The organism is Pantoea sp. GM_Pan_3, from assembly GCF_026541045.1.
Taxonomy (GTDB): domain Bacteria; phylum Pseudomonadota; class Gammaproteobacteria; order Enterobacterales; family Enterobacteriaceae; genus Pantoea; species Pantoea anthophila.
In genome coordinates this window covers 345,726-403,396 of the sequence record NZ_JALNVA010000001.1, presented here as the reverse complement: position 1 = coordinate 403,396, position 57,671 = coordinate 345,726, and the positions used below count along the sequence as shown (strand labels likewise).

Genomic DNA, 57,671 nt, shown 5'->3' with positions numbered 1-57,671 from the left:
CAAGACAGAAGCGGATGTTTCCAACAGTGCATTTGCTAATCCGCGTAGAACAGATCTTACCGCGTAGTAATGCAAACATGCCGGGATGATCAGGGACGTCTTTTCAGGATACGGACAGGGAAAGGTGCCGGAAACGGCCGTCAGGCAGCAAACAGGCGCTGAGAAGTCTCCGACGGGGTGGCCAAGGGATGTTATGTCTGATACGGCATAGCATCCCTATCGCCATGATTTTAACGTGCGCTTTTCGTTCATAGCGGATCTTATCTATGTCAGTCCGCTTGGTGCCAGAAGCGGACCTTCCAATGCCTTCTGCCTTGTGACCGCAATCGCCTCTTTGCGTACCTACTTCACACGTCCAGGCGATTAATCAGTACAGATCCGAGTTTACCATTTTCGAAGCTGTGGGATTTAACAATAAGGAAATGCTGCCATTGCTTCAAAAGGCACTAGGAACATTCTCATCCTTAGCATTATGATGAAAACGTGAGTGATTCTGATGAAAGCCTATTTTCAGTGACCTTAGGTCATCCCCCAGCAAAAATGTTAAGCACAAGGAGAGCATGTGGCACTTAAACTTCAGCAGGAAATGCCCGCAGACAGCGACCTGTTCAAAGGTGGCAGCCACCAAAATGTGGCAGACAGGATGGCAGAGGTAATTAAAGAACAGGAAATTAATATTTTGGGTCTGGAGGGTGAACTTGGATCCGGAAAATCGACCATCATTCATTTTTTAAAAAAATCCCTGTCTCCCGAATACACATTTATAGACTTTGATGCAGAGATTTATCATTACGGTAATACGAAAAAAGCACTCATCGAAGTCATTCACGATGGCCTGAGCGAAAGTAAAGGGGCTAATAAGGACAACCTTGATAAACTCAAAAACACAGCACTGGGGAACATAGTAAAATATGATAAAAGAGTAAGTAGTAGACTAAGTTGGTGGACCGTCAGCTTCATTCTTTTATGCTTGCTTTCAGTGCAGATGGTCAGGTATCTTATTTTGGATATCAATGCTAATGTCAAAATTCCGGGCACAATTTCAGGATTGGTAATTTATCTGGAAATATTTTTGGCGCTTTCACCGGGCATGCTTTTATTATGGCTTTTAGTTATCCCCAAGCTTAATCTAAAGAGTTGGTGGGCTGTAAGCTTCGGTCTTTTATGCCTTTTTTCTATCCAAGTGGTCAGCTATCTTATTCTAGATATCAATTCTAATGCCAAAAATTCGGGAGCGATATCAGGTTTGGTAATAGCCATTGAGATAATTGCGGCGCTGACCTCTTTCGTGCTTTTATTATGGATTTTGTTGAGCCAAAAACTTAATGCAAAACCCCGGGGTAATTTAGAGGACGTCACGACTGTGGGTGATCTCTTCAAGCAAAACAGTACGGATAGTATTACTGAAAAGTGGCTAATAAGCCGGGAAATAGGGACTATTGAATTAACGAACGCGCTCGCAGGTTTTACCAGTAGCTCATCTGTTTCTACTGACGCAAAGTTTATTCTCATTATTGACAACCTCGACCGCATTAACGCTGACAAGGTTAAAGAGCTCTGGAGTGATATGGAGCTTATTGCGGGAACAACGCACCGACAGTTCCGCATTATTGTGCCTTATTCCGCTCGTCATGTTGCAAAATCTCTTCTGCTAGAGGGCCATACCGGCCGGGAGTTTATCTCCAAACGCATCCCCGTTACCTTTACAGTTCCACCTCTGATCACTGCCGGATGGCAGGACACGTTCCGCGAAATGTGGAAAGAAACCGTGAATGAGCGGATTGATATCTCCTGCGCGGAGACCATGCAGATACTGGAACGCTGGCGTACTGTTGAGTATCCCCGGATGACGCCGAGGCTCCTAAAAAAACTGGTAAATGACGTCCACATACTTCTGATGACAGTGCCTGCAGAAGCTCCGGAGGAATATGTTCTACTTGCACTTTATGTAGTTTTCGTACGCTACAACGAATCTGACGTAATGGCGCTACTGAGATCCGACGAAAATGACCCTATCAACATGCAGCCCAATGAGTATGAAGATAAGTTGCAGGCAACAAAAGCTCAGTTAAATCGTCTCTTTATGAATGATACGAATCGATGGAGTGAATATCTGATGAGCATTCATTTCCAGGCATCGGTAGAGCTTGCGCGTACTGAGCTGTTTGATCTGCCGCTTACCGAAGCGGTTAACAAACAGGATGCTATAGCACTTGAGAAACTGACAGGTATGTACGGATTCTCTCATGCTTGGCAGCGCTGTGCTGGGCGCTTTACTATGTATGACTGGATGGAAACTGCCATAAAACTTTCCGACGATACATTAATCAGAATCAAAGAAGAGCTAACCGGTGCCGTTGCTAGGCTCAATGCGATATATGCATTATCTGAGCGGGAAAATTTTCGTGAGTCTTTCACCCAAAGTCTCAAATTGCTAGAAGAAAAAGGTTATCTCGGTACTGAAGATTTCATGGTCCGGCAGAAAAATCATGTCGTCACAGAACTGAATAAACTGCAGAAAACGCCGGAAAATGATGAGGTTTATATCAGGGAGCTTCTTAGAGAAGCAGACCTCTATTCTGCAATATTTAAAGAAAACCTTCTGGCACTTATAGATAGTGATTTAAGTGGTAAACTTTATTCCATGTACCTGCTGAATGAAAAAGAAAATTTGCCCAACCTCTATGTCAGTACTCTTAAACTTTCAGAAGAGGAGCAGGAAAACATGCTTCGCCACATACTGGAGACTGAGTCTCACGGAATTTTTAACCCTGACGTCATCCGCTTTTTCGATCTGTCAAGCAGGGCAGTAGAACATATAATTGAAAATGAAAGGGATAACTTACCTGTAAATATAGTTAGCAAGCTTGGACTGTTCCGCAACTCCGGAGATAACGAGGATATAGAAGATCTTCGCTATGTTATTTTCAACCCTGAGTGGTATGACAGTCAAATAACACCCAGTTTGAAAAAACAGACTCTCATTAAGGAAAATTATCCTGAAGAATATGCTGCTCACCTCGTCGCAAACTTGGTAGTCACTAAGAACTATTCAGAAATAGAAAGTTACGCTGAAGATTTTGAGCATAATGAAAGTTACATTAAATACCTTTCTTATTATCTCCGTTATGTTAATAGTTTTAGTATTGTACTGGATGCTTTGAAAGATGCTCAGTCATCAGCATATGTAAAAGAAGCTATTAGGATTTTATTTATTGAGAATCACTTGGGTTATATCAACACGGTTGATTACGTTAACACCTATTACCCGATACTCAAGTCTGAATTAAGTGATGTGGATTGCATGAGTCCAATTGTTTCTCGCGAGATTGGCTTGCTCAAAGGCATAAATGAAAAAAATATAGCAAAGATAAGCGAGGACTTTCTGGAGGATATTTTCTCTAAGAATCAATTTAAAAAATTCAAAGAGCGACTCCACATAATCAGCCAGGACATTATTTCAAGTAAGGAGCAGCTTTATGGTGCCTTTAAAGCGATAGAAAGCAACAGAAGTCTCATTCTGCGCAGGATGGCATCAGCAGGAAAGTACGTACATATGACCGTAAGTATCAGCTTCTTCGCGGACTGGTATCGGAATATTGATCTTACACAGCTTAAAACCCACAACAACGTAAGGTTAATATGGTCATGTCTTATAGAAGAGCAGCGGTCTGAAATACTTAAAGAGCTCCACGATGTTCTTATGGAAGTGGACACGCTTAAAGAAAAGAGGATAAAAATAATTCAAGATTTTCATGATGTTATCAACTTTTCCGAACCGGAAGGCAGAGCTTCACGACGCGCAATTGCGGCGCTGTTTGGTCTTGCTTCCGGCGATGAAAAATTACGTTCGTGGCTTAATGCGCAGCAGTTTACTTTCAGCGCTTGGCCAAAGGCTGAAGCTGATACAGTAAGTCAGGTAATTAACGAAAATCAGATGAATTTTCCGGATATTATCAGCCGTTCTTCTTTCATCAGAAACCGCCTTCCCGTACTGGCGCCGGAGCAGGATGATATAAATGCGGGAGAAAATAAGAATGGGGTTTGAAACTAACTTTCGCATCCGGGGCATTTCGGCAGGCCCCTGAAGAAGATGCTGCAGAACTGAAGAGGCGGTCATCAATGTGAAAATTGAGCTGCACAGGGAAGGGCTGTGGAATGGCAGGATTTATATGTCTGTAACCTGATGCACCGGACTTACGACGCCAATCTACACTGACCTTACTTTCAATGTCATCTGGCCCCTGAATGGCGCTCTAGCGGCATTCAGGGGATGATTGCGCATTACTCGCCTTTTTATACGCTTCGAGAAAAGAAAAATCAGCAGTCTAAATGTCCGTTTTTCGCTCATAGCGGACATAAGCCTGCCGAATTCCGTGTTGTGCCAGAAGTGAGCATTCTTACGTCAGCGTTTAACACTAACATCGCACTGATTAGTATCCTTCCGGCGTAGAGTTATACCGCATCCTCATAACCTGTTCAGAGGGCTATATGTTTTAAACCCTGCATCCAGAACCGGCTGAGTTCTGCTGCGGAATTAGTGGATGCGGGTAACAGTGGCTCAGGCTGCTCAGAGAAAATTTTCTGCGCGAATTGTCTTCCAGCCATCTGCGCTGCTGAGGTTTTGCTATGTCGCAGCTGGTAAAAGTTTTGCAGCGCAATGTTCAGATCATCTGTCTCTTTCATTAAACAGGTAAGACTCCATGCATCTTCAAGCGCCTGACATGCTCCCTGCCCGGATGTAGGCAGGGAAGCATGAGCCGCGTCCCCGATGAGTAAGACATTGTCTTTATGCCAGAAAGGAAGTGGGTCAATGTCATGCACAAAAATTCCCCGCACAGATGCACTGTCACATGATCCCAGAACATTCCGCACAGGAGCGGGCCAGTCTCGAAAACGCTGATACAGCTCCTCGTGCCAATCTGCCCGAGGACGTCTATTGTCAACAGGAGCGTTCCACGCCCCTGCCCAATAGCACCACCCCTCCTTCACCGGGACGATTCCAAAACGCTCACCCTGACCGCGAAAGTCATCAATAGCGTTGTTCCGGATGTGCTCTTGTTGTCTTCCCACACCGATTACGTTCACAAAGCCATGATAACGAGGCGTGACTTTATCCACATACAGAGCCTGCCGTACGACCGAATCCATACGCCCGTCAGCTCCGACGACTAAATCAAACGCCTGGCTCAACTTCTTCACGTCCGCTGCACCGATTGCACAATTGAATGTGATCCCTCCACCCAGACTCTCTAACGTACTGGCCAGTAAGCCCATCAGTTCACGCCGCAATATTGTCACACTCGGAAAACCGCATATTGAATTCACTGCTAAAATATCGAACTGCGTTTGAAGGTCACCCTTCCGATCAAACTGGCGCATCATGCACGGTGTCCCCCCTGCGTGCTGCACCTTTTCGCCCAGCCCCATCTTCTGCAAGACGAACATGGCATTGGGCCATAAAGTCACGCCAGCTCCCATGCATGAGACGTTGCGGCCACGCTCAAATAGCCTGACTTGATGGCCTTGTCTGGTCGCGAGTATTCCAAATGCTATTCCAGCCACGCCGGCACCGACGATGGCAATTTTTTTAGGCCTGATCATCATTATTTTCCTTATACGAAACGTAATAAAAAATTGTAATGACCCCCTTATTATTGATAAATACAGAGTTATAACTTTGTTAATCTCATTTTTTGGGATAATCGATGCTTGAGAAATGTGAATTGCAGTGGCTGATCAGCTTTCGGGCTGTTTATGAAAAACTGAGTTTTAAGTTCGCGTCAGAGCAGCTTCAGTTGCCATCTTCTAACGTCAGCAGACATGTCGCTTTACTTGAACAACAACTCAATGTGCGGCTACTGGAGCGTACGACGCGCAGGATAATGCCAACCGCAGCCGGCAGAATGCTATATCAATCTATTACGCCGCTCACGCACGCTTTGGATCATGCTCTGCAAGAAGTCGCACTGTTTGGTGATTCGCTTTCAGGTCACCTTAAGATCATTACGCCAGACCTTCCATTCATGGCCGATATCCTCGCCGACTTCTGCATCAGACATCCCCAAATACAGCTCAGTTGTGACACTCAACTGGATCCAACAGAGGGCTTGCTGGATGGATTCGATCTGATATTACGCTTTGGACGTGGACCACTAGAGGATTCCTGCTGGGTGGCGAGGGAAATTTTTCGCTGGCCGAGCTGCGTGGTCGCAGCACCAGCACTTCTGGAACGTTATCCTTTACCACAATCTGTTGATGAACTGACTAAACTCCCCTGCATTACCAGTATGTCAGTGCTTCAGGGAATGCCATGGAGATTTAAACCAAACCAAAGCGTCCAGGTGCAGTCTGGTTATAAGGTGAACAGCGGACAGATGGCTAAAGCCGCGGCACTGAAAGGACTGGGTTTCGCCATTTTGCCTGTCCATGCATGTGAATCAGAAATCAATAGTGGCTCCTTTGTTAAAATTAACTGTAACAGCGAACCCGAAGATTTGGTGCTATACGCGCTCTATTCCGGCAGAAAATACTTACAGGTAAAAGTGAAAACGTTTCTGGAGCATCTCCAAAATGCGATTGCTCAATTAGCTATATGCAGTAAGGAAGGAACATGATTGATTAAGCAATCCAGTGCATCGTACTAAGTGAAAAAAGCTGACGAAATTTTTTGCAGGTAACGCTTTTTTCATATAGCTGTCCCAGGCTGACTTACGCCTTTTGTTAAAAATATCCCGCTCTGAATGTGCCATCTTAACTTCCGCTCCTCGCTCATAGCGGACTTTGGCCTGTACAACGACCGCTTTGTGCCAAAAGCAAACATGTGCACCATAAATCTTAAAAAATGCCTGATGCAGGGCCTCAGGCATCTGATCGTATTTATATTTCAGATTGAGTCTGGAATCAGACATCTGCAAATTTAGCTCATGGACTAAAATTTAACGTCAATTTATCAGCGGGATGTTATAAATCAGGACTTATCGATTTTATCTTAAGGTAAAAAACCACTATTGACGTAAAGGAAGGATATTCAAAACTTGTTTTCAGCATTTGAATATCCCGCCATCTGATTTATTCGTTAAGCGACATATCGAATTAGCCGGTTTTAAATGAATCAACTACACGATTCAGATTCACGGTTTCACTCTCAACAAGCATTACTGCTGATGAGGTCTCTTCAGCCAGTGCAGAGTTTTTTTGGGTAACAGTGTCAAGTTCAGAAATAGCAATGTTGATTTGCTCAAGCCCCTTGCTTTGTTCATCCGTAGCGGTTCTGATGTTATGCATTACATCATGTATCTCCAGTATCGCATCATAAACGCCTGAAATTGAATCCTGAGCGACATCAGATAGCTTTGCACCTTCTTCAATTTCCGTTACTGAATCACTAATAAGATCGCTGATTTCCTTCGCTGACGAAGAGCTTTTTTGCGCAAGATTCCTGACCTCTCCGGCTACGACAGCGAATCCTTTTCCGTGCTCGCCCGCCCTGGCTGCCTCAACGGCCGCATTCAGTGCCAGGATATTGGTCTGAAAAGCGATGCTTTCAATAATGCCGGTAATATCGTTAATTTTTGACGATTTTTCCTGCATGGTTTTCAACCTGTCTGACAGTGACAGGACTACGGATTTACCCTGTTCAGACTTTGTTCTGGTGTCGTTAATCAGTTCAGATACATCAGCAGAGTTTTGCGCGTTATTTTTAACCGCCACAGTCATTTCCTCCATACTGGATGCTGTCTGAACAATAGACGCTGCCTGCTGTTCCGTGCGGGCTGAAAGTTCATTGTTGCCGGAACTCACCTCACTGATACCCTTGACAATATTCAGTGACCCCTCTTTTATCTCGGAAATTACCCTGATAAGGCCTGACTGCATCTCACTGAGTTTAAAGAATAATCCCCCTATTTCAGTTTTGCGAGGAAATTCTGTTTTAACCTCACTGGTAAGGTCGCCTGACTGAATACGTTCCAGTTGCGCATAAACCTGTGACAGGGGTTGGATAAGCACGTTTTTAAACACCCTGATAAGTCCGAACATAAATATGAGATTGAAAATTATCATTCCATAGAAAAACACAGTCACCTTAGAGTAAGTCTCGCTGCTTTTTTCGGAAATATGGACGCTGATATCTGCCACCCTGCTTCGCCATGCATCATAATCGCTTTGCATTTTATCCTTATAGGGGCCGGCATTAATCGAGAACATAAGGTTTGCATCCTTCTTATAGCCATTATTTAACGACTGCTGCAAAACGGATGAATATGCCTCAAAGCTTTTCTGGAGAGACTTTTGTATATCTTCTGGCACTCCCCTGATATCAGCCAGTTGCTGATAGCTGGAAAAATCTTTTCTTGACTGACTAAGGATCTTTTCACCATGGGCAATAAAATAATTTACTTTTTCACTGCCCGGACCATCTTTGATCAACCACAGAGCAATCCGGTTGGTGTCTGCTCTCACCTCGTTTAACTGTGTCCAGATGTCGCTCAAAAGCCGTACTTTTTTACTCACAACGTCAGCGTTTCTGAAATTATCTCTGTCAGACTTTAAATAGTTGAGAAATACTAATCCTACACAAAGCTGAATAACGATGATGAATATGCCACTGGTGAGAAGTACTTTTGAAAGTTTAAATTTTCTGATGACCGACATTTTAATCTCCCTCTAAAAGATAAAATTCCTATCGGCAGCGTTACCGGTAACATTAGCTTTTTCTGATGAGATGAATGCACTATTAATTTGAGAAAATGCTGATAAAACAAACGAATTGCTTTATTGTTATCTTTAAATTAAATTTGTTGCATCCTTATTAAAAATAAATGCAAGGGTATTTGCCGTGAAGGCAGCATAATATTTTGAAGATTTGTTTTTTTACAGTAATTAAGACTTTTAATAATAAAAAAACATTAAAATGTAACGAAGATATGTATTTGAATATCCATCTGTAAGCAGGCGTTTACTCTGGAGAATTTCTGGGAAATTGATAAGAATATATCCGCCTGCCTTCGTTCGAAGGACTCTGGAAAGTCTGCTTCTCGCTTATAGCGGACATTACCCTGCTTACAGTGCCTGGTATGTGGCTACGCTCTGTAACATCCGGACGAATATCCGATATGCGCATCCGCTTAGTGTGAATTTTCTGCACCAGGCACTCAGGTTACGGCACCCGAAGCAACCAGAAGCACAAATGAGCCTGTTACGGCTCATTTGTGTTCATTCAGGAGTGACCCTTCCCTGGCGCGCTCAAAACCACTTAATCCGCCACGCCTGAAACTTGCTCAGCCCCCCTCTCTCCCTTCTCACGCCCCCTATCCGTCAGCGACGCCCTTACCTGCGGCAAACTTTCCGGGTAGTTCTGCTGAATAAACTCGATCATCTTTTCCCGCAGGTAGCAGCGTAAGCTCAGCGCGGTCATCAGCATCCTGATGGTCATGGTTTTCTCGGTGGTATCGGTCACCTGAAGCACCTGAGTTTCCCCATCCCAGAGTCGGATTTCGCTCAGCACCTTTTTAAGTGCGTCCGCAGGGGCTTAAGCGGCATTGAGTAGTCAACATAGAGAAAGACTGAACCCAGAATCTGAGTGTTGTTGCGCGTCCAGTTCTGGGAAGGATTTTGGGTAAAGTCGGTAATCGGCAGCACAGATCCCAGATCCGTACCACCACATAGCTCAGGGTAATCTCCTCAATCGAAAAAATTGACCGGGTTAGTAACCGCTTCATCAATGTCAGCCTGATAGCCACTGAATCTGATAAGCATGATCGACAAGCCACGCCGTCTATTCTCTCACTGAACGTCAATATAGCCGTAAACGATATGATATCCGCTCATTTATTGCTGAAGGAGGGATTGGGCTGTCGGGACAGGGATTAAGCATTGCAGGATATATACAGCTGTTATCATCTGGGCCGGTCTTACCGCGTCATTTATCACTGGCGTTACTCATAAGGTTACCTCAAGATCTTCGCGTTCGCCTGAACTGCCGGTTGCCTGCAGAGGGGTTTCATTGGTGACGGAACATCTCATTGAGGTAATACCTAACATCCTGCGCAAAAAATTTAAACCAGCGCAGCTTATAAGTAATAAACCCTATGCGAATGAATCCTTCATTTTTTAAACTTAAATTGGCACAGGAAGTAGTGAGGCTGCATCCTGAAATGACTAAGTTCTTAGCCACAACTTCATAATATCGCGGATATTTTTCTTTTCCACCATTGATTTCTGACTTAGAAAGCGCGAAATCATGACTTTCTCCCGACTCTGCGTTAGAAAACGTCATAAAAAAGAAGCAAAAAGACGCTACCAACGCTTTCATTAAAGTCTTTTTTATATTACGAATATTCAATCCTTATTTCCCCTCAGCCTCACCTTATGCATATCCATAGAGATACACAAAGAGATATATTTACATAATACTTCTGAAGAAAGCATCGCTTACTTTTCTATTTTACAACTATTATGATGAATGACTTTATCAAATTTTTCTAAAACCGAAATTTACCTAAAGGCAAAATATTGTCACCCGCAGATAAATAAAGCAACTCAAGCTAAGCGAACGTTGTTCCCTCTTGCTGGTATGATGATCTTTCCACACCAGTCCTGGCTAGCATCACTAAACTGGATATTCTAAAGCTTTACATGCTTGTAAAACAGGGCCATATAACCGGGTATTGATAAAATCAAATGGGCTTCCCTGCCTGTCTCAATACCAGACAATAGAAAAACTTAGCTTAACATCGACACCAGACCTTGATTGAATTAGCCCAGTCTTTTTTGTTTAATTTCGTTAATAATCACCTGCTGAATAGGTAGCGTTTTTCTTCCTAGCAGGATAGAGAGATCATTACTGTCACTAAATAACTCGCCCTCTTGCGATAGCTTATCTGCTTCAATCATTTCAGGTATGTTAACTGATAAAAGCACTTGCTTAAGATCATGATAGGATAAATTGAGATAGTCGATTTTTTTCCGATCAACTCGCTAACCTGATCAGCTAACTCAGACATGGTGTAAGCATCGCTACCCGCAAGCTCATATACTTTTCCAATGTGCCCATCCTGAGATAACACCACAGCAGCAGCTTCAGCATATTCCTCTCTGGAAGCAGAGGAAAAGCGTCCTTTTCCTGATGAGCCTAACAGTACACCATGCTGGACAGCTTTATTAAGATTGTCGGTATGGTTCTCTATATACCACCCATTACGCAGGATGGTGTACGCCATTCCACTTTTTTTAATATAACTCTCTGTCTCTCTGTGACTTTTTGCCAAAGAGAACGACGAAGTATCAGCACGTAACTGGCTGGTATAAGCAATTAAACTCACGCCAGCCTGGCGCGCAGCATCAATGACGCTTTTATGTTGTCTGAACCTTTCACTGGGAATCACAGCCGAAATCAGTAACAGTTTTTTAATGCCAAATAACGCAACTGATACTGTTTCAGGTTTATCATAGTCGGCTTGTTTAATCTGTACCCCCAACTTTATAAGATCTCCTGCGTCTTGAGGGTTCCGGGCAAGGCCAACAATTTTTTCAGCAGGATAAAAGGAAAGAAGCTTCATAATGACTTGCTTACCCAATTTACCGTTTGCACCTGTCACTGCAATCATATTTAACCCTTTAAATTTAACATCAACGTATAAGAGAAAAGTGATCTGACCTAAGAGGGTTTAGTTTCACTGGAATCAGATTCGATGATATACAGAATGCAGAACAGGTCAATCAGGCACTTTTTATCTACTAAGTAGCAAACAGGAAACCGGGTTTATGACAACATCAAATAGAATTGCATCTTGTCCTAATAGGATTGTTTTAGACCAGACATCCGATAAATGGTCCGTGCTGGTAATATTGACCGTGAGCGAAAAGCCAATAAGATTCAATGAGATAAAACGCAGAATCGGTGGAATCACTCAAAAGGCTTTGACACAATGTTTACGCAAACTTGAACGAAATGGGATTGTGGAAAGATGCGTAGTGGCCACTTCACCTATTGCCGTCGAATACCGCATAACACCCTTAGGTCACTCGCTAGACAAAATTTTTCACACTTTACTTGAATGGACAAATGAAAATCTCGGAGCAGTAATAGCGGCACAGCAAGAATATGATAGTCAGTTACCCCAGCCTGTAAGTTAAATTGCCTGAAATTAATAGCCTCATTATTTATTAATGAAATGTTAAAAAATTGATACCAGGTGACGGTAAGGAGTTTTTCAGGCTTTGACATTTCTTTCAATACTTTAATGGCACAGGTATAAATAATATAACGCCAGACAGGCATAAATGAGGTGATTTGTGTTATCTGGCGTTAACACATTTAACATTCACAGCGATTATTTCCGCAAACAGGCGGCTCAGTTAGCCTATGTTATCTCGCTCGGAGCATTGAATGCCATTGACGATTCTCGTCTGCTCCTCGCACATAGCAGACACTACCCTGCTTACAGTCCTGGTCTGTGGCTACGCTCTGTAACATCCGGACGAATGTCCGGTATGCGCATCCGCTTAGTGTGAATTTTCTGCACCGGGCACTCAGGTCACGGCCCCCGAAGCAACCAGAAGCACAAATGAGCCTGTTACGGCTCATTTGTGTCATTCAGGGGTGACGGTCACCCTCCCTGGAGCGCTCAAAACCACTCAGTCCGCCATACCTGAAACCTGCTCAGCCACTCCTCTCTCTCCCTTCTCACGCCCGCTATCCGTCAGCGATGCCCTTACTTGCGGCAGGCTTTCCGGGTAGTTCTGCTGAATAAACTCGATCATCTTTTCCCGCACGTAGCAGCGTAAATCAAAGGCGATTGGCGAGTTCTGCGCGGTCATCAGCATCCTGATGGTCATGGTTTTCTCGGTGGTATCGGTCACCTGAAGCACCTGAGTTTCCCCATCCCAGAGTCGGGTTTCGCTCAGCACCTTTTCAAAGTGCGTCCGCAGAGGCTCAAGCGGCATTGAGTAGTCCACATAGAGAAAGACTGAACCGAGAATCTGAGCGTTGTTGCGCGTCCAGTTCTGGAACGGATTCTCGGTAAAGTAGGTGATCGGCAGCACCAGGCGGCGCAGATCCCAGATCCGCACGACCACATAGGTCAGGTTAATCTCCTCAATCCAGCCCCACTCTTTCTCTACCACCACCGCATCATCAATTTTAATCGGCTGGGTAAAGGCGATCTGGATACCGGCGAACAGATTGACCAGCGACTTCTGTAGCGCAAAACCTATGATAATCCCCGCCACACCGGCCCCTGCCAGGATGGTAGTGCCAAATTTACGCACGCTCGGGAAACTCAGCAGAATCAGCGACAGGCAGAATAACACCAGAATGACAATAACCACTTTTTTGACGTAGATAATCTGTGTGCGGATCTTACGCGCGCGCAGGTTATTAGAAATATTAATGTCGTAGCGGATATAAAGCATATCCTGCGCCACATTGGTCAGTCGTATTAACACTGAGCAAAACGACATAATAATAAAGACATTGATGATATTGGTAATTAAATCCAGCGAGTCAGGATGGAAGTTAATGTAATTAAGACCCACATTGATCATTAATAGCGGGATAAAAAAGAACATCGACCCACTGAGGTGCTTCTCCAGCGATTTGAACAGCTTCCGGTCGCGACTCTGCCAGTAGCGGATAAACGCGAGCAGGATAAGACGACCCAGAAAACCCAGTACAAATGAAAGCGAGACGAGTAATACAACAGGTACCCACGACGGGAAACCAGATAACTCACCGAATAACAATGGCATTATTTTCCCTTTTAGTAAGCTGACAACACCGGATTGTCAGATAAATGACACATGCAGTAACCGTTGTCTTCACGGTCATCCGTCTGTAATACAATCAATGGGTTCAAGTATGAACCATACCTGCAAAGTTGACAGGAAAAGCCTCGCCAGCCCGCGCCCCTGATGCGCCTCTTTTGCCTTTCAGCCAGGACGGACAGTGACAGAAGTTGCCTGCGGCCCTGGCCGATATCATTAACCCGCCTGATATAACCGTTTCGCTTTTCTGACCCTTTTCGTTCCCCTGCGACAACAAAAATTGCTGCCGGACTCACTATAACCCCCGCTGAATGTAGACGACAGAGTCTTGTCTGCTAATTTTAAACTGTGCCCCGCCGTCGCTGAGAAAAACAACAATATGATTAATAGCATTAAACTTTCTGCTGATTTCCGCCGCAGCTTTCTGCGTGAAGTGCTGGTACCACTGGTCGCCATCCTGCTGCTCACCTTTGCGGGTGCCGGCACGGCGCTGTTTATCGGCACCTCGCTCACTAACGCCGAAGCCCGGCAGCAACAGCAGCGGATGATTGAAGCCTCGTTTTCGCAGAGCCTGAATGAACATCTGCGCCAGCTGCATAGCCTGTCGCGCTGGGCGCCGCTTGAGCAGCACCTCGCAGCGAGCAACAGCGACCGCTGGCTGGATGAGAACATCGGTGAATGGCTCTACGAAATGTTCGGACATCAGCTGATTATGGTGCTGGATCAGCAGAACCAGATCGTCAAAGTCTGGCGCGAGGGCCAGCCGGTCGCTGCGCCGGATAGCGATCCGCTGGCGGGTGAGGTGTTGCAGAGTACGCTGGTCACCGATCCGGCGCGCCCGGACAGGGCCGACTATGCACGGGTCACGAACCGTGCCGCCGCCCTGGCCGTCGGCAATATTCAGCAGGAGAGCCGCACCCTGCCCCGTTTCCGGCTGGTGAGCCTGAAATTTCTGGATGATGGCTATCTGGCGAGCCTGGCGCAACGCAATCAGCTTCAGGACCTGCACTTCACGGACGGCACGGCGCAGTCAGGCAGCGCGGCACGCTATCTGCTGGTGGCGCAGGCGGGCGATCCGGTGGGGTATCTGGAGTGGATTCCCTCCCGTCCCGGTGCGCAGATGCTGCGGACCATTGGCCCCTCAACCGGACTGGCGGTGCTGGCGATCTCCCTGCTGTGTCTCTATATGGTGTGGCGGCTCTGGCATTCGCTGGTCAGCCTGTCGCAGTCGATGCTGCGGCTCGGCGCCTCAGAGGCCCAGGCGCAGCATCTGGCGTTTCATGATGTGCTGACCGGTCTGCCCAATCGCGCGCTGGTTGAAGAGCGCATGACGCAGGCACTGGCGCTGGCGACGCGCCACGATCAGCGGGTGGCCCTGCTGCTGATCGATCTCGACCGCTTCAAAACCATCAACGACACCTATGGTCATCACGCCGGTGATGAGCTGATCATCGCCGTGGCGCAGCGCCTGAGCCGGATAGTGCGCGCCAGCGATACCGTGGGACGCATCGGGGGGGATGAATTTATTGTGGTGATGCCTGATGTCGAAAACCTGGGCCAGGCGCAGAGTCTGGCCCAGCGCATCGTCGACGAGCTGGCCCTGCCAGTGACGCTGTTTGGCAGCGAGGTGTGGAGCGGTGCCAGTATCGGGCTCTCCCTCGCGCCCAGAGACGGTATCGATCGGCTGGAGCTGATGCGCAAAGCGGATATCGCGCTGTATGAAGCCAAAAGCGGCGGGCGTGGCAAATATCGGCAGTTTGAACGGGCGATGGATGAGTCGGTGCGCACCCGCCAGGCGATTGCGGCGGATCTGCGCTCGGCGCTGCAGAGCCGTCAGGGGCTGGAGGTATGGTATCAGCCGCTGATGGACATCGGCGGTCAGCAGATGGTCGGAATTGAGGCGCTGCTGCGCTGGCACCACCCGACACGCGGCCTGATCGCACCCGGTGAGTTTATTGCGATTGCCGAAGAGACCGGCCTGATTATGCCATTGGGTGAGTGGGTGCTCGCTGAAGCCTGTGCCACGCAGCAGCGTTTCCCGACGCTGCTGGTGGCGGTCAACGTCTCGCCCGTGCAGTTCCGATCGGCGGGCTTTGTCGAGCGGATTATGGCGATTGTCAGCCAGCACGGCGGCGACCCGAGGCGCCTGGAGCTGGAGATCACTGAAGGCGTGCTGATTGAGGATGAACGGGAGGCGCGCGCGATTATCGTGGCGCTGCGTGAAGCGGGTTTCCGCATTGCGCTGGATGATTTCGGCACCGGCTACTCCAGCCTTAACTATCTGAGTACTTTCCCGGTCGATAAAATCAAAATCGATCGCTCTTTCACCCAGTCGCTGGGCGTGGCGGAAAATTCCGTGGCGATTGTGGAGTCGGTGGTGAAACTGGGGCATGCCATGGGCCTGATGGTGACGGCGGAAGGTGTCGAGACGCCGGGACAGATGTCGGCGCTGGCGGATGCAGGCTGTAATCAGTTGCAGGGTTATCTCTTCAGTCAGGCGGTGCCCGCCGATCAGCTTGTGGCGCTGATGACCTCCGTCGCGCCAGAGACGACGCCGCTGGCGTAACGGCCGGGAGGATAGCCTGAGCGCGCCGGTGCGCCCGGGCTATCCGTATCAGCAGCAGACCGCTATGCGCCCAGGCTGTCCAGCAGCGCCGCAGACGAGGCGACCGCGCCGAAAATGCCGCCCTGCATATGGATCATGCTCAGCGCCGCCTCGTGGTGACGCCGTTCAGTTGCCGCGCAGCAGTCGGAGAGCACCAGACACTCAAAGCCGCGATCGTTGGCTTCGCGCAGCGTGGTGTGAACGCAGACATCCGTCGTGATGCCGGTCAGGATCAGATTGCGGATGCCGCGACTGCGCAGAATCAGCTCCAGATCGGTGGCGTAAAACGAGCCTTTGCCCGGCTTATCCACCACCACTTCGTCCGGCAGCGGCGCCAGCTCCGGGATAATCTCCCAGCCCGGTTCACCCCGCACCAGAATGCGGCCACACGGCCCCACATCGCCAATCCCGGCATTCATCCGCCGCGACCGCCAGCGCTTATTGGCTGGCAGATCACTGAGATCGGGCCGGTGCCCTTCGCGGGTATGAATAACCGGAAACTGCCGTGCACGCATCGCGGCGAGCACCTGCTGCAGCGGGGCGATGGGCGCACGGGTCAGGCTGACGTCATAGCCCATGCTATCGACATAGCCACCCACGCCGCAGAAGTCGGTCTGCATATCAATGACGATCAGGGCAGTGTCAGCCGGGGTAAAACGGCCATCGAACGGCCAGGCGTAGGGGGTGGAATTAACGCTGTAGTCGGGCATGACTGTTCTCCATTTCCGGGCGCGGCATGCGCAGTTTGCTAATCAGGCTGTAACTGAGGGCGGCCGTGACCAGGCCAATGACGGCTTCACCGAACTGCGGAAAGGCCACATGGGCGATCACCGCACAGAGGCTGCCAATCGCCCAGGCGGCGAACGCGGTACCGCGGAAACGCTGTGCCGGACGCTGTTCGCTGATGCGCGCCATAAAGATCAAATCCACGATCATCACTGCGCCAAACGGCGGTACCACGATGCCCAGCAGGCTCAGCCACTCCAGGAAGTAAGACCAGACCCCCGCCAGTGCCAGCACGCCGCCGATGCCACCCAGAATCAGCGTCCAGAGCCGCATTTTGCTGCTGAAGAGATGACTGAATCCTACCGCGCCGTTGTAAAGACAGTGTGTGCAGACCGATCCGAGGTTAATAAACACAAACAGACAGGCGACCACCGAGAGAAACGCGCTGTGGCCCATCAGCATCGGCAGGAAGTTTCCGCCGTTGGTCAGCGGGTCAACCGCCGCGCCTACCGCCACAATCACCACGCCGAAGAGGTAGGAGATCACGTTGGCAACCGGGAAAGCGGAAAAAGCCGCGATCACCGCCGAGCGGCCATTCTTCGACCAGCGGGTAAAGTCCGCGGTCATGGTGCCGGAGTCGGCGAAACCGGCGACCACCATCGTGACCGCGGTGCCCATACTCATGGCACCCGCCGCGCTGGCGCTGCCCTGCCACTGCGTGACGACGGCGAAATCATGATCCCGCCCTATCAGCCACAGCGCCACGATGCCGAGCACCACGAACAGCGGCGCAGCGATCATCCCCAGCACCGACAGCGCCCGCACGCCCAGAAAGGTGATGCCGGTGTAGAGCAGCATGGCAAAGGCCGTCACCGCCAGCGCGTTCCAGCCAAAGGTCTGATTAATCACCGTGCCGGTGAGACCGGTCTGAAAGGCATACCAGCCGATCACCACCGTCGAGAGAAAACCGGAGACCAGGATATAACCTTTGCTGCCAAAGGTGCGCCGGGCCTGCAGGGCGAAATTCATGCCGCTGTTGCCGGCGAACCAGCTCAGCGCGCCGACATAGGCAAACAGCACCAGATTCCCCAGCAGAATGGCGATCAGTGCAGGCCAGAAGCCCAGATGCCAGGTGATGATGCCGCCAAATAACGCATTGGTGAGGATCATCGGAAAACCGAACCAGACTGCCGAGACCGAGCGGGTGGAGTGACGATGCGACACTGGCACCGGCTGGTGTTCAAACTCCTGCTCCAGCGCAGGTGAAGACGATGTTTTCATTGTGTGATTCCCGGTTGAAGATGATTCCACGGCTGAATGCGCTCGAAAGCGGCACTGGCAGCCAGCACTAAGGCATCATCAAGATGCCGTCCGACAATCTGGAGACCCACGGGCAGGCCGCGGGCGGTAAAACCGGCGGGCACCGACGCCGCGGGCTGACCGGTGAAGTTGAACGGGTAGCAGAATGAAAGCCAGTGATCGCTGCGGACCATCCGCCCCGCAATGATTTCCGGCCCCTGGCTTCCCAGCGGAAACGGCGGCACTGCCAGCGTCGGAGTGAGCAGCAGGTCGTAATGCTGCATAAAGCGCCACAGGCTGTTGCTGACCGCTTTGCGGACCGCGATGGCGTCAGTGAAGTTTTCCGCCCGCCACTCGCGCTGCAGCATGGCGATCAGATGGGGTGACATGGCGCTGCCCTGCTCCGCCATCATCTGACGCATGCCGGTAAGATCGCTCTCCATCGCCACCAGCGCACCGAAAGCGGCGGCCGGATCGCTGAAGCCAGGATCGGCCAGCTCCAGTTCCGCGCCGGTTTCAGCGGCAAAGCGCTGCACGGCCGCACTGACCACCGCCCGCACTTCCGGGTCCACCGCGACATAACCCAGGTCTGCGCTGAACGCGATGCGCAGTTTGCTGGCTGGCTGGCGGAGCGTGCCCAGCCAGTCAACGTCGCTGCAGGGGATGGAGTGACGATCCCGCATATCCGGGCCCGCCATCAGTGACATCATCAGGGCGGCATCGCGCACGCTGCGCGTCATCGGGCCGATGTGCTCCAGCGACTCCCAGCTCGACACGCCGGGATAGCGTTCATCGCGGCAGCCGGGCCAGAGCGGCACCCGCCCCATCGACGCCTTGAAACCAAAGATGCCGCAGTGCGCTGCCGGAATGCGAACCGATCCGCCCCCATCACTGCCCAGCGCAATCGGACAGAGCCGTGCCGCAACGGCCGCACCGGAGCCGGCACTGGAGCCGCCGGGCGTCATCTCAGTATTCCAGGGATTACGCGGCGACGGAAACAGCGGATTGTGCCCGACCGCGCTGTAGCCAAACTCCGGTGCGGTGGTTTTACCCAGCAGAATGGCATCGGCGGCCAGCAGGCGTTCTACCGTGATGTCATCCTCTTCCGGCACGAAATCCCGGTAAGCCGCCGAACCGGAGGTGGTTCTGACACTGGCCGTGCAGATCAAATCCTTCACCGCCAGCGGCACCCCCGCCAGCGCACCCAGCGTCTCTCCGCGAGCGCGGCGGGCATCCAGCGCACTGGCCTGCGCCATCGCCAGTTCGGGTGTGGGGGTACAAAAGGCCTGTATTGCCGGTTCCCGTTCCGCCATTCGCTCCAGTGCGGCCCCGGTCAGCTCGCAGGCTGACACCTCCCCGCTGCGGATAAGTGCGGCCATCGTGGTGGCATCTTCGTCTAATAAGGAGTCAAACATGGATTACCTCGCCAGAATTGTACCCGTCAGGTAGTGCATGAACCGTGCCAGCTGGCACCAGGCCGGGCGCTCTGAAGCAGGGATGCCAGATGGAATACGGCCTGGGATACAAGATCGAATTCTTATGGTGGCGGGCGGGCGCGCCTGTTTATTTTTTCAGCACAATGATGGCGCAGGGCTGCGCGATAAGGGGGCGTGACTGGTGAATGGTTTTGCGGGCTGGCTTACAAAACGGTGTTGTTAATCCGCAACGGCGGCTGAAATGCTGGAATGAATAACCTTATTTTTACCATGGATGTTTGACGGTGCTGCGCAGGAACTGAAAATCGGGTTTCAGGGATTTATAAGTTACGACAGGGATGAGAAGTGCGCATTGAAGAAGATATTTATGAAGTTTGTTTTGACGTCTTTGATGGTATGGAATGCCTGGGTGATTTCCGCCATATCAGCTTTGCAGGATTAGGCAGTGCTGTCGTTATCAAACGCGTATTCCTGGCATTAATGGCACACCATGAAAGCTTCTTTGTGGGCGGTTTTGTTTTCCAGGCTGCATCAGGAGAGATCGTTGACCGCAATCGTCCGACAGCCCTTGAGGAGATCTACGACGCTTTGCCTGGCTTAAAAAATGAACTGCGCTACAATCGCCGGACCGGGTTGCCGAAGAAAGCGCCGCAACCTTTAATCCCGGACTATTTCCAGGCTTATAAAACAGTGACTACAGGGAGAGCTTGCTATGTCGTTTTACGATAAACACAATGGCATCACAGATGCGGCTGATGCCGAGAACAGGGAGTTAAGGGCACTTTTGATTGCTGAGTGGCTGGACAGGCCCGATCTACCCGCCATTAAGGCCCAGTTAGCTCAGGCGAGAAAACGCTCCTCATCTGCCCTGTTGCGCCGTAAGCTAAAAGAACTGAACGCGCGCGAAAGGCAGGAAGCTAACATCCCCGATTAGCGCTTAAAGGCCCATATACGGGCCTTTCCTGTTTTTAACCGCTTCTGGTTAAACCGCGGCGGCTTCATGCCACCTGCAACTCACTGCGATTCCGGAAAATCGGTCTCCACCGATGTCTGTTTCCACGCCTCAATCTCCGCCAGCCGCTCTTTGAGTTTGCTGGTCACGGCGTCATGGCCCCAGGCTCCCATCACCAGATGCCGGGGCGGATGATCATGTTCAGTAATCGCGATCATCGCTGCGGCGGCGCGCGCCGGATCGCCCTTCTGCGTGCCGCTGTAGTCGGCGGTGGCTTTCATTCGCGCGGCGGCGGTCTCTGCATAGTCCGGCAGCGTGCTTGGCGTCTGATGCAGCGAGCGTCCGGCCCAGTCGGTGCGGAACGGGCCTGGCTCGACGCAGGTGACATGAATGCCCAGCGGCCCGGCCTCCTGGGCCAGCGCATCGGACCAGCCCTCCACCGCATGTTTGCTGGCGGCGTAATAGCCTGAGCTGGCAAAGCCGATCAATCCGGCCACCGAGGTAATGTTGATAACGTGCCCCCTGCGCGCCTGGCGCATCGCGGGCAGCACGGCGCGCGTCAGGGCAAACAGACCGAAGACGTTAGCGTCAAACTGGGCGCGGATTTCGCTCTCCACCCCCTCTTCAATCGAACTCTGATAGCCGTAACCGGCGTTGTTCACCAGCACGTCAATCGTTCCGAACGCACCGATGGCCGCCTGCACCGCCTGATCGATGCTCGCCTGCTGCGTGACATCCAGCGCGACCGCCAGCGCATTATCATGACCTTCCACCAGATCGGCCACGGCCGACAGGTTCCGGGCCGTCACCACCACGTTAAAACCTCGCGCGATAGTCTGCTGCGCCAGTTCCCGACCAAAACCGGTCGAACATCCTGATATAAACCAGACTGGGCCTGATTGAGCCGCCATAGTAGGACTCCTGTTGCGTTTGATGAAGCGATAAGACCCGGATACGAACGTATCCGGGGAGAGACAGATAAGGCTAGCGAGGCGCCGTCGCCTGGCTTAGCCCTTCGTGCTTTTATGGAACAGCTGGCTGGCGGTGTCGCTGATGATCTGCGCTGCGCCGCGATCGCCCTTCGCCATGGAGGCCATAAAGGCTTTTGCCTGTTTAAAGGTGATATGCGGCGGTAACGGCGCCACTTCCGGATCGGTTTTCACCTCCAGCAGCACCGGGCGATCGGCGCTGAGCGCCTGCTGCCAGGCCCCTGCGAGGTCGTCAGGGTTATCCACGAAAATCCCGACCATGCCCAGCGAGCGGGCAAATTCCGCGTATTTCACGTCCGGCACCTGCTGCGAGGCGTCAAAGCGGGGGTTGCCCTCCATCACGCGCTGCTCCCAGGTCACCTGGTTGAGATCTTCGTTGTTAAACACGCAGACGATCAGGCGCGGATCGGCCCACTGCTGCCAGTATTTCTGGATGGTGATCAGTTCAGCCATGTTGTTCATCTGCATGGCGCCGTCACCCACCAGCGCCACCACCGGTTTATCCGGGTGCGCAAATTTCGCTGCAATGGCGTAAGGCACCGCCGCGCCCATGCAGGCCAGCCCGCCGGAGAGCGAGGCCCGCTGCCCCTGTTTGACGCGATAGTCGCGGGCAAACCAGTTGGCACAGGAACCGGAGTCAGAGGTGACAATGGCGTTGTCCGGCAGCTGCGGGGACATCTCCCACACCACCCGCTGCGGATTGACCGGGTTCGCCGGTGCCATCGCGCGCTCCTCCATCAGTGTCCACCAGTCACGCACCTGAACCGCAATCCCTTCCTGCCAGCTGCGATCCTCTTTGTGCTCCAGCAGCGGCAGCAGCGCGCGCAGGGTTTCTGCCGCATCGCCGTGCAGATTCACTTCGCTGGGGTAGCGCAGGCCGAGCATGGCGGGATCGATATCGATCTGCACCGCTCGCGCCTTGCCCTCTTCCGGCAGAAATTCGGTCCAGGGGAAGCCGCTGCCGATCATCAGCAGGGTGTCGCAGTTCTGCATTAAATCGGATGAGGGTTTGGTGCCGAGCAGGCCAATCGAGCCGGTTACAAAGGGCGCATCGTCCGGCAGCACATCTTTGCCCAGCAGCGCTTTTGCCACACCGGCCCCCAGCACATTGGCGACCTGCACCACCTCGACAGCGGCATTGCGTGCGCCTGCCCCGATCAGAATCGCCACTTTTTTACCGGCGTTGAGCACCTCAGCGGCGCGTTGCAGATCCTCCTCATAGGGGATCACTTTCGGCCGCTGATAGCCACTGCCGGAGTGGGTGAAGCCGTGCAGGTGCTGCGGCGGCTGCCAGGCTTCATCCTGAATGTCTTTCGGCAGGATCACCACCGCCACGCCATTCTGCGCTTTGGCAATCCGCACGCCACGATCAAGCAGGTGACGCACCTGCGCCGGGGTGGCGGCTTCCTGAACGAAGTTCGCCACATCCGAGAAGATGCGGTCCAGGTTCATCTCCTGCTGATAACTGGCCCCGCGCGCGGTCGCTTCCGCCTGTCCGGCAATCGCCAGCACCGGCGCATGGTCCATTTTTGCGTCATAGAGCCCGGTCAGCAGATGGGTCGCACCCGGCCCGCCGGTTGAGAGGCAGACACCCAGCTCACCGGTGAATTTCGCGTGACCGGCCGCCATAAAAGCGGCCATCTCTTCGTGACGCACCTGAATAAATTCGATGCCGTTCCCTTTGGCGTTCGCGCGCTGAATGGCCCCCAGCACGCCATTAATCCCGTCCCCCGGATAGCCGTAAATGCGGCTCACACCCCACTCTTTCAGGCGCTGGACAAAAAAATCACTGGTTTTCATGCTCATCGTCGCGGTTCCCCTTGTAGTCCATGCAGACTTAAAGCGTAGTCGACGATGCGCCATCGCCGTTAATTGTTCGCCATAGCCGGGTAGCGCTGACGCAAATCACTGAATATCTGCGCCATGTCCGCCGTTTCGCCTGCCTCTGCGACCGCCCGGAAAACCTGGGTTTTCAGGAAGTGACGCCAGCTGACCGGCGCGGCGGCAAGAAAGGTGGTCAGTGACTGATAGCGCTGCGGTGTCCAGAGTTTTTCAAAGCGCTGACGCGCCTCGCCATGCTCAAAATGGTGCGTGACCCGCTGCGGCATGGCAGCACGCAGTTGCTCAGTCGCGACCCGATCCACGCGGTTATTCACCACCACCACGCCATACTGCGCCCTGGCGGCGTCGAGGCTGAGGTAGCCGCAGCGCACATCCTGCAGGACCGCCTCCGCATCGCGCTGTGACGGCAGCCCGTAGCCCCCGGCACCCGGCCCGCGGACTTCGACCACGTCCCCCGGCTGGCAGTGGATCACATCGGTGTTGCCGTGCCGGATGACCTCGCCGTTGCGCCGGGTCTGGAAGTGTGAGAGCGCCCCGCTCTGTCCGCCCACCACCCCCGCAGAGGCGAAGACCGAGCGGTTGCGGTTGCGCGCGGTAATCGTGGTGTTGGGCGAGAAGATCTCGAACGCCATCTCTGTCGCCAGGCCGCCGCGATAGTGACCCGCCCCTGCGCTGTCCTGCGCCAGGCCGTAGCGGTGAAAACGGATGGGGACTTCCGCCTCGTTAATCTCAATCGGGGTGTTTTTCAGGAAGGCGGAAAGACCGCCGGAGCCGTCAGGGCCATCGTGACGCGGGGTGCCGCCTGCACCGCCGCCCACCGGGCCCAGCGAGGCCACCACGCTGCGATTGTGCGTCTGGGTGCGGATATTCATGATCGAGTTGCCGCCGGGCGAGTTGGCGGGCAGACGGTCGGGCATCGCCAGTGAGAAGACGCCGACGGTGGCAATCTGCGACAGCGCACAGGTCAGCGAGCGCATGCCTACCGCAGCGGGCGCCTCGCAGTTCATGACCGTGCCCGGCGGCAGAATGGCGCGGGTGGGCCGCAGCGTGCCCGCGTTAAGCAACAGGGAGCGATCCAGCGTGGAGAGCACATAGGTGACGCCGACCAGCGCCAGCGGATGTCGCTCCCGTCCGCCGGTGGGCATGTTCAGCGACGAGGCCAGCTGCGGGTCGCTGCCGGTGTAATCCAGCTCCAACCGATCGCCCTGCACCCGCAGCGTGACGGCGATACGGCAGGGATAGCCCCCCTCGCCATCCTCATCGGCGTAGTCGGCATAAAAGTATTCACCGTCGGGAATAGTCGCGATGATCGTGCGCGCCTGCGCCTCGGCGTAATCCAGAATACCTTCAATGCCCTGCAGGAAATCGTCGATGCCAAAGCGGGCAATAATGTCGTGAATTTTCCGCTCGCCCACGTTGACCGAGGCCAGCTGTGCCTTGAAGTCACCCCAGTTCTGGTCCGGCACCCGCACGTTGAGCCGCATGATGCTGGCGACCTCTTCGTTGAGCTGACCCTGTCGCATGATCTTCAGCGGCGGGATGCGAATCCCCTCCTGCACAATGTCGGTCAGCGAACGCGACAGCGAGGCGGGCACGGCCCCGCCGACATCGGTATTGTGAATATGTCCCACCACGAAACAGACAATCTCGCCCTGGTGGAACACCGGTTTCCAGATGTGGATGTCGGGGGAGTGGGTCGCGACGTTTCCGGCGTAGGCGTCGTTGGTGATGCAGATGTCCCCCTCGGCATACTCCTCTATCAGCGCCAGCACCGGCGCATAGTCGATGCCGCTGTACCAGGGCGCACCAAAACTGCGGGGTGAGGCAAACGCCAGCCCGCTGCGGCTGACAATCTGGCAGGAGAAATCTTCCGTCTCCTTAACGAAGGTGGAGTGCGCAGTGCGCATCAGCGTAAAGGCCATCGCATCGGCGGCGGCAGCGCAGTAGTTCGCCAGGATCTGTAAGTTACGTCCGTCAATCGCCATGTTATGCCTCGTTCGCCGTAATCAGCAGGTTGCCAAAAGTGTCGACCGTGACGCCCATGCCGGGCGGCACACAGGTGGTGCAGTCATCCTGAGCAATGATGGCCGGGCCGCTGAGCTGATGGCCAGCGCGCAGCCCGGACCGCAGCACCAGATCAACCTGATGCCAGGCCCCGTCAATCCACGCTTCCGTCTGCTTCAGCACCGGCACCGGTTCCGTCGCCGGGGCCAGCGGGGCAATAACCGGTTTCGGCGTCGGTGAGGTGATCACCAGCCGCAGGTTAATCAGCTGCACCGGGGCCTGCGGATCACAGTGACCAAACAGCTGCTGATGCTGGCGATCGAAAGCGTCATGCAGCGCCGTAAAATCGGCCTGCGTCAGCCAGCCTGGCTCCAGCGCCACGTCGATCTCAAACGACTGTCCCTGATAGCGCATATCGGCGCTGAACTGCAGGCTGTAAGGCATCGCGCTGCCGTGCTCCTCAGTCAGCCAGTCGTAGGCGCGCTGCTGCAATGCCTGCGCTTCAGTGGCCAGGGTGTCGGCCAGGGCAGGAGTCAGATCGCTGTAGAGGGTGCGGATAAAGTCATTACGGATGTCAGCCACCAGCCCGCCCAGCGCCGACAGCACCCCGGGCGTCGGCGGCACAATCACCCCTTTCAGGTTGAGTTCACGGGCCAGGAAACAGCCCATCATCGGCCCGGCACCGCCAAAGGCGAGGAACCAGAATTCACGCGGATCGAGGCCGAACCGTGACAGCAGGCCGCTGGTGTCGCTGTACATACCGGAGATGGCCAGCTCAATGGCGTTTTGCGCGGTCTCCTGCACCGTCAGGCCGAGGGCATCGGCCAGCGGCTGCCAGGCGGCACAGGCAGCCGCGACATCGACGGCGACAGCGTTGTAGCCCAGCGCGCCGTGCCCCATCATGCCGCAGGCGGCAAAGGCGTCGGTGGCGGTCGGCTGCGTGCCGCCGCGGCCGAAGCAGACCGGGCCAGGCAGCGATCCGGCACTGTCCGGGCCCATCTGCAGCACGCCCTGCCCGTCAATCCACGCCAGCGAGCCACCGCCCTGACCCACCGAGGTAACGGCTACGGAGGGAATGTAGATCGGGAAATCACCGATGATTTCACCGTTGCCCTGCGCCACGTTGCCGTCGATGATCACCGCCACGTCTGCACTGGTGCCGCCGATATCGAGGCTGAGAATGTTGCCGAACCCACAGGCGCTGGCGAGATAGCTGGCCCCGATGACCCCGGATGCGGTGCCGGAGAGAACCATCTGCACACATTCACGTTTCGCCTGGTCGACGCCCATGACGCCACCGTTCGATTTGGTGATGCGCGGCGGCGGCTGCACGCCGAGCCGCTGCAGCGCCTGCTCAAAGGATTCAAGGTAGTGGATCACCATCGGCTGCACGTAGGCGTTGATGGTCGCGGTAATGGTGCGTTCATATTCGCGGATAATTGGCCAGATGTCGGCAGAACAGGAGGTCAGCAGCTCGGGTGCCTCCTCATTGATAATCGCTTTCACGGCCGCTTCATTGTGCCGGTTGCGATAGCTGTGCAGCAGGGAGACCACGATGCCCTGGCAGCCCGCAGCGCGTGCCTGCGCGATAGCGTCGAGTACGCTCTGGCGGTCCACCGGCTGGAGTACCCTGCCCTGCGCGTCCATGCGTTCACGGATGGCAAAAACCCGGTCGCGCGAGATCAGCGGTGCAGGACGCCGCGAAAAGAGGTCATGAATATGGGGAATTTTCAGCCGGGCCAGCTCCAGCACATCGCAGAAGCCCTCGGTGGCGAACAGCGCCAGCCGCACGCCACGCCGCTGGATCACCGCGTTGATGCCGACCGTGGTGCCGTGGGTAAAGTAGCCAATCTCCGCGGGGTCGATCCCCTGACGCTGCTGAAACTGCGCCAGCCCGGTGGTGATTTCACTGCCGGGCTGATCCGGGCGCGACAGGACTTTCAGGGTATGAATCTGGTTCGTTTGCTGATCGAGCACGGCAAAATCGGTAAAGGATCCGCCAATATCCACGCCAACGCGGTATCGCATCTCGGTTTAACTCCTGAGTCAGGGAGGGGGAAATTCCATCAGCGTCCCGGGGTGTTGCACCACACGCCAGCCGAGACGCTGGTAGACCTGATGCGCATCCTGGGTCGACAGCATCCAGCGATGCACCGTTTGCAGCTCCGGATGATCACGGACGCAGGTCGCCAGCCAGCTGCCCAGTCCGTGTCCACGCCAGTTTTCGTCAATGATGACGTCGCACAGCCAGCCAAAGCGGGTGTAATCGGTGATAAGACGGGCGAAGCCAATCTGCGCCTGCTGGTGATAGAGGCCAAACGGCAGCGAACCGGCGATCGCCCGCAGGGTTTTCTCGCGCGGCTGGCCCTGTGCCCAGTAGGACTTCTCCGCCAGCTGGTGGTGTATCCACGCCAGGTCGAGCCGCTGACGGTCGGTGGAGACGGTGAACGCATCGCGCTGCCACTGCTGGTCAGCAATCAGTAATGAGCTCATAACAACTCCTGATAACGGTTAAAAACAGTCTAAGGGGGTTCGCTGATCGGGTGAGGCTGAAGCGCGCCCTGAAACCGGATGCAGCGACTGAATTTTGCGCCGGGAAGAAATTTTATGCTGAGGGGAGTCAGGCCGATGCATGATGCAGAGTGAACGGGCGGGTAAGGGAAAAATCCGGGTAAAGCGTGCAGGTCTGCACAGCTCCCGGAGCGCGGTCTGCGCCGGGTGCGGTGAATGCCGGTAGTGACCCTCTGCCGTGAAAAGCGCAGAGGATCGGCCTCCGGCTCTGGTCACTACGCCCCGAGTTCGACAGAATTCTGCTTGTCGATAAGTGAACGCAACGGCACGCTGCTTTTCATGATGGGCGATTTGATCACGATATAACTGAAATATTTGTCGATGCCGATCTGCGCATCCAGCATTTTCTCAATCACTTCCTGGTAATGTTCAATGCTGCGGGTAATAAAGCGCAGCAGATAGTCGTAGCCGCCGGTGATCAGATGGCACTCCATCAGCTCATCGACACTGCGCATCGCCGTTTCAAACTTCATAAAATCTTCGCGGCGATGACCCGACAGCGTGACTTCGGTAAAGACCGTCACAGAATCGGTAATGCGGGTGAGATTGATGTGGGCTTCATAACCGGTAATAAAACCAGCCTGTTCCAGACGTTTGACCCGTTGCAGACAGGGGCTGGGGGAAAGGCCTACTGCGTCGGCGAGGTTAACGTTGCTGATACGGCCATCTTTCTGGAGTTGCACCAGAATGTTGATGTCGATGCGGTCGAGTTTCATTAAGCCGTTCATAGCACCCCTCATTGTCAGAGCCTGGCCCATCAGGCGTCAGTATTGCAGGCTGGCAATAACCTGGCCTGACGGGCCAGGCGCTTAAGCAAATGTTCAGAACCTCCGGAAGATATATCACGCTTTACGGTAAATGCGCCAGCGCTTCGCAGTGGTTATACCAGCAGGAGGTTTTTAAATTACTTCAATAAAATCAATGAGGAATCGCAGTCTAGCCCAGACGGCCTGTGGCACGCGCCAGCGCAATATCGAAGATATGCAGCGCCTCTTCCAGCTGGGAGTCGGTCGTCACCAGCGGAGCCAGGAAACGGATAGTATTACGGTGCAGACCACACTTGATCAGCAGCAGTCCTTCCTGACAGGCGCTGTCGAGGATCTTCTGCGTCAGGGCCGCATCCGGGCGGCCGGTTTCGAAATCGAGGATTTCCACCGCCTGCATAAATCCCACGCCGCGCACATCACCGATGCAGGCATATTTATCCGCCAGCTGCCGCAGCCGGGCATTGAGCTGTTCACCGAGCTGGCAGGAACGCTGTAGCAGGTTCTCCTGCTCAAACAGATCCAGCACCGCCAGCGCCGCCGCACACCCCAGCGCATTGCCGCCGTAGGTGCCGCCCAGTCCGCCCGGCGCTGGCGCGTCCATGATCTCCGCCCGTCCCACCACACCGGAAATCGGCAGGCCGCCGCCCAGGCTTTTCGCCAGCGTGATCAAATCCGGTTTAATGCCCAGCTGCTGGAACGCGAACATGGTGCCGGTTCGCCCGAAGCCGGACTGCACTTCATCACAAATCAGCAGAATGCCGTGCTGGCTGGTAATGCGGCGCAGCGCCTGCATAAAGGCCGGGCCTGCAGGCAGGAAGCCCCCGTCGCCCTGCACCGGCTCGATAATGATCGCTGCCACCCGCTCAGGCAGGATCTGCACTGCGAACAGCTGCTCCAGCGCCTTGAGGCAATCCGCCTCCGTAATGCCATGCAGCGGATTGGGGAAAGGCAGCCGGTAAATCTCGCCAGGGAACGGACCAAAGTTCTGTTTATAAGGGGCGGACATGCCGGTCAGGGTGACACCCAGCAGCGTGCGGCCATGAAATGCACCGTCAAAGGCGATGATGCCGGGGCGCTGCGTGTGGGCGCGGGCAATCTTCACCGCGTTTTCTACCGCTTCGGCGCCGCTGGTGAAAAAGACGCTCTTGTAGGCTTCGTCTCCGCCTACCAGCCGGTTCAGCCGCTCCGCTAACGCGATGTAGCCCGGATAAGCCACCACCTGAAAACAGGCGTGCGAGACCAGACCGAGCTGGCGGGTCACGGCGTTGACCACCGCCGGGTGATTGTGCCCGACATTGAGCACGCCGATGCCGCCGACAAAGTCGAGATAGCGATTGCCCTCCACGTCCCATACTTCACTGCCTCTGGCGCGCTCGATCACCAGCGGATGCGCGGTGACGACGCCACGCGGCACGTTCTGCTCACGTGCATCCAGTAACAGGTTGTTATCGGAGTATGTTTGCTGCTCTGCCATGACATTCTGCATTTTAAACCCTCATCCACGTAACGTTCGGTTGGCTCAAGTATCGCAACCTGTTGGTTTCCGACGCTGCCGTAATTCCGCAGGCAGCGGCATTTCCTGTCAAAATCCCGCTGCTTTCAGCAGGGAAATTTCTCTGCCAGCGCCTGACGAATCAGGGTGACAAACACGTTAACGCCATGCGGGATCAGCGCATCGTTAAAGTCGTAGGCGGCGTGATGTAACGGCCTGCAGGGCGCAGACCCCAGCCAGAGATACGCACCGGGCCGCGCCTGCAGCATAAAGGCGAAATCTTCTGAGGTGAGCGCGGGCTGCGGCGCGGTTTCAGCGGCGATGCCCGCCTGTTTCAGCGCCTGCAGGCAGAACTGCGCCTCATCCGGGCTGTTCAGGGTCGCCGGGTAGTAGCGCAGATAGCGTACCTCGGCATGCAGGCCATGCGCGGCGGTGACATGTTCCGCCATCTGACGCAGCCGCGCTTCAATCGTCGCCTGTGCCGTCGGGCTGAAGGTGCGCACCGTACCGGTGATGTTCGCCTCCGCCGGAATCATGTTGTGGGAAAAGCCGCCCTCCATCCGGGTCACGGTGAGCAGCGCCGTTTCACAGGGGTCGAGCGCGCGTGAGACCAGGGTATTCAGCTGAACCACCAGCTCGCTGGTCGCCAGCAGGGTATCGCGGGTCAGGTGGGGCTGCGCGGCATGGCCTCCCCCGCCCAGCACCCGGATATCGAAGCGGTCTGCCGCCGCCATGATCGGGCCGGGCCGGGTCTGCACCTGACCCAGCGGCAGTTCCGGCCAGTTGTGAATGGCGTAGACCGCCTCACAGGGAAAGCGGCTGAACAGCCCGTCGTCGATCATCGCCTTCGCGCCCGCCAGCCCCTCTTCGGCGGGCTGGAAGATGAAGCAGACGGTGCCGTCAAAACTGACGTCACGCGCCAGTTTTTCTGCCGCCCCCAGCAGCATCACGGTGTGACCGTCGTGCCCGCAGGCGTGACTGACCTGCGTCACGCTGCTCTGCCAGGCGGTGCCGCTCTGATCCTGCATCGGCAGGGCATCCATATCGGCGCGCAGGCCAATCATCCGCTCGCTGTTACCCTTTTTCAGAATGCCGACCACGCCGGTCTGGCCGATGCCACGATGCACCTCAATTCCCAGCTGTTGCAGAAAGTTCGCCACCCTGTCGCTGGTGCGGTGCTCCTGAAAACCGAGTTCCGGGTGCGCATGCAGTTCGCGGCGCAGTGCCACTAAATGTTCCATCTCAATATCCTCGTGAGCGGTCGACCAGACCGTGCAGCGGCTCACCACGCTGATAACGGCGCAGGTTCTCCAGCAGCGCCGCAATGGCGCTCTCATTCTGTGTCTGGCTGGCAATGTGCGGCGTCAGCCACACGGCGGGATGGTGCCAGAAGGGGTGGCCCGGCGGTAACGGCTCCGGGTCGGTGACATCAATCACGGCGGCGCGGAGCTGGCCGCTCGCCAGCGCCTGCAGCAGATCGTCATGATTAAGCTGCTGACCGCGCCCGGCCTGCACCAGTGCCGCACCCTGCGGCATCTGCGTAAACAGGGTGTGATTAAGCAGCCCCTGGGTGGTGTCGGTCAGCGGCAGCAGGCAGACCAGAATCTCGCTGTGCGCCAGAAAGTCCGCCAGCTCTCCGGCACCGTGCCAGCAACGCACGCCGGGCACGTGGCGCGGTGTGCGGCTCCAGCCAGCGCAGTCAAACCCCAGTGCGACCAGCTGCTGCAGCGCAGCCTGACCGAGTTCGCCCAGCCCCATTACGCCCACCCGCCGCTGAGCCGCAGGCTTCACCTGATGCGGCTGCCACTGCTGCTGGCGTTGCTGATGAAGATAGCGTGGCATGTCACGATGCAGCCCGAGCACCGCGAAGGTGACATATTCCACCATGCCCTGCGTCAGGCCCGGCTCAATCATTCGTATGACCGGCAGATCGGGCGGCAGCGCGCTGAAGTCAAACTGATCGGCGCCGGCGCCGACAGAAAACAGCAGTTTCAGCCGGGGAAACAGCGCCGGAATATCGGCGGGGGGCTGCCAGGCTACCAGCGCCTCAACCTCTGCCGGATCGCCGGTCTCCGGCCAGATATGCAGCTGAATGTCGGGGGCATGCTCCGCCAGCCAGCGCTGCCAGATCCGTCCCCGCTCCGGTTCCGATTTATAGACGATATGCATCAGGCCATCGCCTGGGTCATTAAGCCAAAGGCCTGCATCCCCTGCGGCGTCCAGGGAGTGCCCCGGACCATCGTGGTCGGCGCATCCACCTGATCCAGCCCGAGGGTGTTGAGCCAGCTGGCCAGCGGCAGGCTGGCGTCGGTATCAATGCGCAGAAACTGGCCCTGCAGTGGCTGCATCAGGGTTGCCACCAGCGCCTGTGCCACCGGCAGCTCCGCGGCGATCACCGGCCCAATCGCCCAGCCGTGCCCAAACCGGCGCAGGCTGGCGAACCCCTGAATCTGCTGCTGATCGTCCTGTAACAGCAGGGTCTCACAGTCGCCCAGCAGATGGTTGAACAGCGCCGGACGATGCATGCCGTGCGCCTGCTCATCCAGCTTCACCAGCGCGGCGTGATCCGCTGGTGTCGCCGGTCGCAGATGCAGCCCGGCCGGGATCACCACGTCGGGCAGTGACGCCAGTGCGCGGGTCTGGTGCTGGCGGATCTCGCCGCAGCTGACAAAGCCGAGCTTTTCATACAGCCCTTTGCCCATTTCGGTGGCGTGCAGCCGCACGTTGCCGTCGGGGACTTTTTCCAGCTGCGCCAGCATCAGCTGTTTGCCGAGGCCCCGCCCCTGCTGCTGATTATCCACAATCACCAGTCCCAGCGTGGCGGCGTGTTCGCCCCAGCGCCAGAGCACGGCGCTGCCAATCACTCTGCCCTGCTCTTCAATCACCGTGCCTTCGCCCAGCTGCAGCGCCAGCTGCCAGTCTTCGCGTCGGTGGGGCCACTTCAGCGCCTGTGTCATGCGGTAGCACTGTTCAATATCATCTGGCGTCATTGCACGTAGTGTCAGGCTCATTGCGTTCTCCTTACATCATGCCTGGGGTGTCTAATCCGCTGCCGTCAACCAGACGGCTGTAGCGATAAGGGGCAGGGTCGACAATCGGGGTGGCCCCGGTTGCCAGATCGGCCGCCAGGCGTCCGGCACCCGGCCCGATGCCAAAACCGTGCGCGCTGTAGCCCGCCGAGAGCACCAGCCCCGGCAGTTTCGCCACGGTGGAGATCACCGGAATGGCGTCCGGCGTGCTGTCGATCATGCCGCCCCACGCCTGGGCCAGCCTGAGATTCGCCAGCGCCGGATATTCGCGGCGCATCGCGGCCAGCCCCTCTTCCACGATTCGGCTGTCTGCCGCCGGATCGAGAATGCGCACCCGCTCAAATGGCGACGGGCGATCAAAGGCCCAGCGCCCCATCGCTTCGGGGCCTTTGAAAAAGGGCGAAAGGCCAAGGTTGAGGGTAAGATTCTTGCGGCGGCTTTTAAATGTCGGATAGAACTGGCGGGCATAACGCAGCCCCTGCGCACCCGGCTCCAGCCGTCCGCGCCCCGATACCGAGACGGTATAACTGCCGTCCATCTGCGGGCGGCAGGCGAAGCCCGGCGTATAGAGCGGCATCGCAATCGCCTGCTCTATCGGCTGCGTGCGGAAGGCCGTGCCGATGACATTGCCCAGCGGCAGATCGATGCCGTGACGACGGCAGAACATGGATGTCCAGGCCCCGGCGGCACAGATCACCCGGCTGGTTTTGATCAGCCCGCGTTCGGTCCAGACGCCGCTGACCTGACCCGCGGCGATATCCAGCCCGCGAACCGCACACTGCTGAAACAGCAGCGCACCTTTTTTCATCGCGCCCGCCACCAGGCCCGGCGCCGCCAGGCGGGGTTCCGCATGGCCGTCCGTTGGCGCAGAGAGGCCGCCCCGCCAGGCGGTGGTACTGCCGGGCGTCATCGCTTTTGCCTGCTCAGCGGTAAGAATCGAGCTGTTGACGCCATACCCCTTAGCCATCTGGATCCACGCATCCCAGGCGGCGATGTCTGACTCTTCCCGCGTGGCGTAAACCAGCCCGCTGCGACGGAATCCCAGCTCTTCGCCGGTTTCCGCGTTCAGCTCCCCCCAGCGTTGCAGGGCATAGATGATCAGCGGCAGCTCCCGCTCATCGCGGTTCTGCTGACGACACCAGCCCCAGTTGCGGCTCGACTGCTCGGCCCCCACCAGGCCTTTTTCGATCAGCACAACCTTAACGCCCTGCTTCGCCAGTTCCCAGGTGGCGGCGGCCCCGGCAATACCGGCGCCAATCACCACCACATCGGCGGCGTCGGGAAAGTCCGTACTGTCCTGTACATAACGAATCGGTGCAGGCATAACAAAACGACCTCTGTTGTAAATGAAAAGGAGCACGCCATGACGCCAGCGGCCACCTACTCTGCTTTCAAAATCTCTTCATGCTCATCCAGCCAGCCCTGACGCAGCTCCGGCACAGCGCGTTTCAGCCGCTCAAAATAGAGCTCGCTGGTGGGCTTGTCGTAGTCGCTGCGGGCCAGCTGGGTCACGATGCGCCCGCTTTTCATCACCACAATCTCGTCGCACACGGCGCGCACCGCATGCATGTCGTGGCTGATGAAGATTACGGAGAGGCCCAGCTCCCGGCGCAGTTCACTGATCAGGTCGAGCACGGCGGCCGCCACCACGGTGTCCAGCGCCGAGGTGACCTCATCACACAGAATCAGATCGGGCTCAGCCGCCAGCGCGCGCGCCAGATTAACGCGCTGCTTCTGGCCGCCCGACAGCGCCCAGGGACGCCGTCCCAGCACGCTGCGCGGCAGCTGCACCAGATCCAGCAGCTGATTGAGCCGCTGCTGACGGGCCGCACCGCTCAGACCATGAAACAGCGTCAGCGGACGCGACAGAATGCGCTCAACGCTGTGAGCCGGATTCAGGGCGGTATCCGCCATCTGAAACACATACTGAATGCGTCGCAGCTCGTTGTCAGGGCGTTTCTGCATATCGCCCGCGATATAGTGACCGTTAAACAGGATGTGACCGTGACTCGGGGCGTTGAGCCCGGCGATGGCGTGCGCCAGCGTGGTTTTGCCCGAGCCGGACTCCCCGACAATGCCAATCGCCTGCCCTTTCCATAGCCTGAGGTTGACGTCTTCCAGGATGCGCACCTTCGGGTGGCCTTCCCTGTCGCGCGGGCCATAACCGGCGCAGAGATCGCGCACTTCCAGCAGCGGCTGAATATCGGCCGTCGCGGGACACCAGCTGCTGGGCCGCTCTTTCTGGCGCGCCGCATCCATCAGCAGGCGGGTATACTCCGCCTGTGGCGCGCCAATCAGGTGTGCGGTCGTGCCATATTCCGCCATTTTGCCGCGCAGCAGCACCAGAATCCGATCGGCCATCTGCGCCACGACCGCCAGATCGTGACTGACGTAAATGGCGGTGACGCCGCGCTGCACCACCACCCGGCGAAAGGCTTTCAGCACCTCGACCTGGGTAGTCACATCCAGTGCGGTGGTGGGTTCATCCAGAATCACCACGTCCGGGTCGCCAATCAGCGCCATCGCCGTCATCAGACGCTGCAGCTGACCGCCTGACACCTGATGCGGATAGCGGTCACCGATGCTCTCCGGATTGGGCAGCGCCAGCTCACGGAACAGGCCAATCGCTTTTTCCCGCGCCGCTTTGCGGGTCAGGGTGCCGTGAATGACCACCGGCTCAATCACCTGATCGAGGATTTTCATGCCCGGATTAAACGACGCGGCGGCGCTCTGAGCGATATAAGCCACTTTATTACCGCGAAAGGCGCGCAGCTGGCCTGGCGTCAGGCTGCTGACGTCGGTGCCGGCGACGTGAATATTGCCCCCGGCAATCCGGCAGCCGCTGCGGGCGTAGCCCATCAGGGCCATCGCGATGGTGGTTTTACCCGAGCCGGACTCGCCAATCAGCGCCAGCACCTCGCCCTTCTGCACGGTAAAATGAATGTCGGAAACCAGGTCAATCTCTTCGCCGCGATCGGTCTGCGCGGTGACGCGCAGTTTATCGACCGAAATCACCGGCATGGCCGTATGGGGTGTCACGTTCATGCTCCCTCCTTCGCCAGCGTCAGCGGACGCATCGCCTGCAGGCTGTCGATAAACAGGTTGGCGCCAATGGTCAGGCTGGCAATGGCCAGCGCGGGCATCAGCACCGCCGGTGAGCCGTCAAACAGCCCCTGCATGTTTTCACGCACCAGCGTGCCCCAGTCGGCATAGGGTGGCTGCACGCCCAGGCCGAGAAAGCTCAGGCCGCTGAGCAGCAGCACGATGTAAACAAATCGCAGGCCAAAGTCGGTCAGCATCGGGTGCACCATGTTAGGCAATATGTCGTGAATGGCGATATGCCAGCGGCTTTCGCCCCGCAGCCGTGAGGCGCGGACGTAGTCCATGCTGCGCAGCGAGCTGGCCATGGCAAAGGCGATACGGAATGCGCCCGGCCAGTAGGTAAAGACCGCCGTCAGGATCAGCATTGGCAGCGACGAGCCAAAGACGGCGACGATCATCAGCGACAGCACTTTTCCCGGCAGCACCAGCAGTGCATCGTTGATACGGCCCAGTAACTCCTCCAGCCAGCGTCCCGTTACCGCCGCCAGCAGCGCCAGCAGCGTGCCGACCAGGCTGGCCAGCAGCGCCGCGCTCAGCGCCAGACCGATTGAGAACTTCGCGCCATAGAGAATGCGGCTCAGCATGTCGCGGCCGAGATAGTCGGTGCCGAGCAGGTTGTCCGCCGTCAGCCCGCCCATCAGCGGCCCGCCGCCAATATCATCGATGCTGTGCGGGGCCAGCGCGGTGCCGAACAGCGCCATCAGCAGCCAGAACAGGGAGATCAGCAGTCCCATCCGGCCAGACCAGGAGAGTGACTGTAAGAAACGCCAGGGCAGCAGAAGAGTATTCATGCGCTTCTCCATTTCGGGTTAAAGGCGATAGTCAGGATGTCGGCCAGCAGCAGCAGCACCAGATAGCAGGCGGCGAACAGCATGACACAGAGCTGCACCACCGGCAGATCGCGGTTGCTGACGGCATCCACCAGCTGACTGGCCAGACCGGGATAGCTGAAGATGGTTTCGATAATGATCACCCCGCCAAACAGATAGGAGAGGCTGAGTGAAATCGCGTTGGCAATCGGGCCGACCGCGTTAGGCAGGGCGTGACGCAGCACGGCTCTGAGCGGTGATACCCCTTTCAGCCGCGCCATCTCCAGATAGGGGCTGTCGAGCTGATTGATGATCGCCGCCCGCGTCATCCGGGCCATCTGCGCCACCAGCACACAGCAGAGCGTCAGCACCGGCAGCGCATAGGCTTTGAGGTAACTCAGCAGGTCGCTGTCCGGGCTGCCGAACGACATCGCCGACACCCAGTGCAGCCTGACGGCAAAAATCAGCACCGCAACCGTCGCCACCAGAAACTCCGGGACGGCGACCGTCGCCATAGTGCCGATAACCAGCGCCCGATCGAGCCGTGACCCGCGATTCATCGCCGCGATGATGCCGATGATCAGCGCCAGCGGCACGCAGATCAGTGTGGTAATGCCCGCCAGTTCAAACGTCGCCGGAATGCGCTGGGCCACCAGCTGTGCGACCGGCAGATGGCTGGCAAACGAGGTGCCGAAATCGCCCTGCAGCATGCCTGTCAGCCAGTGGACGTAACGCATCAGCAAAGGCTGATCCAGCCCCAGCTGCTGCCGTAACGCCGCCACCGTCTCCGGCGTGGCGTTCTGCCCGAGGATCATCTGCGCCGCGTCACCCGGCAGCAGGCTGGTGATGAAAAACACCACCGCCGAGACGATAAGCAACGTCAGGATGCCGGCACCGGTTCGCCGGGCAATCAGGAACAGCATATATCGGTTCATCGGCGTTCTCCTTACTCAGGTTCCGGATCAGGCGGTCAGCCAGGCAAACTCATGGAAGCGATACCCCATCATCATGCCCGACGGCCAGGCTTCCACTCCTTTGACCTTTTTGCTGTAGCCATCGGTGGAGCTGATAAAGGTCGGGATGAGGGTGCCGCAGTGGTCATAGATCAGCGTCTGCATATCGCCATACATCTGCTTGCGTTTCGCCTGATCGCGTTCCCCCCGTGCCGCCACGACCAGCTGGTCAAACTGCGGATTCTTCCAGCCCGACTCGTTACTCGGCGCGGTAGAGAGATAAAACTGTGAGAAGAGCATGTCGAGCGTCGGACGCGGGTTTATCGAGCCATATCCCACGGGATCTTTAGTCCAGTGCGACGACCAGTAGCCGTCATACGGCACGCGTCGCACTTTGATGTTGAGCCCGGCTCCGCGCGCAATCTGCTGGATCATCTGACCGCCTTCGGTTGCCCCTTCAATGTTGGGCGTGGTCACAATCTCCACCGTTGACCCGGCCATCCCGGCTTTTTTGATGTGGAATTTCGCCTTTTCCACATCCAGCGGGCGCGGTTTCAGGTCGGCGTTGTAGAGCGGATGCCACGGTGGCACCGGAGTGTCGTTACTGACGTCGCCGTAGCCCTGCAGGACCGTTTTCACCAGCATTTCGCGCGGCTGCAGATATTTCATCGCCAGCACAAAATCTTCGTTGCTTCCCGGCTTCACGTCGGTGCGGATAATCAGGTTGGTGTACATCCCCGATTTGCTCTCCAGCACGCCGAAGTCGCTGCTGGCTTTGATGCGCTTGCAGTCGGCGGCGGTCATGGCCGCGACGATCTGCAGATCGCCCGACATCAGCGCATTGACGCGCGCGGCGCCGTCGGTGACGCCTATCAGCTCCACCTCATCCAGGTGCGGCAGGCCCGGCTTGTAATAGTTGGGATTTTTCGTGCCGATGGCGCGCACGCCGGGCATAAAGGCTTTGCAGATGAACGGCCCGGTGCCGATCCCTTTGCTGAAATCTTTGGTGCCATCCTGCACGATTAAAAACGGCGGCGTGGCCAGCATGTAAGGGACATCGAAGTTGGCGCTGTTCAGCTCCAGCAGCACCTCATTGTCACTGACCGCGGTGAAGGTTTTGAACTGGTCGGCCAGCTTGAAAGCGATGGAGGCGATAGCCGGATCTTTGTGGCGGCTGAGTGAGTAGATGACATCTTTGGCGGTCAGCGGTTTGCCGTCATGGAAGGTCACGCCCTTACGCAGCTTAATATGCCAGCTGACGCCATCGCCCGACTCCACCGATTCCGCCAGGGCTGGTTGCACCATCAGATTTTTATCCAGCTCGGTCAGGCCGCTGTAAAACATAAACTGGCGGGTATAGTCGGCGCTGTTGTTACTTTTGGCCGGGTCGAGCGTGTCGGTGGCCGACGCATTCGACATCGCCGCGCGCAGTTTACCGCCCTTCACGGGCTTATCGTCCGCCTGTGCTGCCCCGGAAAAACCGATCAGGCCGCTGCTCATCACCGCACCCGCGGAGAGGATTTTCATCAGGCTGCGGCGTGACAGTGTGCCTTCAGTGATCATGCGCGTCAGTGCCGGATTTACCGCATCAGCGTCGTTATTATCAAATTTACTCATCTCTGTACCCTCAATAGTCAGGCGAACCGGGGATCATTTTCTTACGGTGCTGGCAACCTGGCAGCCAGCCTCCGACGGGGGTTATGAAAGGCGATCCTTTGCTTTGTAATAGAGTCCTGCGAGCGGTAAAAACCATGGCTTACCGTGATAACCGGGCAGCGCGGGCCATGTCTCACGCTGCCAGGGATTGTCCGTCGCTTTTTCAGCCAGCAGGTCGGCCATGACCCGCCCCATCCAGACCGACATCTGGGTGCCGTGACCGCTGTAGCCCAGCGAGTAGAAAACGCCATCCTGTTCACCGGCGTGAGGCAGACGGTCGGCCGTCATATCGACCATACCGCCCCAGCAGTAGTCCACCTGCGCCTGGCCGAGCTGGGGCAGCATCTGCGTCATCGCCCGGCGCAGGATCTCGCCACTGCGGGAGTCCGAGGTGGGATTGCTGACCGCAAACCGGGCGCGCCCGCCAAACACCAGACGGCGATCGGCGGTGGTGCGGAAGTAGTTGCCGATATTCAGGGAGGTGACGTAGGTCCGGTCCTGCGGCAGCACCTGTTGCAGCAGCGCCGGGTCCAGCGCTTCCGTCACCACAATAAAGCTGCCGACCGGCACGATGCGGCGCTGAAACCAGGGAAAGGGACCGACGTTGGAGCAGCCGGTCGCCATCAGCACTTTATCCGCCAGCAGCGAGCCCTGCGCGGTGTGGACCCGGTGCTGATATCCCTTCAGCCGCTCTAATTTCGTCACGGCGTGATGGGGGAAAATTTTTGCGCCGCTACGGGCGGCCGCTTCGGCCAGACCGACTCCAAACTTGCCCATGTGCATCTGACCGCCACGCTGCTGCAGCAGGCCACCGTGAAAGTCATCGCTGGCGATCTCGTCACGCACCGCCGTTTTGTCGAGCAGGGCGATCTCCGGGTCAACGGTGCGGCGCATCAGTTCATAAGCCTCCCGCAATCCGGCCATGTGTGACGCTTTGCTGGCGAGCTTGAGCTTGCCGCACAGCCGGAAGTCGCAGTCGATCGCTTCGTCCCGGATCAGCTGCCGGACATAGCTCACGGCATCGTCAAACGCCCGGTAGAAGCGGCTGGCCTGCTCCAGGCCCTGACTGGCTACCAGCGCGGCGAAGTTCTGCGCCACACCGGTGTTGCAGTGGCCACCATTGCGCGCCGACGCCTGGCTCATGACCTCGCCACTCTCCAGCAGCACAACGCTGATCCCGCTGCGCGCCAGGCTGAGCGCCGCCGAGACGCCGGTGAAGCCGCCGCCGATCACCACCACGTCAGCCTGGGCCGGCAGCGGTTCGCGGGCGGCACCGGTAAAGGCGGGAGCCGTGGCCTGCCAGAACGATTCCAGTTTCATGGGGGTTCCTCAGAGTCCGACGACGCCAGGCAGGCCGCCGATGTCGTTGATTTCGGTGTACCCGTAGTAGGGGTTTGCCGGCTCATGGCCGCGATTGACCCAGACTTTGTTTTTGATGCCGAGATCGTGTGCGGTCATCAGGTCATAGCGGAAACTGGAGGAGACGTGCAGGATCTCCTCCGGGCCGCAGCCGAGCTTATCCAGCATGTACTCGAAGCCCTTCATCTGCGGTTTGTAGGCACCCGCCTCTTCCGCCGTAATGGTCATGTGAATGGGCGCGCCCAGACGCGGAATATGATGCGGGATCAGATCTTTCATTGAGTTGGTGAGCAGCACGAGCGGAAACGCTTCGGCGACTTTCGCCAGACCGGCCGGCACGTCGGGATGCGGGCCCCAGCTCGCGCAGTCGGTGTAGATAAAGTCGCTGTCGGCTTTCTCCCAGCGAACGCCCCATTTTTTGCAGGTGCGCTGAATCGCATTGCTGACCACGTCGTAGTAGGGTTTCCATGCGCCCAGCACTTCATCCAGGCGGTAGGCTGAAAAGTCCCGGGTAAAGGCGTCCATGTCGGCCGGGTCGACGCGGTCGCTGAAACAGCGCTGCGCGGCGCCGGCCATATCGAAGCGAATCAGCGTGCCGTAACAGTCGAACGTGATAAATTTCGGTTTAAACAGAGCCATGTCACACCCTCATAGTCGTCAGTTGTGCTTAGAAATCGATAAGAACGCTCTTCTGGCGCTGGCAGGCCTGAAATGCCTGACGCCCTAAATCTTTACCAATGCCGGAGCCGAGAAAGCCGCCGGTGGGGATGATGAAGTCGCCGGAGCGGCCGTAGCGGTTGATCCAGACGGTGCCGGCGTCAATGGCGCGCATGGCGCGCAGCGCACGCGGCAGGCTCAGCGTGTGCACCCCGGCACAGAGGCCGTAGATCGCATGTGCCGCCATCGCCAGTCCCTGCTCTTCATCATCAAAGGTCTGCACCGTCAGCACCGGGCCAAAGATCTCCTGCTGCACCGCCGGGTTATCCTGGGTGACGTGGCTGAGCAGCGTAGGCTGCCAGAACCAGCCCTCGTCGGTGTCGGCAAAACGCGCGCCGCCGACAATCACCTCGGCACCCTGCGCTTTCGCCGCCTCAATGACCGAGCTGACTTTGTTGCCCTGGCGCGCATCAATCAGCGGCGCGTAGCGGCTGCTCTCCTGCCAGGTGACGCCCGGTTTCACTTCCCGGCAGAGCTGCGCCAGCCGCTCAACCAGCGGATCGGCGATGTTGCGCTGCACAATCAGGCGGGTGCCTGCCACACAGGCCTGACCGCCGTTAGCGGTGAAGCCGCGCAGAATGCGCTGGGCCAGCACCTCAGTGTCGCCTGCATCATCAAAGACCAGCTGCGGACTTTTGCCGCCCAGCTCCAGCGTGACCGGTTTCATGCCGAACTGTGCCGCGTCGCTCATGATGCGTGCACCGGTCTGCGTCGAGCCGGTAAACGAGACTTTGCGCACCAGCGGGTGTTTCACCAGCGCACTGCCGGTGACCGCCCCACTGCCCTGCACGATGTTCAGCACCCCGGCCGGTAAGCCCGCCTGAATCGCCAGTTCGGCCATGCGCACGGTGGAGAACGGCGTCAGTTCAGACGGCTTGAGCACCACCGCATTGCCCGCCGCCAGCGCCGGACCGCATTTCCACGACGCCATCGACAACGGGAAATTCCACGGGGTAATCGCGCCAATCACGCCATAGGGTTCAGCGATCAGCATGCCGAGGCTGCTGTCGCGGGTGGGAAAGAGATCGCCGCTGTATTTGTCAGCGCATTCGGCATAGAAGCGAATCGCTTCGGCCGTGAAAGGGATTTCGTGCTGCACCACGTCGCTGATGGGTCGGGTCGATCCCAGCGCTTCCAGCTGGGCCAGCAGGGGATCCTGCTCAATCAGATCTGCCCAGCGGCGCAGAACCCGGCCACGTTCCCGTGGCGCGCAGCCTGACCAGCCGCTGGTTTTCAGCGCCTGATGCGCCACGGTCACGGCGTGATCGACATCTTCTGGCGTGGCGTCCCGTAGCTGCGCATAGACCCGGCCGTCTGAGGGGCGTTTAACCTCAGACAGGGCGCCCTGGCCTTGCACGTGCTGGCCGCCAATATAATGGCCAGCCGGAAGAGAAACGTTTTCAGGGTCGAAACTTAACATGGAATAATTCCTTATTTGTTACACCCATCAGTTGCTGGTTAATTCGTTTTTTCAGCCGCCGATTTCTGCGCGGGTAATAAGCTAATGCAGAAAGTATGCCAGCCGGGCAAAAAATAAAAATGCGTTTAAAACAGCGCAAAAAAATTTTCTGCCGTATTGCCGGATGATTTTTTGCGGAATTGCCGAACAATTAAACAGATGATTTACTTCACAAAAATCCTGCGCCCTGCTGGTGCAGCCTGCACGGAAATTGCACCAAAGCGGATATTCCGGGCAAGGCGGGTGATTAACTGAAGCCTGCCCCGCCGGTTTACTGACGCGCTTCACATCCCGGATCATTTCTTATGTTTTAAACCCGATACGTTGACGCCGAAAAAAATTATCCGGAATCGCCGCCAAAAAAAAACGCCAGCCGGATGACCCGACTGGCGTTTAATTACTCTTTATTCACAGACTGCCGATATGAAACGTTTTTTGTTCCAGATATTCGTCAATGCCGTAACGTGATCCTTCCCGGCCAATGCCGGAGAGTTTCACCCCGCCAAAGGGAGCCACTTCCAGGGAGATCGCACCGGTATTGAAGCCGACCATCCCGAACTCCAGCGCTTCCGCGACCCGCCACGCCCGCCGGATGTTTTCGGTAAAGAAGTAGGCCCCCAGACCATAGGGCGTGTTATTCGCCATGGCGATCGCCTCCTCTTCACTGTCAAAAATAAACAGCGGCGCGACCGGGCCAAAGGTCTCCTCATGAGCGATGCGCATCGAGTCTGTCACCTCCCCCAGAACCGTAGGCTGTACAAAAGTACCGTTGCCCTGGCTGATGCCGCCGGTCAGCAGGGTTGCGCCCTGGCTCAGCGCATCATCAATATGACCATTCACTTTTTCCACCGCGCGCTCATTGATCAGCGGGCCGATGGTGCTGTCAGGCGCAAAACCATCGCCGACTTTCAGGGTGGCGACCGCCTCCAGCAGTCGTGCGGTAAAGCGCGCATAGATGCTGCGCTGCACCAGAATACGGTTGGCGCAGACGCAGGTCTGTCCGGCGTTGCGAAATTTGCTGAGCATGACCCCGGCCACCGCAACCTCGATATCGGCATCCTCAAAGACAATCAGCGGTGCGTTTCCGCCCAGCTCCAGACTCAGACGTTTGATGCTGTCGGCGCTCTGCTGCATCAGTAACTGCCCGATCCGGGTAGAGCCGGTAAAGGAGATTTTGCGCACCGTGCGGCTCCCGGTCAGGGCCGCGCCAATCTCCGTGGGCAGGCCGGTTAATACCTGTAATACCCCGGACGGAAAACCGGCGCGCTCTGCCAGCACGGCCAGCGCCAGCGCGGAGAGCGGCGTCAGTTCTGAAGGTTTGACGATGATTGGACAGCCAGCCGCCAGCGCAGGCGCTACCTTGCGGGTGATCATCGCAATCGGGAAATTCCACGGCGTAATCGCGGCGGCCACGCCGACCGGCTGTTTCAGCACCAGAATGCGGCGGTCCTCGCTGGGCGCGGGAATGGTATCGCCATAAATGCGGCGCGCCTCTTCGGCGAACCATTTCACAAAGCTGGCGCCGTACAGCACTTCCCCTCTGGCTTCTGCCAGCGGTTTACCCTGTTCGGCGGTCATGATGATTGCCAGGTCATCGGCATTCTCAATAATCAGCTGATGCCACTTCTCCAGCAGCGCGGCACGGCTGGCATTGGGTGTCCTGCCCCAGCTGATGCGTACCGTTTCCGCATAAGCAATGGCCTGCTCCGTTTCGGCGTATCCCAGCGCCGGGATCGTCGCCAGCGTTTCACCCGTGGCGGGATTGGTAACCGGCAGCGTGGCCCCCTGCTGCGCATCCTGCCAGCATCCGGCAAACAGCGCCTGCTGGCGCAGCAGATCGCTGTCGTTGAGTTGAAGTTGCGACATAACATCCCCCTGTAGTGAGCTGCTTCCACTTTATCGCGCCCGGTGAGTGCAGGATGTTGTTTCAGGGTGAGAGAGAGGCTGGCGAAGAGGTTTTAAGCAGGCTTTCGAAATTTTATGCCGTGGGGGAAACCCGGCGCATCCGGCCGGATGCGCGGAGTGATTAAATCTGGAAGTCGATAACCGGCTCGTCGTCGCTGCTGTACGAGAGCGCCTGACGCTTGATCTCCTCCAGTGACAGGTTGGCGTTGCAGAGTTCCAGAAACTGCCAGACATAGTTGCGTTGCAGCTGACCGCGCTTCAGGCCGAGCCAGACGGTACTGGCATCGAACAGATGGGTGGCATCAATGCGCACCAGCTCTTCACTCTCTTCGGTTTCACACGCCTGGTCGGCCAGAATCCCGACGCCTAATCCGAGCTTAACGTAGGTTTTCACCACGTCGGAGTCCTGCGCGCTGAGTACGATGTCCGGTTTCAGACCGGCGCTCTGGAAGGCGCGATCCACCCGGGAACGGCCGGTAATGCCCTGCCGGTAGGTAATAAGGGGATGGCGGCTGAGGGTGCTCAGCGAAACGGGCTGGTTCTGTACCAGCTCATGCCCTTTCGGCACCAGTAAGGCGTGGTGCCAGCTGAACCAGGGAAAGGCCGCCAGGCTGCTGTTGTTGACCAGCATCTCACTGGCGATGCCGACATCCGCCTCCCCCGCCAGCAGCATCGATACAATCTCCTGCGGGGAGCCCTGATTGAGTTCCAGCCGGACATTCGGATAGAGCTGGCGAAACGCTTTGATGATCTTCGGCAGGCTGTAGCGCGCCTGAGTATGGGTGGTGGCGATCGTAAGGATACCGCTGGTTTCATTGGTAAACACATCGGCCAGGCGGCGGACTTTGCCCGCCTCATCCAGGATGCGTTCGGCAATGGTCAGCAGCGCTTTACCCGGCTCGGTCATCCCCAGCAGACGTTTACCGCGGCGGATAAAGATCTCCACGCCAAGTTCATCTTCCAGATCCCGGATGTGCCGACTCACACCCGACTGGGAGGTAAAGAGCGTGTTAGCGACTTCCGTTAAATTAAATTCACAGCGGGCCGCCTCGCGGATGATTTTAAGCTGCTGGAAATTCACGGTATTTACCTCCCTTTACATAATCTGATTCTGTGATGGTAAGAACTATTATTGATAACGGGAAATACTAAAAAATTTGGCTTTATGACTTTAGGGAATAAAGGGGTGGGGTTGTTTGTTGCGTGAATGGGCGCTGGGGAAGGTCGCTGCGCGGGTTGAGTCTGAGCAGGTTTCGTTCGCCCAACAGGTTGGGCAGTTTCAGCTTCGCCTCTGCAGGCGACCGACAAGGGGGCGCCAGTCGCCGCGCCCCCTTGACCCCGGGCTCCGGCCTGCCTCACCGCCGCTTCGCGGTCCCTTCGCTTCTTCCGGATTTCTCACGGACCGGCAGGACGCGCCATCCCTGGCGCGACCCCGCCTCTTCGCGACATCCCTGTCGCTCGTCCTGAAATCCCTCATCCGCTCAGCGGCTCAGACGGCCTCCCTCCCCGCTGTTAACCTTTCTATTTATCTGGCTCTCTTATCGCGGTGAGAATTGCGTAGGCGTTTTTCGCTTTCAGGCCAGCAGATAGCTCTGCATCCCGGAAAACATAAGATTTCAAAGGCGGGGTGTGGGAGAGGCATCCGGCGCGCTGAGGAGCAACCGGAGGCCAGGATGAGCCGACAGGACGTCGGCGAAAGGACGGCACGAGCCAGGGATGGCGAGTCCGGACGGTCCGTCGGCCGCAGGGCGTGACGAAGGCACCCCGCAACGCGGGGCGCGGAGGCTGCCGGACGCCGGGATTGTTAAGGGGCGGGCGTCCGCCCCTTGACGCGTCCGCCTGCACGGGCAGGCTGAAACTCCCTCACGCCTGGCGGGCGAAACCTTCTCAGAGCCAGCCCACCGCCAGGTGAAAACGCCCCGCGCCTGGCAGGCCCCCCCACCATTAACTCACTAACATCAGCTCCCGCTCCTCGTTCAGCGGCGTGTTCAGCAGCGACAGCAGGATATTTTTCACCGCCTGTGCGGAAGGCGACAGCGGCAACCGCGCGGAGATGTTCAGCGACAGCGGCAGACTGAGTGAGGGACTGTTGATGCGCGCCATCCAGGCATCCGTCGACCCCACCAGCGAACGGGCGGCGGATTCCGGTAATACAGTTACGCCCATGCCGCTGGAAATGGCGGCGGTCAGGGTAGAAATCGATTCAATCTCACCGATAATGCGGGCGCTCAGGCGACGCAGGGAGAACGCCTCATCAACCCGCTTACGCACCGCACTGTAGTCGCGCGGCAGGAACAGGCTCATCTGCGCCACATCCGCCAGATCGACACTGGCACCCGGGCAGTCGGTGGCGCCCACCAGATAGAGATCCTCTTTCATCAGCGGCATGCTGTTGATCCCGGCGGTGGGCGCGCGGTCGTAGAGCACCGCCATATCCAGCTGACCGGACATCACTTTCTCATTCAGTACGCTGCCGCTGTTTTCGTGCAGGTAGACCAGGACTTCAGGAAACTGATCGCGAACGGTCTGCAGCAGCGGCATCGTCAGCGAAGAGGCCGCAGTGCCTGGTGCCAGACCAATTGAAACCTGACCACTGAGGATCTGACCGGCATTGATGACCGCCGTCTGGGCCTGCTCACACTGGCGCAGAATGGTGCGCGCATGACCGTAGAGAATCTTACCGGCCTCTGTCGGCGTGACGCCCCGCTTGGTGCGGATCAGTAACTGCTGATCCAGTTCATTCTCCAGCGTGGCGACCTGCTGACTGAGTGCAGGCTGGGCGATATGCAGCACTTCCGCTGCCTGCGTCAGACTGCCGATATCGACGATTTTCACAAAGTATTTCAGTCGTCTTAAATTCATCTTGCCTCCGTCACTAGCCCTGAATAGCGAATAGGATCTGCGTCCTTCGCCTGATGAGAGGGATTTTGCAAGATGCAGGCCAGGTTTAAATCTCGCTCCCTGACCAGGCTCGGGATTTTTCCTAACGGCCCGGAAAATAAGCGTTTCTGATTACCTCTTAGGGGTTAATAAGGATCGGGAATGGCTGAGCCGGGAAGCCAGACCGCCCGGACGCACTGTGACAGTGCATTTGCTGCGAGGCGGGTGTGCAGAAAAGTGATGACGGGTTGTACAGTTTTAGTGCAGTGAAAGGGCATGACATCGGCTGAAGGCCTGTCTGGCCTGCATCGCGGCTTAACCGGCCTGAAAACGATGTAACCGCTATCAGCGGGATTTCTTATCATGAAGCGCCGTGATGAATAAACAGCAGGTGCTGCCCTCTCCCTGTCGCTGAAGAGGGCAACGGTTGCCGGTCAGCGTTTTTTGCGGTTGCGATGCATATCGATAGAGACGGCTGCCACGATAATGATCCCTTTAATAATGTCCTGAATGTAGGCATCGACACCCACGAAGGTGAATCCGCTTTTAATCAGGCCGAGGATCACCGCACCAATCAATGTACCCGTGATACGCCCGACGCCGCCCATCAGACTGCTGCCACCGATAACGGCTGCGGCAATAGCATCCAGCTCGTAGGACATCCCCATGCTTGACTGACCGCTGCTGACGCGCGCCGCCAGAACCACACCAGCCAGACCCGACAGGGCACCCGCAATGGTGTAGACAATGATCAGATACTTATTAACGTTGATCCCGGAGACTTTCGCCGAGGTCATGTTGCCGCCGATGGCATACACATATTTGCCGTAGCGGGTATGTTTCAGAGCGATATGGAACAGCAGCGCGACCGCCAGGAAAATCACGACCGGCATGGCGCCCTGGCCTATGGCGGTAAAGCCGTCAGAGAGGAAGCTGATCGGATTGCCCTGAGTGTAGTACTGCGCCAGGCCGCGGGCCGACACCATCATACCCAGCGTGGCGATAAAGGGCGGAATACCGGTGCGGGTAATCAGCACCCCGTTGACCAGCCCTGCCAGCAGCCCGACCCCGATACCGGCAGCAACCGGGATGACCGCGGGCATATTGACCAGTGACGGGAACATCGGTGAGAGACTGTCGGAGGTCTGCGCCAGACTTGCAGCCACCACCGCCGCCAGGGCGATCACGGAACCGGAGGAGAGATCGATGCCGGTCGTAATGATGACCTGGGTCACGCCGACGGCAATAATCCCGATAATCGCCACCTGCAGCACAATCAGGATCAGGCGATTGGTGTTGAGCAGGAAAGACTGGTCACGCACATACCAGCCGAACATTTCAAAAATCAGTGCAATCCCCACCATCACCACAAAAATGCCGGTATCTTTCGGCAGCTTATGACGCAGACTGGCAAAAAAAGAGGGTTGCTGCGGGGCTGCCGGGGTGGCAGTAACTTTCATATTGCTCATAGTGGTTTCGCGCCTCATTCGGATGCCAACGACAGAATGGTTTCCTGATCGGCTTCTTCTTTATCGAGGATGCCGGTTATACGCCCGCCGTGCATGACCATCACCCGGTCGCTCATGCCAAGGATTTCCGGCAGTTCAGAGGAGACCATGATGATCGCCACGCCACGGTTGGCGAGTTCACTGATTAAGCGGTAAATCTCCGCTTTTGCGCCGACGTCAATGCCACGGGTCGGCTCGTCCAGAATCAGAATCTTCGGCTGAGCCAGCAGCCAGCGGGCAATCAGGACTTTCTGCTGATTTCCGCCGCTGAGGTTATTGATGATCTGATCCATGGTCGGGGTTTTGATATTGAGACGGCGGATTTGGTCCATGCAGTCCTGCGCCATCTTCACATGGCTGACAAAGCCGCTTTTACCGCTGTACTCCGGCATATTGACGATGCTCATGTTCTCCATCACCGAAAGCACCAGAAAGAGTCCGGATTTCTTACGGTCTTCGGTCAGGAACGCCATGCCCTTTTCGATCGCGGTGGACGGCGAGTCGATCGTCACCGGTACGCCATCAATTAAGATCTCGCCGCTGTCAAAGCTCTCCATGCCAAACAGACTCTCCATCACCTCGCTGCGACCGGCGCCCACCAGCCCGGCGACGCCGAGGATCTCCCCGCGCCGCACGCTGAAGCTGACATCGGTGAAACGATCTTTGCAGGTGAGGTTTCGCACCGTCAGCACCTCTTCGCCAATGGCGCTGTTAAATTTCGGAAACAGCTGGGTCAGTTCACGCCCGACCATCTGGGTGATCAGCGACTGGCGGGTATACTTCTCCGTTTGGTCGCTGGCGATCCAGCTGCCATCGCGGAAAATGCTGACCTCATCGGTGATGGTGAAGATTTCATCCATCTTGTGACTGATGTAGATGATCGCTTTGCCCTGCTCGCGCAGGTCGCGAATGATGGTGAAGAGATGCGCCACTTCGGTTTCCGTGAGCGCGGAGGTGGGCTCGTCCATAATGACGACGTCCGAGTCCCAGGAGACCGCTCTGGCAATCTCGACCATCTGCTGTGAGGCGATGCTCAGTTCGCCCACCATCCGATCGGCTTTCAGGCGGATATTCAGGCGGTTGAGCAGCTCCTGTGTCACCTGATTGAGCCGGGCGTGATCGACAAAACCAAATTTCATCGGCTCGCGGCCCAGCCAGATATTCTCAGCGACGGTCATGTAGGGCACCAGGTTAAGCTCCTGGTGAATCATCGAAATGCCGGAACGCAACGCGTCCATGGTGTCGTGAAACTGCACCGGCTCCCCTTTAATTTTGATGGTGCCCTTATCGGGACGATAGATCCCGATAAGGCACTTCATTAAAGTGGATTTGCCCGCGCCATTTTCGCCCATCAAGGCATGTACCGTTCCCGGACGCACCCGCAACGAGACGTTGTCGAGGGCTTTGACGCCGGGGAAGAACTTGCTGATGCCTTCGGCTTCAAGCGCAAACGCGTTCATACATCACCTCCGTCAGGCTGAGTCGGGAACGATTATTTCAGGTTACGCTGGGTAAACTGTTCCATGTTCTCTTTGGTAATCAGCTGGTAAGGAATATTGATAATTTTCTGGACCTGTTCGCCTTTCACCAGTTTGATCGCCGTCTGCACCGAGCCTTCGCCCTGCCCCTTCGCATCCTGGAAGACGGTGGCGACCATCTTGCCCTGCTTCAGCATCTGCAGTGCATCCGGTGTACCATCGACGCCAGCAATCAGGATTTTGTTCGGGTTTTTACCCAGTGCCTGCAGCGCACCGATCGCCATTTCATCGTTGTTCGACGCGATAGCATTGATTTCATCACCGGCCGTCATCCAGTTACTGACCACATCCACCGCGTCGTTACGGGTAAATTTGGCGGTCTGCTTCTGAACAATTTTGATGCCAGGATATTTAGCGGCCACCTCTTCCACACCTTTGGTACGGTCGCGGGTCGATTCATTCGCCAGGTCACCCATCAGAATGGCGACGTTGCCTTTACCGTTCATTGCTTTAGCCAGCGCTTCCATCTGTAACCGCCCGGCCAGTTCTGAATCGGAACCCACATAGGCCATTTTGCCGGTGAGTTCAGCTCCTGGACGGCGGTTAACAAAGATCAGCGGGATGCCCGCTTTTGACGCCTGATCCATAATCGGTTTTACCGCATTGGTGTCGACCGGGTTGACGATCAGGGCATCGACACCCTGACCGATAAAGTTCTGCACCTGCTGCAGCTGCTGTGAAACGTCGCCTTTTGCATCCTCAACCTGCCCTTTAACGCCATCTTTCTGCATCTCTTTCTGCATGGCCGTGCGCAGAATGGTGAGGAAGTTGTCATCAAACAGCGCCATTGAGACGCCGACCGAAATATCTTTTGCCATAACCGCGGCAGGTAACATGCAGGCTAACAGTGAGGCGACAATCGTTTTTTTGATGTTCATAGGGACCCTTCTTATTTGTTAACTTGCTCAGGGGCTGTGACCGCGAATGAAAAATATCTTTTACATTCACCCAGCCTGTCTGGCGTCTGTTTCGGGAATTTTGAGGTTAGACTTCGGCTTCTGGCTATTTTTGTGATCGACCACTCCTTTTCACAATCACTTGATCTGCAAACAGTTACTTCCGACCTGCCGTTTCAGTTTCCGGAGAAAGTGGCGACCGTAACGCTAAGCAGTTTATTTATTCCATAAAATCTCGTTTTGAAATTTTTATCATAAAAGCACTGAAACGGCTGTTTTGACATCGGCAAACAACAAAACTTTGACATGCCTCTAACATCTGCAGAGAAATGCCCGCAAAGTGAGATCCTGTTGGCAGTTTGAAAAGCCAGCAGATTCGGGAAAAATTCACCAATCCGCTGCTTTTACGAGCATCCGAACGCATTTCGTTAAACAGGGCTTTGACAAGCGGGATCGGCGCCGCTAATATTCGCCCCGTTCAAGCGATTCCTCTGTAGTTCAGTCGGTAGAACGGCGGACTGTTAATCCGTATGTCACTGGTTCGAGTCCAGTCAGAGGAGCCAGAATTAGAAAAGTCCGCTCAGGGAAACCTGAGCGGGCTTTTTGCTTTCTCTCTCCGGGCAATACGGGAGGTCCTCCAGGGCGGGAGGATTACACCTCAAACCCGTAGTGTGAGCCGTCCGGCAGTTCCACAACCAGGCGCAGTTTACCGCCTGCCGCATCAACATAGCGTTTCAGGGTTGAGAGCTTCAGGTCACGGCCTGGTTTCTCCATTCCGGCAACGGTAGGTTGTCTGATGCCCAGCGCTTCCGCCATTTCAACCTGCGTTTTCTGCACTTTTTCGCGCAGTTCAGCAAGGTGTATGTTAAGAAGGATATCCGTTGCCTTCCCCTCAGCGTCAGCAACGACGTCCGGTTTTTCATCCGCAATAAGCTGTTCCAGCGTTCTGCCCATCACGTTACTCCCTATATTTAAAGGTGTTCAGCCAGTGTGTGAATTCCCGATCGGCAATCGGAAGCATCTCCCGATAAAAGCGTTTGTCGCTGCCGGCCTTATTTCCGGCACAGAGCACGACCGCAATACGATTCGGGTCAAAAGCAAAAAATGCCCTGATGGGATCGCCCCGGCTCTGAATACGCAGCTCCTTCATATTGATATAGGCTGAACCTCTGAGCGTATCTGCATAAGGTCTTGCCAGGCCCGGCCCTTTCTCCCGCAATACCATTAATGCAGCCAGCACACAGGCACGGTCGGTGTCATTAAGTAAGCTAAACCAGCGATCAAACCTGTCGGTCGTTTTAACCATCCACACAAGATATCCTTATCAATATAGTTCAGGGGCTATATAGGTGTAAAGCGATAATTGAGTGTGATGAAGAATCAGCCGGAATGCATGCGTCCCTGGCGCGAACAGCGAGAGGTATTCCGCCTTATCAATGAAGAACGCATAATAATTTCACTGTTTTGCGACCCACGCCGGATCAGATAAGGGTGCGGCTCAGGGGGATGGCTACACTAAATGAAAAAGCCCGATCGGGCTGACTGAGCGGGCTTATAAATCAGGAAGGTTTGAAACTGGATGGTAAGCGGTTGCAGAATATGCGCCTTCTTACTGACGCTATGCTCTCTCTTAGTCCGGCTTCTGCAAAATGAAGCCGGTAGGGTTCACTTCAGCGCTTTTTTCGCCAGAACAGAAAAGTTGCCAGCGCGGTCAGTACACCGATCAATGGCATCGTCGCCGCACCGGCAAGGAAGTTATGCTGATCGATATCCTGGTTTCTGCGCATATCTGCCAGCCGTGTCAGTGCCTGCTGCTCATCCGGGGCGCGGACCTCCTCAAACTGTTTTTTATACCCCTGCTCCGTCAGCGCGACGGCACGGGTGACGTCTGATCGATTCACTGCAACCGTGTGTCTGCCCCTGGTGTAAAAGTTATAGTCTGACATTCATGTAAGCTCGCGTGCGTAAAGGTGAGTTTAAAAAATATCGTATATGAGCAAATACGGGTAAGGCTTTTAGACAGAGAGGCGGCAGAAACAACAGGCCGCCTGCGGTGATGAATCCTCTTCCTTAGAGCCCCGCCAGTCCCAGATTCTCCCGCAGTGTGGCAAACTCATACTCCTCGCGAAACAGCCCGCGACGACGCAGTTCAGGGATAACCAGCGCCACAAACAGATCCAGCTGCTCTGGCATGATGGCGGGCATGATATTGAAACCGTCTGCGCCGCCCTGCTCCAGCCACAGCTGAAAATCGTCGGCGATATCTTCAGCCGTACCGACAATCACGCGGTGCCCGCGCGAACCGGCAGCAATGGCGGCCAGCTCACGCAGCGTCAGGTTCTCGCGTTTCGCCATATCGGTCATGAGTTTGACGCGGCTCTGATTCCCCTCGCCCAGCGGCACCTCCGGCACTGGCCCGTCCAGCGGATAGTGACTGAGATCCATGCTGAACCGCAGTGAGAGCTGACGCAGCCCATTCTCAATATCCACCAGCGCATTCAGCTCTTTCCACAGCGCTCTGGCTTCCTCGCGCGTGCGGCCAATAATGGGCATTACGCCAGGCATAATAACCACCTGATCTGCGTGACGACCGGCAGCCACCACCTGCGCCTTCTGTGACCGATAAAAGGATTGCGCCTCTTCCAGGGTAGCTGAGGCGGTAAAAATCACTTCTGCGGTCTCTGCCGCCAGCTTCTGACCATCCGCAGAAGAACCCGCTTCAATAATGACCGGACGTCCCTGCGGCGAACGGGTAATGTTTAACGGGCCCTGCACCTGAAAATGCTCACCCTGGTGATTAATTGACCTGATTTTCTCATCGACAAAATAGCTTCCGGTCGTTTTGTCAGGCTGAACGGCGTCCGCTTCCCACCCTTCCCAGAGTTTGTAAGCCACCTCAAGAAATTCCCGCGCCCGGGCGTAGCGCGAAGCATGATCGGGCATATCGCTGCGGCTGAAGTTACGGGCAACGTCAGTGGAGAACGAGGTCACCACGTTCCACGCGGCACGCCCCCGGCTGATGTGATCCAGCGATGAGAAGCTGCGTGCCAGCGTAAAGGGATCGCTGAAAGTGGTGGATGCGGTCGCCGCCAGACCAATACGTTTCGTGTTAACCGCCAGCGCTGCCAGCATCGTCAGCGGTTCAAGACGGGCCATCGTCGACGGCAGACGATACATGCTGGTCGCCAGCGCATCACCCACAAAGAAGAGATCGAACTTACCCGCTTCGGCTTTTTGAGCAAGCGTGATCAGCCAGTCAATGTCGGTGGGATCGCCGAGCTGTTCTGTCAGCCGCCAGCCGCTGACGTGCTGACCCACCGGCTGAACAAACAGACCGAGCCGCAGGCGACGCACAGACGCTACATCATTCATAAACGGTTCCTGGTTTTTAGGGTGAAAAGGCGCGCCGCAGCACGCACTTAAAAAAGGGTATCGGTTGCCCGGAGCGCCTGTTCCAGCGCACAAGCAGAAACGTTAAACGGCAGGCGCTCTGCAGAAGCAACGGGAAACGTTACCTGTTGGGCAAGTGTGCGCAGAGCAGTCTGACGATCGCCTGCTAAGGCTGGCAGACGCAAGGGCATATCGTAGTGGCGTAGCAGAGCCAGCAGCTCCGCATCCGCTTCGCCTTCATTTTCCATCAGTGACTGCACCAGCAGGCTGAAACCCACCTTTTCGCCATGCAGCCAGTGATGCAGCTCAGGCTGGTGCGTCAGGCGGTTATGGATGGCATGTGCGAAACCCGGCGTCGGCAGGTCATCGCGCACGCTGTTCGACAGCCCGGCGAGCACAATAGTGGCATCAATGACCTTCACCAGCTCCGGTGCCACCCGCTGCTGCTGGCAATGCGCAAGCGCGGCATCGCCCTGCTGCAGAAAAATGTCCAGAGCCTGCCGCGCACTCATCATCTTCAGATCCAGCGCAAGGTCATTCGGGTTATGCTGCTGGTAGGGGCGAAACTCATAATATTTTGCCAGTGCATCGACAATCCCCGCCTTCAGGTAGCGTGTATCGCTACGGGCAATTACCTCACTGTCCACCAGTACCCGCTCGGGCATTTTCCCCAGGGGCTGGCTGCGCAGATGCCCGCCCGCTTCGTTATAAAGGATCGCTACCGGTGACCAGGCGGCGCAGGTTGCTGCCTGGGTCGCAAAATTAAACAGCGTTAGCGTTGGTAGCTGGCTGGCCGCGGCTTTCGCTGCATCCAGTACCCGCCCCCCCCCAATCGCGAGTAAAAGTTCTGCTCCCTGCTGTTCGATAGCTTGCTTTACGCTGGCGATGGCCTGTTCAGTACATTCGCCGGGTAAATAGTTCAGCTGGAAGCGAATTCCTTCCGCTTCCAGACTCTGACTTAATTCCGGATTAACGGCCTGCCAGGCATGGGGTGAAGTCAGAATATGAATCTGCGTGGCGAAAGGTTTAATTAACTGACCGACGCGGTTGCGCAGGCCCGCCTCATGCAAATAAGCACGCGGAGAAATAATGGCTAACACAGCGGCATCCTGAGTCAAAGATATAAGAATAAACGTATTATTTACAGCGAGTTAATCAGAAAATTTTATTCATATTTTCTTTTTTAAATAGTACGGTAAATAACAATTTAATCAATCAAAAACCGGTGAATTCATATTCACAAATCTGCATGAGATTAGTTATTTTTCACATATAGAGACCCGGCATTTTACTGTTACTCTCTCATTCTGGCTGAATTAATTAGCCGTCCACTGGGCGGTTTTCCGGTAAAGATTATGCAACTCAATTTTCGTCAGGTCAGAGAGGATGAAGTGGACGTGTATCTGGCGCTGATGCATGCCGCGTACGCGCCCGTAAAAGCTATGGGTATTAACTTTGATGCCGCCACTGCCGACCGCAGCATGGCACAGCAGCATCTCCGGTCTCACGGCGTCTATGCGCTCTATGCCAGCCAGGAGATGGTTGCTTCTGTCACCGTTCGCTATCCCTGGGGGCCGCTGCCGGGTCCCTTTGGGCTGCCGCATATCGGCTGGTTTGGCGCCCACCCCGACCATTCCGGTCACCACTATGGCCGCCAGATTCAGGACTGGCTTGAGCGGGAGATTCTGACAGGTCAGCTGCGCGCGCCTGCGGTCTCCCTCGGTACCGCCGTCCAGCATCCCTGGCTGAAAGAGATGTACCTGAAGCGAGGCTTTCAGCCGATCCATACCCGCGATCTTGGCAAAGGCCACCTCACCCTCTATATGAAAAAAATTCTGGACCCGGCGGCACATGATATCTGGCTTCGCCGCCAGACAGCCGCATAAGGAAAGCCGTTATGAGTCGTGATATCTCTGCAACCCTGGGCGAACAGCTGATCGCTCTTCGCCATGAACTGCACCGTTTTCCGGAGTTGTCGAATCAGGAGTTTGAAACCACAGCCCGTCTGCGTAAACAACTT

Annotated in this window: 45 protein-coding genes, 1 tRNA gene and 1 pseudogene (1 of these 47 only partly in view); 9 read left to right on the top strand and 38 right to left on the bottom strand. The window is 56.2% G+C overall.

Annotated features, from left to right (window positions below; translation table 11 throughout):
- Positions 1 to 562: 562 nt before the first annotated feature.
- On the top strand, positions 563 to 4,048 hold the full coding sequence (locus tag OXR04_RS01675; RefSeq protein ID WP_267371380.1) for a P-loop NTPase fold protein: 3,486 nt from the start codon (positions 563 to 565) through the stop codon (positions 4,046 to 4,048).
- 431 nt (positions 4,049 to 4,479) lie between these two features.
- Here the strand turns inward: OXR04_RS01675 and OXR04_RS01670 are convergent, their stop codons facing one another.
- Positions 4,480 to 5,607, bottom strand: coding sequence for an FAD-dependent monooxygenase (locus tag OXR04_RS01670; RefSeq protein WP_267371383.1), 1,128 nt, complete (start codon positions 5,605 to 5,607; stop codon positions 4,480 to 4,482).
- A gap of 101 nt (positions 5,608 to 5,708) precedes the next feature.
- Here OXR04_RS01670 and OXR04_RS01665 point away from each other — a divergent pair, with 101 nt between their 5' ends.
- Positions 5,709 to 6,617: a LysR family transcriptional regulator gene (locus OXR04_RS01665; RefSeq protein ID WP_267371385.1), complete on the top strand. Its 909-nt coding sequence runs from the start codon at positions 5,709 to 5,711 to the stop codon at positions 6,615 to 6,617.
- A gap of 478 nt (positions 6,618 to 7,095) precedes the next feature.
- On the opposite strand, the gene OXR04_RS01660 is transcribed toward OXR04_RS01665, so the two are convergent.
- The 4 genes and pseudogenes from OXR04_RS01660 to OXR04_RS01645 form a co-directional block, all read right to left on the bottom strand.
- Positions 7,096 to 8,655 carry a methyl-accepting chemotaxis protein gene (locus tag OXR04_RS01660; protein WP_267371388.1) on the bottom strand — a complete coding sequence of 520 codons (1,560 nt, stop codon included), beginning with the start codon at positions 8,653 to 8,655 and terminating at the stop codon, positions 7,096 to 7,098.
- A gap of 601 nt (positions 8,656 to 9,256) precedes the next feature.
- Positions 9,257 to 9,689: pseudogene (locus OXR04_RS01655) on the bottom strand (mechanosensitive ion channel family protein); the annotation flags it as partial.
- A 314-nt stretch (positions 9,690 to 10,003) separates the two neighbouring features.
- Positions 10,004 to 10,345, bottom strand: coding sequence for a hypothetical protein (locus OXR04_RS01650; RefSeq protein WP_150029774.1), 342 nt, complete (start codon positions 10,343 to 10,345; stop codon positions 10,004 to 10,006).
- A gap of 547 nt (positions 10,346 to 10,892) precedes the next feature.
- On the bottom strand, positions 10,893 to 11,609 hold the full coding sequence (locus tag OXR04_RS01645) for an SDR family oxidoreductase (RefSeq protein WP_267371391.1): 717 nt from the start codon (positions 11,607 to 11,609) through the stop codon (positions 10,893 to 10,895).
- A 157-nt stretch (positions 11,610 to 11,766) separates the two neighbouring features.
- Between OXR04_RS01645 and OXR04_RS01640 the strand changes: the two genes are divergently transcribed.
- Positions 11,767 to 12,138, top strand: a complete 372-nt coding sequence (locus OXR04_RS01640) for a helix-turn-helix domain-containing protein (protein WP_267371394.1) — start codon at positions 11,767 to 11,769, stop codon at positions 12,136 to 12,138.
- A gap of 501 nt (positions 12,139 to 12,639) precedes the next feature.
- Here OXR04_RS01640 and OXR04_RS01635 read toward each other — a convergent pair.
- The gene (locus tag OXR04_RS01635; protein WP_058957638.1) at positions 12,640 to 13,752 is read right to left on the bottom strand and encodes a mechanosensitive ion channel domain-containing protein; all 1,113 of its coding nucleotides are present in this window, start codon (positions 13,750 to 13,752) and stop codon (positions 12,640 to 12,642) included.
- A gap of 394 nt (positions 13,753 to 14,146) precedes the next feature.
- Between OXR04_RS01635 and OXR04_RS01630 the strand changes: the two genes are divergently transcribed.
- Positions 14,147 to 16,333 (top strand): EAL domain-containing protein, encoded by a 2,187-nt coding sequence (locus OXR04_RS01630; RefSeq protein ID WP_267371396.1) that lies wholly within the window; start codon positions 14,147 to 14,149, stop codon positions 16,331 to 16,333.
- A 62-nt stretch (positions 16,334 to 16,395) separates the two neighbouring features.
- Here the strand turns inward: OXR04_RS01630 and OXR04_RS01625 are convergent, their stop codons facing one another.
- Genes OXR04_RS01625 through OXR04_RS01615 form a run of 3 tightly spaced genes read right to left on the bottom strand, consistent with a single transcriptional unit; the run spans position 16,396 to position 19,812 of the window.
- Entirely contained in the window at positions 16,396 to 17,082 is a 687-nt protein-coding gene (locus tag OXR04_RS01625; RefSeq protein WP_058957636.1) for an isochorismatase family cysteine hydrolase, read from the bottom strand.
- Positions 17,063 to 18,379, bottom strand: a complete 1,317-nt coding sequence (locus tag OXR04_RS01620) for a cytosine permease (protein ID WP_009089438.1) — start codon at positions 18,377 to 18,379, stop codon at positions 17,063 to 17,065. The genes OXR04_RS01625 and OXR04_RS01620 overlap by 20 nt, the downstream gene beginning before the upstream one ends.
- Entirely contained in the window at positions 18,376 to 19,812 is a 1,437-nt protein-coding gene (locus OXR04_RS01615; protein WP_267371399.1) for an amidase family protein, read from the bottom strand. Before OXR04_RS01615 ends, OXR04_RS01620 begins: the two co-directional genes overlap by 4 nt.
- Positions 19,813 to 20,178: 366 nt before the next feature.
- Between OXR04_RS01615 and OXR04_RS01610 the strand changes: the two genes are divergently transcribed.
- Together OXR04_RS01610 and OXR04_RS01605 are read left to right on the top strand one after the other, a co-directional pair.
- A complete protein-coding gene (locus OXR04_RS01610) occupies positions 20,179 to 20,562 on the top strand; it encodes a hypothetical protein (RefSeq protein WP_267371401.1) in 384 nt (127 codons plus the stop codon).
- Positions 20,546 to 20,767 (top strand): hypothetical protein, encoded by a 222-nt coding sequence (locus tag OXR04_RS01605; RefSeq protein ID WP_009089432.1) that lies wholly within the window; start codon positions 20,546 to 20,548, stop codon positions 20,765 to 20,767. The genes OXR04_RS01610 and OXR04_RS01605 overlap by 17 nt, the downstream gene beginning before the upstream one ends.
- An 80-nt stretch (positions 20,768 to 20,847) precedes the next feature.
- Here the strand turns inward: OXR04_RS01605 and OXR04_RS01600 are convergent, their stop codons facing one another.
- The 24 genes from OXR04_RS01600 to OXR04_RS01485 all read right to left on the bottom strand — a co-directional run bounded on the left by OXR04_RS01600 (position 20,848) and on the right by OXR04_RS01485 (position 52,243).
- Positions 20,848 to 21,696, bottom strand: coding sequence for an oxidoreductase (locus tag OXR04_RS01600; RefSeq protein ID WP_009089430.1), 849 nt, complete (start codon positions 21,694 to 21,696; stop codon positions 20,848 to 20,850).
- 96 nt (positions 21,697 to 21,792) lie between these two features.
- The gene (locus tag OXR04_RS01595; protein ID WP_267371405.1) at positions 21,793 to 23,580 is read right to left on the bottom strand and encodes a thiamine pyrophosphate-requiring protein; all 1,788 of its coding nucleotides are present in this window, start codon (positions 23,578 to 23,580) and stop codon (positions 21,793 to 21,795) included.
- 62 nt (positions 23,581 to 23,642) lie between these two features.
- Positions 23,643 to 25,601 (bottom strand): hydantoinase B/oxoprolinase family protein, encoded by a 1,959-nt coding sequence (locus tag OXR04_RS01590; RefSeq protein ID WP_267371408.1) that lies wholly within the window; start codon positions 25,599 to 25,601, stop codon positions 23,643 to 23,645.
- 1 nt (position 25,602) lies between these two features.
- Positions 25,603 to 27,648, bottom strand: a complete 2,046-nt coding sequence (locus OXR04_RS01585; RefSeq protein ID WP_267371410.1) for a hydantoinase/oxoprolinase family protein — start codon at positions 27,646 to 27,648, stop codon at positions 25,603 to 25,605.
- Positions 27,649 to 27,666: 18 nt separating this feature from the next.
- Positions 27,667 to 28,113, bottom strand: a complete 447-nt coding sequence (locus OXR04_RS01580) for a GNAT family N-acetyltransferase (protein WP_009089424.1) — start codon at positions 28,111 to 28,113, stop codon at positions 27,667 to 27,669.
- Between the two features lie 293 nt (positions 28,114 to 28,406).
- Positions 28,407 to 28,919, bottom strand: coding sequence for an Lrp/AsnC family transcriptional regulator (locus tag OXR04_RS01575; RefSeq protein WP_009089422.1), 513 nt, complete (start codon positions 28,917 to 28,919; stop codon positions 28,407 to 28,409).
- A gap of 208 nt (positions 28,920 to 29,127) precedes the next feature.
- Positions 29,128 to 30,444, bottom strand: a complete 1,317-nt coding sequence (gene gabT / locus OXR04_RS01570) for a 4-aminobutyrate--2-oxoglutarate transaminase (RefSeq protein ID WP_267371413.1) — start codon at positions 30,442 to 30,444, stop codon at positions 29,128 to 29,130.
- Between the two features lie 113 nt (positions 30,445 to 30,557).
- The gene (locus OXR04_RS01565; protein ID WP_009089419.1) at positions 30,558 to 31,691 is read right to left on the bottom strand and encodes a M20 aminoacylase family protein; all 1,134 of its coding nucleotides are present in this window, start codon (positions 31,689 to 31,691) and stop codon (positions 30,558 to 30,560) included.
- A gap of 1 nt (position 31,692) precedes the next feature.
- Positions 31,693 to 32,619: a glyoxylate/hydroxypyruvate reductase A gene (locus OXR04_RS01560; RefSeq protein ID WP_140925541.1), complete on the bottom strand. Its 927-nt coding sequence runs from the start codon at positions 32,617 to 32,619 to the stop codon at positions 31,693 to 31,695.
- Positions 32,619 to 33,461: a GNAT family N-acetyltransferase gene (locus OXR04_RS01555; protein ID WP_140925542.1), complete on the bottom strand. Its 843-nt coding sequence runs from the start codon at positions 33,459 to 33,461 to the stop codon at positions 32,619 to 32,621. Before OXR04_RS01555 ends, OXR04_RS01560 begins: the two co-directional genes overlap by 1 nt.
- A gap of 10 nt (positions 33,462 to 33,471) precedes the next feature.
- Positions 33,472 to 34,803: an FAD-binding oxidoreductase gene (locus OXR04_RS01550; protein ID WP_046102142.1), complete on the bottom strand. Its 1,332-nt coding sequence runs from the start codon at positions 34,801 to 34,803 to the stop codon at positions 33,472 to 33,474.
- 56 nt (positions 34,804 to 34,859) lie between these two features.
- Positions 34,860 to 36,524 (bottom strand): ABC transporter ATP-binding protein, encoded by a 1,665-nt coding sequence (locus tag OXR04_RS01545; RefSeq protein ID WP_267371418.1) that lies wholly within the window; start codon positions 36,522 to 36,524, stop codon positions 34,860 to 34,862.
- Positions 36,521 to 37,372 (bottom strand): ABC transporter permease, encoded by an 852-nt coding sequence (locus OXR04_RS01540; RefSeq protein WP_058958297.1) that lies wholly within the window; start codon positions 37,370 to 37,372, stop codon positions 36,521 to 36,523. Before OXR04_RS01540 ends, OXR04_RS01545 begins: the two co-directional genes overlap by 4 nt.
- The gene (locus tag OXR04_RS01535; RefSeq protein ID WP_009089409.1) at positions 37,369 to 38,325 is read right to left on the bottom strand and encodes an ABC transporter permease; all 957 of its coding nucleotides are present in this window, start codon (positions 38,323 to 38,325) and stop codon (positions 37,369 to 37,371) included. Before OXR04_RS01535 ends, OXR04_RS01540 begins: the two co-directional genes overlap by 4 nt.
- Before the next feature lie 27 nt (positions 38,326 to 38,352).
- Positions 38,353 to 39,960: an ABC transporter substrate-binding protein gene (locus tag OXR04_RS01530; RefSeq protein ID WP_140925543.1), complete on the bottom strand. Its 1,608-nt coding sequence runs from the start codon at positions 39,958 to 39,960 to the stop codon at positions 38,353 to 38,355.
- 81 nt (positions 39,961 to 40,041) lie between these two features.
- Positions 40,042 to 41,319 carry an FAD-binding oxidoreductase gene (locus OXR04_RS01525; RefSeq protein WP_267371422.1) on the bottom strand — a complete coding sequence of 426 codons (1,278 nt, stop codon included), beginning with the start codon at positions 41,317 to 41,319 and terminating at the stop codon, positions 40,042 to 40,044.
- 9 nt (positions 41,320 to 41,328) lie between these two features.
- On the bottom strand, positions 41,329 to 41,997 hold the full coding sequence (locus OXR04_RS01520) for a haloacid dehalogenase type II (protein WP_046102145.1): 669 nt from the start codon (positions 41,995 to 41,997) through the stop codon (positions 41,329 to 41,331).
- Positions 41,998 to 42,025: 28 nt separating this feature from the next.
- A complete protein-coding gene (locus tag OXR04_RS01515; RefSeq protein ID WP_058958299.1) occupies positions 42,026 to 43,495 on the bottom strand; it encodes an aldehyde dehydrogenase family protein in 1,470 nt (489 codons plus the stop codon).
- A gap of 447 nt (positions 43,496 to 43,942) precedes the next feature.
- The gene (locus OXR04_RS01510; protein WP_267371426.1) at positions 43,943 to 45,400 is read right to left on the bottom strand and encodes an NAD-dependent succinate-semialdehyde dehydrogenase; all 1,458 of its coding nucleotides are present in this window, start codon (positions 45,398 to 45,400) and stop codon (positions 43,943 to 43,945) included.
- A 160-nt stretch (positions 45,401 to 45,560) separates the two neighbouring features.
- Positions 45,561 to 46,520 carry an HTH-type transcriptional regulator Cbl gene (cbl, locus tag OXR04_RS01505; RefSeq protein ID WP_009089396.1) on the bottom strand — a complete coding sequence of 320 codons (960 nt, stop codon included), beginning with the start codon at positions 46,518 to 46,520 and terminating at the stop codon, positions 45,561 to 45,563.
- 863 nt (positions 46,521 to 47,383) lie between these two features.
- Positions 47,384 to 48,301, bottom strand: coding sequence for a nitrogen assimilation transcriptional regulator NAC (gene nac, locus OXR04_RS01500; protein ID WP_009089395.1), 918 nt, complete (start codon positions 48,299 to 48,301; stop codon positions 47,384 to 47,386).
- Positions 48,302 to 48,753: 452 nt separating this feature from the next.
- Positions 48,754 to 49,779 carry an ABC transporter permease gene (locus OXR04_RS01495; protein ID WP_181161923.1) on the bottom strand — a complete coding sequence of 342 codons (1,026 nt, stop codon included), beginning with the start codon at positions 49,777 to 49,779 and terminating at the stop codon, positions 48,754 to 48,756.
- Between the two features lie 23 nt (positions 49,780 to 49,802).
- A complete protein-coding gene (locus OXR04_RS01490) occupies positions 49,803 to 51,287 on the bottom strand; it encodes a sugar ABC transporter ATP-binding protein (protein ID WP_046102148.1) in 1,485 nt (494 codons plus the stop codon).
- Positions 51,288 to 51,319: 32 nt separating this feature from the next.
- Positions 51,320 to 52,243, bottom strand: coding sequence for a sugar ABC transporter substrate-binding protein (locus tag OXR04_RS01485; RefSeq protein WP_009089392.1), 924 nt, complete (start codon positions 52,241 to 52,243; stop codon positions 51,320 to 51,322).
- A 505-nt stretch (positions 52,244 to 52,748) separates the two neighbouring features.
- Between OXR04_RS01485 and OXR04_RS01480 the strand changes: the two genes are divergently transcribed.
- A tRNA-Asn gene (locus OXR04_RS01480) sits at positions 52,749 to 52,824 on the top strand.
- 88 nt (positions 52,825 to 52,912) lie between these two features.
- Here the strand turns inward: OXR04_RS01480 and OXR04_RS01475 are convergent.
- The 5 genes from OXR04_RS01475 to OXR04_RS01455 form a co-directional block, all read right to left on the bottom strand.
- Positions 52,913 to 53,215 (bottom strand): helix-turn-helix domain-containing protein, encoded by a 303-nt coding sequence (locus OXR04_RS01475; RefSeq protein WP_009089390.1) that lies wholly within the window; start codon positions 53,213 to 53,215, stop codon positions 52,913 to 52,915.
- A 4-nt stretch (positions 53,216 to 53,219) separates the two neighbouring features.
- The gene (locus tag OXR04_RS01470) at positions 53,220 to 53,573 is read right to left on the bottom strand and encodes a type II toxin-antitoxin system RelE/ParE family toxin (protein ID WP_267371436.1); all 354 of its coding nucleotides are present in this window, start codon (positions 53,571 to 53,573) and stop codon (positions 53,220 to 53,222) included.
- A gap of 358 nt (positions 53,574 to 53,931) precedes the next feature.
- Complete coding sequence (locus OXR04_RS01465; protein ID WP_009089388.1) at positions 53,932 to 54,207, bottom strand: hypothetical protein; 276 nt, start codon at positions 54,205 to 54,207, stop codon at positions 53,932 to 53,934.
- A 124-nt stretch (positions 54,208 to 54,331) separates the two neighbouring features.
- Positions 54,332 to 55,633 carry an LLM class flavin-dependent oxidoreductase gene (locus OXR04_RS01460; protein WP_267371439.1) on the bottom strand — a complete coding sequence of 434 codons (1,302 nt, stop codon included), beginning with the start codon at positions 55,631 to 55,633 and terminating at the stop codon, positions 54,332 to 54,334.
- A 47-nt stretch (positions 55,634 to 55,680) separates the two neighbouring features.
- Positions 55,681 to 56,751 (bottom strand): iron-containing alcohol dehydrogenase family protein, encoded by a 1,071-nt coding sequence (locus OXR04_RS01455; protein ID WP_046102153.1) that lies wholly within the window; start codon positions 56,749 to 56,751, stop codon positions 55,681 to 55,683.
- Between the two features lie 255 nt (positions 56,752 to 57,006).
- Between OXR04_RS01455 and OXR04_RS01450 the strand changes: the two genes are divergently transcribed.
- The gene (locus tag OXR04_RS01450) at positions 57,007 to 57,537 is read left to right on the top strand and encodes an N-acetyltransferase (protein ID WP_009089386.1); all 531 of its coding nucleotides are present in this window, start codon (positions 57,007 to 57,009) and stop codon (positions 57,535 to 57,537) included.
- 11 nt (positions 57,538 to 57,548) lie between these two features.
- Positions 57,549 to 57,671, top strand: partial view of an amidohydrolase gene (locus tag OXR04_RS01445; RefSeq protein ID WP_009089385.1) — the 5' portion only. Its footprint extends 1,032 nt past the window's final position; the window shows 123 of its 1,155 coding nt (coding positions 1-123); it begins with the start codon at positions 57,549 to 57,551; its stop codon lies off the right edge, out of view.

Coding starts and splice junctions, on each gene's coding strand:
- OXR04_RS01670 (WP_267371383.1), bottom strand. CDS start 5,607: ATGATGATCAGGCCTAAAAAAATTGCCATCGTCGGTGCCGGCGTGGCT.
- OXR04_RS01665 (WP_267371385.1), top strand. CDS start 5,709: ATGCTTGAGAAATGTGAATTGCAGTGGCTGATCAGCTTTCGGGCTGTT.
- OXR04_RS01660 (WP_267371388.1), bottom strand. CDS start 8,655: ATGTCGGTCATCAGAAAATTTAAACTTTCAAAAGTACTTCTCACCAGT.
- OXR04_RS01645 (WP_267371391.1), bottom strand. CDS start 11,609: ATGATTGCAGTGACAGGTGCAAACGGTAAATTGGGTAAGCAAGTCATT.
- OXR04_RS01640 (WP_267371394.1), top strand. CDS start 11,767: ATGACAACATCAAATAGAATTGCATCTTGTCCTAATAGGATTGTTTTA.
- OXR04_RS01635 (WP_058957638.1), bottom strand. CDS start 13,752: ATGCCATTGTTATTCGGTGAGTTATCTGGTTTCCCGTCGTGGGTACCT.
- OXR04_RS01630 (WP_267371396.1), top strand. CDS start 14,147: ATGATTAATAGCATTAAACTTTCTGCTGATTTCCGCCGCAGCTTTCTG.
- OXR04_RS01625 (WP_058957636.1), bottom strand. CDS start 17,082: ATGCCCGACTACAGCGTTAATTCCACCCCCTACGCCTGGCCGTTCGAT.
- OXR04_RS01620 (WP_009089438.1), bottom strand. CDS start 18,379: ATGAAAACATCGTCTTCACCTGCGCTGGAGCAGGAGTTTGAACACCAG.
- OXR04_RS01615 (WP_267371399.1), bottom strand. CDS start 19,812: ATGTTTGACTCCTTATTAGACGAAGATGCCACCACGATGGCCGCACTT.
- OXR04_RS01605 (WP_009089432.1), top strand. CDS start 20,546: ATGTCGTTTTACGATAAACACAATGGCATCACAGATGCGGCTGATGCC.
- OXR04_RS01600 (WP_009089430.1), bottom strand. CDS start 21,696: ATGGCGGCTCAATCAGGCCCAGTCTGGTTTATATCAGGATGTTCGACC.
- OXR04_RS01595 (WP_267371405.1), bottom strand. CDS start 23,580: ATGAGCATGAAAACCAGTGATTTTTTTGTCCAGCGCCTGAAAGAGTGG.
- OXR04_RS01590 (WP_267371408.1), bottom strand. CDS start 25,601: ATGGCGATTGACGGACGTAACTTACAGATCCTGGCGAACTACTGCGCT.
- OXR04_RS01585 (WP_267371410.1), bottom strand. CDS start 27,648: ATGCGATACCGCGTTGGCGTGGATATTGGCGGATCCTTTACCGATTTT.
- OXR04_RS01580 (WP_009089424.1), bottom strand. CDS start 28,113: ATGAGCTCATTACTGATTGCTGACCAGCAGTGGCAGCGCGATGCGTTC.
- OXR04_RS01575 (WP_009089422.1), bottom strand. CDS start 28,919: ATGAACGGCTTAATGAAACTCGACCGCATCGACATCAACATTCTGGTG.
- gabT (WP_267371413.1), bottom strand. CDS start 30,444: ATGCAGAATGTCATGGCAGAGCAGCAAACATACTCCGATAACAACCTG.
- OXR04_RS01565 (WP_009089419.1), bottom strand. CDS start 31,691: ATGGAACATTTAGTGGCACTGCGCCGCGAACTGCATGCGCACCCGGAA.
- OXR04_RS01560 (WP_140925541.1), bottom strand. CDS start 32,619: ATGCATATCGTCTATAAATCGGAACCGGAGCGGGGACGGATCTGGCAG.
- OXR04_RS01555 (WP_140925542.1), bottom strand. CDS start 33,461: ATGAGCCTGACACTACGTGCAATGACGCCAGATGATATTGAACAGTGC.
- OXR04_RS01550 (WP_046102142.1), bottom strand. CDS start 34,803: ATGCCTGCACCGATTCGTTATGTACAGGACAGTACGGACTTTCCCGAC.
- OXR04_RS01545 (WP_267371418.1), bottom strand. CDS start 36,524: ATGAACGTGACACCCCATACGGCCATGCCGGTGATTTCGGTCGATAAA.
- OXR04_RS01540 (WP_058958297.1), bottom strand. CDS start 37,372: ATGAATACTCTTCTGCTGCCCTGGCGTTTCTTACAGTCACTCTCCTGG.
- OXR04_RS01535 (WP_009089409.1), bottom strand. CDS start 38,325: ATGAACCGATATATGCTGTTCCTGATTGCCCGGCGAACCGGTGCCGGC.
- OXR04_RS01530 (WP_140925543.1), bottom strand. CDS start 39,960: ATGAGTAAATTTGATAATAACGACGCTGATGCGGTAAATCCGGCACTG.
- OXR04_RS01525 (WP_267371422.1), bottom strand. CDS start 41,319: ATGAAACTGGAATCGTTCTGGCAGGCCACGGCTCCCGCCTTTACCGGT.
- OXR04_RS01520 (WP_046102145.1), bottom strand. CDS start 41,997: ATGGCTCTGTTTAAACCGAAATTTATCACGTTCGACTGTTACGGCACG.
- OXR04_RS01515 (WP_058958299.1), bottom strand. CDS start 43,495: ATGTTAAGTTTCGACCCTGAAAACGTTTCTCTTCCGGCTGGCCATTAT.
- OXR04_RS01510 (WP_267371426.1), bottom strand. CDS start 45,400: ATGTCGCAACTTCAACTCAACGACAGCGATCTGCTGCGCCAGCAGGCG.
- nac (WP_009089395.1), bottom strand. CDS start 48,301: ATGAATTTAAGACGACTGAAATACTTTGTGAAAATCGTCGATATCGGC.
- OXR04_RS01495 (WP_181161923.1), bottom strand. CDS start 49,779: ATGAAAGTTACTGCCACCCCGGCAGCCCCGCAGCAACCCTCTTTTTTT.
- OXR04_RS01490 (WP_046102148.1), bottom strand. CDS start 51,287: ATGAACGCGTTTGCGCTTGAAGCCGAAGGCATCAGCAAGTTCTTCCCC.
- OXR04_RS01485 (WP_009089392.1), bottom strand. CDS start 52,243: ATGAACATCAAAAAAACGATTGTCGCCTCACTGTTAGCCTGCATGTTA.
- OXR04_RS01475 (WP_009089390.1), bottom strand. CDS start 53,215: ATGGGCAGAACGCTGGAACAGCTTATTGCGGATGAAAAACCGGACGTC.
- OXR04_RS01465 (WP_009089388.1), bottom strand. CDS start 54,207: ATGTCAGACTATAACTTTTACACCAGGGGCAGACACACGGTTGCAGTG.
- OXR04_RS01460 (WP_267371439.1), bottom strand. CDS start 55,633: ATGAATGATGTAGCGTCTGTGCGTCGCCTGCGGCTCGGTCTGTTTGTT.
- OXR04_RS01450 (WP_009089386.1), top strand. CDS start 57,007: ATGCAACTCAATTTTCGTCAGGTCAGAGAGGATGAAGTGGACGTGTAT.